Source organism: Sphingobium algorifonticola (assembly GCF_004005485.1).
GTDB classification, from domain to species: Bacteria; Pseudomonadota; Alphaproteobacteria; order Sphingomonadales; family Sphingomonadaceae; genus Sphingobium; species Sphingobium algorifonticola.
Window position 1 is genome coordinate 170421 of the sequence record NZ_RZUL01000002.1, and the last position, 55314, is coordinate 225734.

Below are 55314 nucleotides of genomic sequence, written 5' to 3' on the forward strand. Positions count from 1 at the left end.
GGGCAGTAATCCCGCTTTCACGTATTTTGGCAAGGTCGGCGGGCTTGGCGATCAGGAAACGCGCGCGCCAGAACGGGTGCGACAGCCAGTCGCCTTCGAACCTGTGGACATACATGCCCAATTGCAGTTGCTGCGGGACAATGCGCCTGAGCATGCGAACGCCGGATTCCTGCCGTTGATGACAGGCAACCGTGGCAGACCAGCCGTTAAATCTTCGATAATCGTCGCGTTACCGGGTTGCGACGGAATGTTTCCCGCCACGATAAAGCCCGACGATCACCTTGCGGGACCGCCGGGCCGTCATCAGGTGTGCTTGGGAGCCATCACCTGTATGCCATAACGTCTCACTTCGGTTCCGGTGCCACCGTGATCTTCACATTTTCGCCGTTACGGCCGGGAAAGTCGGTGAACATGGCTTCCACCAGATTGGGCACCAGATAGGTCAGCTTGTTGCTCAGCGACTGCGCCGTGGCAGTGCCTTCGAACAGCCGTCGACCGCTGCCCACTTCCTCGATCTTCATTTCCAGCTTGCTGGTGTAGACCGTGTAGCTGCTGATGTCGTTGAAACCGGGGCCGAACAGGAACGGGTCGTAAAAGCCGTAGCCGAACCGGCGCGGGCCGTAGAAGCCGGCATAGCCGCCGCGACCCCAGCCGCCCCAGCCACCCCAGCCGCCGCCCCAGCCACCCCAACCACCGCCCCAGCCGCCGGTGCTGCGGATCTTCTCACGGCCTGGATCGATGTCGTACCGCATGCGCACGACCAGATTGGCCGATGCCGGGTCAGCGGCGGGCACATAGCCAAGTTGCGCCATCCGGCCGCTGACAAGGCTGGCATATTGTGCGAACTCCAGCCCGCCTGCCAGACGCGGATCATCCGCGACCACGGCAAAGCTCTGCCCCTGCGGTGCGGGAAGCTGCTGAAACCGGGCGACTTCCGCATTGAACTTGGTCGCGCAGCCCGACAGCGCCACCAGCGCCAATGCCGGCGCGACGATAAGGCCGATCTTACGATATTTCGACATGCTGTTCATCCTGCATCTGGCCTAAAACGGCGGCTGCCGCTCAAGATAGGGATATCATGGCAAAGCGCAACTGAACGGCGATTGAACGCCGGTCATAAACGCCTCATCGTGGCACGGATGCAGCTGTCCTTGTCGATCAGCGCATCAGGCCAAGCGCCGCATAGGCCCCGCGCAACGTGGGTTCCGCCGCCGCCGCCGCCTTTGCCGCGCCCTTCAGCAGGATCGCGTCGAGCGCGACATCATCATTCTTCAAAGCCTCAAACCGCTGGCGGATCGGCCGCAGCGTCTCGACCAGCACCTCGGCAAGGGCGGGCTTGAACGCGCCAAAGCCTTGTCCCGCGAATCGCGCGCACACCGCGTCGGCATTGTCCCCCGTCATCGCGGCGAAGATGCCGACCAGATTGCTGGCTTCGGGTCGCCCCGCCAGATCGGCGAAATTGTCCGGCAGCGGTTCGGGATCGGTCTTTGCCTTGCGGATCTTGCTGGCGATCATGTCGTCATCGTCGGTCAGGTTGATGCGGCTCATGTCCGACGGGTCGGATTTGGACATCTTCGCCGCGCCGTCGCGCAGCGACATGATGCGCGCGGTTTCCTTCGGGATGATCGGATCGGGCAAAGTGAACAGATCGACGCCCATGTCGGTGTTGAACTTGATCGCGATGTCGCGGGTCAGCTCCAGATGCTGCTTCTGATCCTCGCCCACCGGCACATGCGTTGCCTGATACAGCAGCACGTCGGCGGCTTGCAGCACCGGATAGACGAACAGGCCGACCGAAGCGCCTTCGCGGTTCTTGCCTGCCTTGTCCTTGAACTGCGTCATGCGGTTGAGCCAGCCGATCCGCGCCGTGCCGTTCAGCAGCCAGCACAGCTCGGCATGGGCGGGCACCCGCGCCTGGTTGAACAGCACGCTGCGGTCCGGGTCGATCCCCGCGGCGATCAGCGCGGCCGCCATTTCCCGCACATTCTTCAGCCGCTGGGCGCGTTCCTCATGCACGGTGATGGAATGCATGTCCGCCAGGAAGAAGAAACACTGGCTGTCCGCATCCATGTCGTCCTGCATTTTCACCCAGTTGCGAATCGCACCGAGATAATTGCCAAGGTGCAGGTTGCCGGTGGGCTGAATGCCGGAAAGAACGCGCATGATAGTGTCTCAATTCGTCTTGGCTGATCGCGTGACGAGCGACCGGAGTTCGGAAAGTGCGTAGGTCCGAAGGGCCAGCGCCGCCACGCCATAGACCAGCGCGCCGATGCCGCACAACAGGCCAAGGGCGATTGCCCGCGCGATCGCGCCTTGGGCCATATGTGGGTCGAGCAGCGGGTTGAGGAACCACAGGGCAACGCCCATCACCGCGCTGGCGCCGACGATGCGGATCGCCTTCGCCTTGAACCGCGCGTCCATCCGCAACTGGTCGCGCCGGTGCAGCAGCCAGTAGAGGACCAGCACGTTGACCCAGGCGGCGATGGCCGTGGAGACGGCCACGCCGACATGGCCCAGCGGCCAGATGAGAATGAGATTGCCGACGAGGTTGAACAGCATCGAGAAGAGGGCAACGCGCACCGGCGTCTTCATGTCCTGCCGCGCATAGAAGCCGGGCGTCAGCACCTTGATGAGGACATAGGCGGGCACGCCGAGCGCAAAGGCGGACAGGGCACCGGCCGTGCCCAGCGTGTCTGCGGCCGTGAACGCGCCATGTTGCAGCAGACCACGGATCAGCGGCACGGCGGAGACACATAGCGCGACGGCGGCGGGCAGCGCCAGAAACAGCGCCAGTTCCAGCGCGCGGTTCTGGGTATGCGATGCGGCCGCTTCGTTGCCCGAGGCGATCTGGCGCGAGAGCGCGGGCAATATCGCGGTGCCGACCCCGATGCCGATCAGGCCGAGGGGCAACTGGTTGAGGCGATCGGCGTAATACAGAAAGCTGACCGCGCCCTGCGGCAGGAAGCGCGCGGCCAGCGATGTCGATACCAGCAGGTTGAACTGGATCGCGCCTGCACCCAGCGCCGCCGGGCCGATCAATATGAGCAGGCGCTTGACCTGCGGCGACAGGCGCGGCCGACGCAGCCGCAGGACCACGCCTGCGCGACGGCACGACCATATCAGCCACAGCAGCTGGAGCGCGCCCGAAACGGTGACGGCGATCGCCTGCGTATAGGCCGTCTCGACCGGGGTTTCGCCGCGAAAGAGCAGCACCGCGGCGATCATACACAGGTTGAGCAGCACCGGCGCGGCGGCATTCACCCAGAAGCGGTCAAGCGAATTGAGGATGCCGCCGAGCAGCGACACGAGGCTGATCAGCGCCAGATAGGGGAAGGTGATGCGCGTCAGATTGACCGCAAGATCGAACTTTTCCGCGCCGCCATCGGGAAATCCCCCGGTCATTGCCCAGACGACCGGGGCGGCGGCCAGCATCATCACGATCGTGAAGCCGACGACCACAGGCAGCAGGATAGAGAGAACCGCGCCGGCAAAGTCGACGGCTGCGGCGAGGCCGGGCGGCACGTTTCGGTCGTCGGCTTTGCGATCGGCGTTCTGGGCCATTTCCCGGTTGAACATCGGTACGAAGACCGCTGCGAACGCCCCTTCGGCAAACAGCGCACGGAACAGATTGGGCAGCCGCCATGCGATCAGGAACGCGTCCGAGGCCAGCCCGGCGCCAAGATAGCGCGCGACCAGCATGTCCCGCACCATGCCAAGGATGCGGCTGACCAATGTCAGCCCGCCAATCGTCCCGGTGGCTCTTAGGAGGCCCATGATCTCGCTTAAGCCACTGATCCCGTTCGCCCTGAGCGCAGTCGAAGGGCCAGCCTGAGCGAAGCGAAGGCGCTATGTCCTCGCTCCGCTCGGAGGAAGGCTTCGACAGGCTCAGCCCGAACGGGATGGGGCGTCATCAAATGTCACGCATTGCCGGCCGGGGCTTCGTTGATCTGCGCACGGGCCTGCGCCTGCTGCACATAAAGCGCATTGAAATCGATCGGGTCGAGCAGCAGCGGCGGAAAACCGCCGTCGCGCACGGCATCGGCGAGCACCCGGCGGGCGAAGGGGAAAATGAGGCGCGGCGCTTCGGCCAGCATGAACGGCTGGATCTGATCTTCCGGCACGTTCCGCACACCGAACAGCCCGGCATAGACCAACTCGACAGCAAAGGCGGTGCCGTTTTCCGTCACGGCTTTCACGTCGATCTTCAGCGCCACTTCGTGCACATCCTCGGCCACCTGATCGGCACCGATGTTGAACTGCACATCGATGTTCGGTTGGGCCTGCCACTGGAATACGGCGGGCGCATTGGGGTTTTCGAACGACATGTCCTTCACATATTGGGTGATAAGCCCGATCTGCGGCATGGTGTCGGCGCCGTTGGCCATTGCATCATAGGTGTCGGCCTGATCTGCCATAAATTTCGTCCTCGTCGTCCCTGTTGTGCCATGCGCCGTCGGCCTTCCTGCCGCGGCGAAACCGTGATGGCGGCGCTTAGCAGGGGGCACAACGCAGGGCAATGCCCGCGCGGTCGACGTGCGCCCTGCCCTGCCGTTGCCCAGCGGTGCCCGAAAGCCGCCGATCGCCATTTGAATCTGCGGCAAAAGTGCCTATGTTGACAGGTAATCATGGCCCGACCGTCCGGGCGCTTCGCTTGAAAGGGTGAAAAACCACCGTGTACGCCATTGTCATCCTCGCGCTGGTCGCCGGTTTTCTGGCGCTGCGGCTCTATTCGGTGCTCGGCAAGCGTACCGGCCATGAGCAACAACCCGCGCCCATGCAGGCGGAGGATCGCGCCAAGGTATCGGTGCTACAGCCGCGCTCCGCGCCCGATGGCGGTGCCGAACCGGCGCGTCTCGCCGAAGGGTTGCTGGCGCCGGGTGCCGAAGCCGGTGTCCGCGCGCTGATTGCCGCCGATCGCCGGTTCGACGTGCCGCAGTTCGTGGACGGTGCGAAGTCGGCCTATCGCATGGTGCTCGAAGCCTTCTGGCGCGGTGATCGCGAAGAGCTGGCCTATCTGTGCGACGCCGATGTGCTTGCCAGCTTCGAAGAGGCCATCGCCGCGCGCGAGGCTGCGGGCGAAAGCCTGGAAAACCGGCTGGTGCGGATCGACAAGGCCGTCATCAGTGATGCCGTGCTGAGCGGTCGCGTTGCGCATGTCACCATGCGTTTCGATGCCGATATCGCCGCCATCACACGCGACAAGGACGGCAATGTGATTGCCGGATCGATGACCGATGCGGTGGCGACGCATGACGTGTGGACCTTCAGCCGCGATCTGCGCAGCGCCGATCCCAACTGGAAACTGACCGAAACCGACGAGGACGCATGATCCGCGTACAGGCGGGCGTCGCGCTGCTGCTGGCGGCCACGCTCTCCGCATGCGCGGGCGGCGTCATTCCGCCGGGCAGCACCAACGCCGTGCCTCCCAGTCCGCGCGAAAGCGCCGTGCGGCGTCAACCGGCAACGCCCCGCCCGCCGGTGACCCCGGCACCCGCGCCCGTGGGCGTCACAGCCGGGGACAATGCGCTGGGTGCCGGGCTGGTCGCCGGACCGCCCGTGGCCGATTTGCTCGTGTCGGGGGAGCGATCGCGCCTCGCCTTGCAGGCCTTCCGCATATCGTGCCCCGCGCTGATGCGTCGCACCGATCAGAGCGGCCTGACGCGCGGCGCGGACTGGCAACCGGCATGCAGCGCCGCGGCAAGCTGGCCCGAATCGAGCGCCAGCGCCTTTTTCATCCGCTATTTCGAAACCGCGCAGGTCGGCGACGGAAAGGCCTTTGCAACGGGCTATTTCGAACCGGAGATCGCCGGATCGCGCACGCGGCAGCCGGGCTATGACGTGCCGGTCTACGCCCGCCCATCCGATCTGATCGACGTCGACCTCGGCCAGTTCAGCGATACGCTGAAAGGCAGGACGATTCGCGGCAAAGTCGAAGGCAGACGTTTCGTGCCTTATGAGCCGCGCGAGCGGATCGTCGCCGGGGCGCTGGATGGCCGGGCCAACGTGATTGGCTGGGCGGCCGATCCAATCGAGTTCTTCTTCCTCCAGATACAGGGTAGCGGGCGTCTGCGCCTGCCCGACGGCGGCGTGATGCGCATCGGCTATGACGGGCAGAATGGGCGGGACTATACTGGCATCGGCAAGCTGATGAAGGATCGCGGCCTGATCCAGGCCGGTTCGATGCAGGACATCATGGCCTATCTGCGCGCCCATCCGGTCGAAGGCGCCGCGATCATGAACGAGAACCGCAGCTTCGTGTTCTTCAAGGAACTGACCGGGGCAGGGCCGCTCGGTGCGCTCGGCCTGCCGGTAACGGGCGAAGCGACCGTTGCCGCCGATCCGCGCTATGTGCCGCTGGGCGCGCCGGTGCTGCTGTCGCTTGACCGGGCCGAACCGAATGGCCTCTGGATCGCGCAGGATACCGGCGGCGCGATCAAGGGGGCGAACCGCTTCGATACCTTCTGGGGCGCAGGCGATCGGGCGCGGGCGATTGCGGGCGGCATGGCCGCGCGGGGCAGTGCCTTGCTGCTGCTGCCGACCGGCACCGTCGCGCGCCTCACCGCCGCGGCGCCCTGAGGTCAGGCGATGGCGGGACGGCGCCTGTCGCCCGAGGAGCGCGCATCATGGGCACGGCTGGCGCAATCGGTGCGCGCCTATCGCGCCGCGCCGTCACCGCTTCCGCCCGAACCGCCGCCTGCGCCCGCCCTGCCGCCGCCGAAAAAGTTAACGCCGTCACCGGTTCTGCGCCCGCTGCCGCAACCTGCACGGCGACCCGCGCCGGTGCTCGACGACCGGTGGGAAAAGCAGATCAAGCGCGGTGCGCTGGTGCCGGACATGGCCATCGACCTGCATGGACACACTCTTTCAGCGGCCCATGCCCGGCTCGATCAGGCGCTGGCGACGGCCCGGCTGCGTGACGTGCGCGTGCTGCTTGTCGTCACCGGAAAGCCCCGTCCTGCAAGGGAAATGGGCACCAGCGGACAGCGTGGCGCGATACGCGCGGAGATCCCCCACTGGCTCCAGTGCAGCCCCCATGCCGATGCCATAGCGAGCGTCCGCACGGCCCATCCGCGCCACGGCGGCGAGGGGGCGTTGTACATCATATTGCGTCGCAAAAAATAATCCCGACTGCGCCGGCTTGGTGGGATTTTCTTAACCAGTGCGATTCATAACCGCACCATTCCGCTCTGCAAGCGGACCATCCAGCAGCCGATGCAAGGGAGCCGGTGCAGACTGTCACATTCAGGAGTCGCGCCGTTGCCGTGGCGGTCAGCGCCGCCGCCATCGCCTTCATCGTGGCGCTGGTCGTGGGCACGGCGGCTTGGGGCAGCGCGCGCGACATGGCCTATGCGCTGGTTGTTGCGCTGCTGTGCGGCAGCGTGAGCTGGGCGGCGGCGCAACGATCGATGGCGGGCTTTGCCCGGTCGATAAACCGGGCGACAGCGCGGCTTGTCGCGGCGGCGCATGGCGACCTTCAGACGCCGGTGCAGCCGGGGGTGCGGCAGGACCTGCCCGACCTCGCGATCGCGATGGACAGCCTGTTCAGCCAGGTGCGCGCCAATCTCGACAATATTCATCTGCTCGCCATGTTCGACCCGGTGACCGGACTGCCCAACCGGATGAGCTTCTGCCGCCAGGTCGACCGGCTGCTGGCGGAGCGTCACGCGCCGGAACCGGCGGCACTGTTCTTCCTTGACCTCGACGGGTTCAAGGGCGTCAACGACACGCTGGGCCATGCGGCGGGCGACCAGTTGCTCGCCCGTGTCGCAGGCCGCCTGCGCGAAGTGGTGATTACGCAGGTGCAGGCCGGTTCAGGCGATGCAGTGGTCGGGAGACTGGCGGGCGACGAGTTTACCCTGTTCTTTCCCGATATTCCCGATCGTGCCGCGGCGGAACGGATCGCCCGCGCCATCCAGTTCGCGCTGGGCGAGCCGTTCGATCTGGGCGGACAACAGATCGTGCTGGGGGCATCGATCGGCATCGCCTATCACCCCGACCATGGCGTTACCCTGTCCGATCTGCTGCGCGCCGCCGATATCGCCATGTATCATGCCAAGAACAGCGGGCGCGGACGGGCCGAGACCTTCAATGCCGATCTGGCGCGCAAGGCGGCGGGGAAGGAAGCGTTGGAGCGCGACCTGAGGGCGGGTCTGGAACGCGGCGAGTTCCTGCTCCAGTTCCAGCCGCAGATCGATGTCGTTGCCAACCGCGCCATTGTCGCAGAGGCCCTGGTGCGCTGGGCGCATCCCGAACGGGACATGCTGTTCCCCGCCACGTTCGTGCATGTCGCAGAGGCCAGCGGCGTAATCGTCGAGCTGGGCGACTGGATCATGGACCAGGTGTGCGAGACGGCGGCGCGCTGGGCGCGCGACGGCCTGGCTCAGCGCGTCGCGATCAACATTTCCATGCGGGAGCTTTCACAGGCGGATTTTTTCCTGCGGCTGCGGCATGCGATGACGCGCCACGGCACCCCGCCCGGTGCCATAGAGCTGGAAATCACCGAATCAATGGCGATGGATATGGACGCGCGGCTGCGGGACCAGCTTCAGGCGCTGCGCGACAGCGGCGTCCGCATCGCCATCGACGATTTCGGCACCGGCTATTCCAATCTGGCGCGGCTGCGCGACTTGCCGATCGACCGGGTGAAGATCGACAGCAGTCTGGTCCGCAACATCGAAACATCGGCGGAGGCGCGGATCATCTGCTCGGCGGTTGTCGCGCTCATCCAGGGTCTGGGCCTCGATGTCGTGATCGAAGGCGTGGAGACAGCGGGCCAAGTCGATATATTGCGGGTGATCGGCTGCACGGTGTTCCAGGGCTATCATCTTGCGCATCCCGCGCACGAACCCGACTATATTGCCCGCTTCGGTCCGGCCGCCTCTTCGGTGCTGGAAGCGTGAAGCACACGGTCCAGAATGTCGGCGTAGATGGTCGTCAGCACGGCGAGATCGGCGAGCGCCACCGCCTCGTCGAGCTTGTGCATTGTTGCATTGCACAGCCCGAACTCGACCACCGGACATAAGCGCGACAGAAAGCGCGCGTCGGACGTGCCCCCGGTTGTGGACAATTCCGGCCGGATGCCGGTCGCCGCGTCGATCGCATCGCTGATCAGGGTCGAAAAAGCACCCGGCGGCGTCAGAAACGGCTCGCCGCTGATCTTGGCGTCCAGCGTTGCGCCGTCCTCGCGTTCCACGATGGCACGGATGCGCGCGACCAGGCTCGTGCCGCTGTGCCGGTCGTTGAAACGGATGGAGAGGCGCGCCGATGCCTGCGCCGGAATGACATTGGTGGCCGGATTGCCTACGGTGATGTCGGTGATTTCAATATTGCTCGGCTGGAACCAGTCGGTGCCTGCGTCGAGGGTGATGGCCTCGATCGCGGCGAGGATGCGGATCAGCCGGGGGATCGGATTGTCGGCGAGATGCGGATAGGCGACATGGCCCTGGCTGCCCGCAACGGTGATCCACATGTTGACGGACCCGCGCCGGCCGATCTTCACCATGTCGCCCAGCCGGTTGACGGACGTGGGTTCGCCGACGAGACACAGGTCCGGCACGACGCCGCGCTCGGCCATGCGCGCCATTAATGCCACCGTACCGTGGACGGCGGGGCCTTCCTCGTCACCGGTGATGAGGAGGCTGATCGTGCCCGGCAAGGCGGATTGCCGCGCCACGGCGGCGACGAAACAGGCGATCGATCCCTTCATGTCGACCGCCCCGCGCCCGTGGAGAAGGTCGCCGCGCACATGCGGTACGAACGGATCGCTGGCCCAGCCGCTGCCGGGCGGCACCACGTCCAGATGCCCGGCAAAGGCGAAATGCGGCCCAGGGCCATTGGCGCGCACCGCCAGCAGATTTTCGACCGGCCCGTCAGGCGCATCCCCCTCGACGAACCGTTCGACGGCAAAGCCCAGCGGTGCCAGCATCGCCTCCAGCGTGTCAAACACTGCGCCGGTCGCCGGCGTGATCGAGGGGCAGGCCATCAGCCGCCGGGCAAGGTCCAGGGGATCATAAGTGGCACTGGTTTCGCTCATGCCCGTGCGTTAGCGAAGGAAGCGGACCTTGACCAGCCAGCCCTTGATGAGCCAGCCCGTGATGAAATGGAGTGCCGCAATGCCGAAGATCGATCTTGCCGCCATCGAACAAACCAATCGCACCGGCTATCCGCCCGAATATGCGCAGGCCGTCGCCGGGCGCTTCTATCGCAGGCTGGCACCCGCGGCGGGCCTGACCGATTTCGGGGTGAGCCATGTCGTGCTGAAGCCCGGCGCATGGTCCTCCCAGCGGCACTGGCACGCGGCGGAGGACGAACTGGTCGTCATGCTGGCGGGCGAGGCGGTGCTGGTGGACGACACGGGCCGCACGGTGATGCGGCCCGGCGACATCGCCGCTTTTCCCAAGAATGACGGGAACGGCCATCACCTCATCAACGAGAGTGACGCGGATTGCCTGTTCGTCGCCATCGGTCGCCCGGCGGCAGGCGCCTGCCATTACCCCGATATCGACATGCATATTTTTGATGATGGACAGGGGTTCAGGCGAAAGGACGGGTCAGGATTTTGAGCCGGTGACATTATTGTCTTGCATCGGACGGTATAATCTGTAATTTCTGTTTTTACAGAAAGAATCGATATGAACCTGATGAACCTTCCCGATGCCAAAGCTTTCATTCTCCATTGGGGGGAAATGGGCACGCAATGGGGCGTCAATCGGTCCGTGTCGCAGATCCACGCGTTGCTCTACCTCAGCGAAGGGCCGCTTTCGGCGGATGATATCGTGGACCAGCTTGGCCTTGCCCGGTCGAACGTCTCGACGGGTCTCAAGGAACTGCAAGGCTACAACATCGTCCGCCGGGTACATATCGAAGGCGACCGGCGCGATCATTTCACTGCTGAAACCGACTTATGGGACATGCTCCTGCGGATTGCCGAGGAACGCAAGCGGCGGGAGATCGACCCGACGATCGCGCTGTTGCAGGAACTGGCGGAACGCATCGCGAAGGATAGCGCCGCGCCGCGCCATGTGCGGGAGCGGATTACCCGGATGCATGAGTTCATGAGCACATTGGGCAACTGGTACGATCAGGTGCGCAAGCTGCCGAAGCCCACATTGGTGACGCTGATGAAACTGGGCGGCAAGATCGCCCGGTTCGTCTCGCCCCGAGGCGCTATTCCGAAAGACTGAGAGGGGAACGATGATGCCGCACCCGCCATAACTGTGCCCCATAATTTCTCTTTTTACAGAAATTACGGAATGAAAAGGACAAGACCATGGTTGAAACTGCCTATGCGCTTTATCTCGCGATCACGATCGGCATCACCGTCTGGGTGGCACGTACCTTGTCGAAAAATGGGGAGGTGTTCCTCATCCAGTGCTTTGGTCATGACAGCCAGCTTGCCCGGTCGACCAACCATCTTCTGGTCGTCGGCTTCTACCTCGTGAATATCGGCTTCATCACCCTTACCCTCAGCCTGGGCGCAGAACCGCACAGCATTCCCGATGCGATCCGCTTCCTCAGCGGCAAAGTGGGCCTTGCGGTCATCGTGCTGGGGGCGATGCACTTCTTCAACATGGGCGCGATCGCGCATTTCGGGCGCAAGGTGAACGGGTGGCTGACCGATCAGCAGAACGCCGCCACCGCCGCTGTATGACAGGGCCGACCGGCGCGGTCGTGCAGATGATCCGCGCCGGACCCTGCTGGAGTGAATGCCATGCCTTATTCCGGTTCCATCATGCCGGGCATCTGCGTCGCCGCCGTCGCTGCGGGGCCGGTGTTCGTGACCGTGACCACGCTTGCGTCTCTCTATCTGCGGTTGCCTGCGGCCATCGTCGTCACGGCCGAGGCAGTCGGCGTCTTTTGCCTGGCGCTGATCCCCGCGACATTGCTGGGGGCGATCGTCGCCTTGCCGGTCAATGCGATCGGCGCACTCTTGATGACCTATCTCGGCAAACATCTGCCCGTGGTGCGCTCGTCCGCGGCGTGGGCCATCGCTGGCGGTGTCAAGGGCGGCATCGTCGCGGCCCTGCTGGACCTTGGCGACAGCGAGCCGTCGCTGGCATTCGGCCTTGTCGTGACATCGGCGCTGTGCGGATGGTTGTGCAGCCGCTGGTTGCGGTGGACACCGCAAGGCATGACCGACCTCATCCCTCTCCCGCCATCGGCACCAGCTTGCCGGGGTTCATAATGCCCTTGGGATCGAACGCCGCCTTGATCGCGCGCAAGGACATGAGATGCGCAGGGCTGGCGAGGCGGGCGAGTTCGCCGCGCTTCATCTGCCCGATGCCATGTTCGGCGGAAATCGACCCGCCCGACGCCACCACCGCATCATGCACAAAGGCGTTGATGGCCTGACCCTGCGCGGCGATCCAGGCCGGGCCGTCGTCGGTCCCTTTCGGCGCGCGGACATGGAAATGGACGTTGCCGTCGCCCAGATGACCGAAGGAGGATGCAGTCGTGCCCGGAAATGCGCGCTGCGCCGCCGCCGCCGCTTCCGTCATGAACGCGGGCATGCGCGCGACCGGTACGCTGATGTCATATTGCAGCGCGGGGCCCTGCGCGCGTTCCGCTTCCGACAGCGATTCGCGGATGCGCCAGAAGGCTTCGGCCTGCGCATCATTGGCAGCGATCGCAGCATCGAGCGCCAGCCCGTCCGCCAGCCCTTCGGCCAGCGCCGCCTCCAGCCGTTCCGCCGCGGACGGGGAGCCGATATCGGGCAGATCGACTTCGATCAGCACATGCCATGGCGTGCGCGTTTCGATGGGACAGCGTGTTCCCGGAATGTGCGAGAGGACATGGCCCAGCCCGTCGTCGGCGATCACTTCGAACCCCTCGACGATATCGCCCAGCCGCGCTTCGAGCAGCCGCAGCAGGGATAGCGCCTGTTCGGGGGTTTCCACGCCGACCCAGCCGACCGCGCGATCCGCGATTGCCGGGACCAGGCGCAGCGAGGCGGCAGTCACGATGCCGATCGTGCCCTCCGCGCCGATCAGCAGTTGCTTGATGTCATAGCCGCGATTGTCCTTCTTCAATGCGGCCAGCCCGTCGTAGATGCGCCCGTCGGGCAGCACCGCCTCGATCCCTTCGACGAGCGCGCGCATCGTGCCGTGGCGCAGCACCTGCGTACCCCCGGCATTGGTCGAGATAAGACCGCCGATCGTGGCGGAACCCTTCGCACCCAGGCTCAGGGGAAAGCGGCGGCCGATCGCGGCGGCAGCGTCATGCAGGACGGAGAGGATGACGCCAGCCTCGCACACCGCCAGATTGTCGTCCGCCGAAATGCTCCGAATGCTGTTCATCCGGCGGAGCGAGAGGATCAGCGCACTGCCGTCGTCCGGGGGTGTCGCGCCGCCCACCATCGACGTGTTGCCGCCTTGCGGCACCAGCGCAATGCCGCGTTCCGCCGCCAGCGCCATACAGGCGGCAACCTCCGCAGTCGATGCGGGGGACAGCATCGCTGCCGCCGCGCCATGATAGCGCCCGCGCCAGTCGGTCAGCCATGGGGCGATGGCCTCGGCATCGTCCGTAAAGCCTTTCGGGCCGAGCAGGGCCGCGAAATGGGCGAGAGTGTCGGTCGGAATCATGACGGCCTTATGGCCTGCAATTCATCAGTTGTTCAACCGTGCTTGCTTAGGGCATGACCCCCATAAAGGGGTTTGCCGTTGTTTCATTCCGCCATGGCCTTGTTGCTGGCACCGATGAGTGCGTCCTTTGCGGATGCGCCCGTCATGCTGGCACAACTTGCGATCGAGCGGCGCGTCATCATCCGCGTGCCGCTGGTCGCACCGCCGCGCGCGGGCCGTCCTGCGCCGCCGCCGCCGGTGCCGCAGGAATGGGACGAGAAAAAGGGGCCCCGCTGCATTGCGATCCGGTCGATCCGGTCGGCGGCGCTCGGTGCCCGCAACAGCGTTGACCTGATCCTCACCAACAGCCAGCGATATCGTGCCCGCTTCGCAAAGCGGTGCCGCGCGGCGGACTTCTACGCCGGCTTCTATATCGAGCCGACCGCTGACGGCTCGCTGTGTGCCGGGCGGGATGACATTCAGGCGCGCAGCGGCATGGCCTGCGAAGTCGACAGCTTCCGGCGGCTGGTGCCCGATCGCTGAGGATCGAGGTTGCGGAGAATAGGGCGCTGCGGGGCCGGTATTTCTTGACAATCGGCCGGTATTTCCGCAAGGGCGAGCCAGCTTTGACATGGGGCGACGCACTGGTGCCTGCCTCCTTTATTCCGGACACATGAATGCATTTTGCCGATCTCGGCCTATCCGATGAATTGTTGAGGGCGGTCACGGAGGCCGGCTACGACACGCCCACGCCTATCCAGGCGCAGGCCATCCCCTCCGTCCTCATGATGAAGGACATCATCGGTATCGCCCAGACCGGGACCGGCAAGACCGCCAGTTTCGTGCTGCCGATGATCGACATTCTCGCCCACGGCCGCAGCCGCGCACGCATGCCGCGCTCGCTCATTCTGGAGCCGACCCGCGAACTCGCCGCGCAGGTCGCCGAAAACTTCGAGAAATACGGCAAATATCACAAGCTCTCTATGGCCTTGCTGATCGGCGGCGTATCGATGGGGGATCAACTGGCGGCGCTGGAAAAGGGCGTCGATGTGCTCATCGCGACGCCCGGTCGCCTGATGGACCTGTTCGGCCGCGGCAAGATCATGCTCAACGGCTGCTCGCTGCTGGTGATCGACGAAGCGGACCGGATGCTCGACATGGGGTTCATCCCCGACATCGAGGAAATCTGCACAAAGCTGCCCGCCCAACGGCAGACATTGCTGTTTTCCGCCACGATGCCGCCGGTCATCAAGAAACTGGCAGACAAGTTCTTGTCCAATCCCAAATCGATCGAAGTCGCGCGGCCCGCCTCCGCCAGCATCAACATCACGCAATGGCTGGTGAAGGTGGATGCGCGCAAGAAGCGCGACCGGCTGTACGCCATGCTGGAGGCGGAAGACGTCACCAACGCGATCATCTTCTGCAACCGCAAGACGACCGTGCGCGATCTCAACAAGGCATTGCAGCGCAGCGGTGTGCGGTCGAGCGAAATCCATGGCGACATGGACCAGGGTTCGCGCATTGCCGAGCTGGACCGGTTCAAGCGCGGCGACGTGAACGTGCTGGTCGCGTCCGACGTTGCGGCGCGGGGCCTCGACATCAAGGGCGTGAGCCATGTGTTCAATTTCGATGCGCCCTGGCATCCCGACGATTACGTCCACCGCATCGGCCGGACCGGGCGCGCGGGGGCCAAGGGCGTCGCCTACACCTTCGTCACCCCGGAAGATGCCGAGGCGCTGGATAATATCCAGAAGCTGATCGGCACGAAGATTCCGGTCTTCGGCGGGGCCGAGGAGACTGCGGACGCGATCGCCGCGCCTGCCGATAGCGAGGCGAAGGCAACCCCAGCCAAGCGCAAGCGCCCGCCGCGCAAGGCAAAGGCCGATGCACAGGAGGCTGTTGTCGAGCAGGAGCGCGCCGCCGCCATTCCTGCTCCCGCCCCCGCAAGACGGCCAGAGCCGCCCCGCGCGGAGCCTGCACGATCGGCCCCTGCGCCGCGCAGGCGCCATGCACAGGACGACGATGGCCCGGATGACGGCTGGAACGGCCCGATGCCGAGCTTCCTGGCTTTCGGCTTCAACAGCGACGCGGCCTGAATATCGCCGGGGACAGGGACTACAGGCCGCTCGCTGAAAACCCCGCCGTCACAGCTTTATCAGCATCTTGCCCATATTCGCGCCGCTGAACAGGCCCAGAAATGCATCGGGTGCCTGCTCCAGCCCGTCGAATATCGTATGCCGCGGCGTCACGTCCCCGCTCTTCAGCATCGCGCCCATGTCCGCCTGAAAAGCAGGGAGATCGGCCAGATGGTCCGAATAGAGGAAGCCTGCGATGCGGATGCGGTTGACGATGATCATCCGCGAAAAGTGGAGCGCCAGCGGGTTGGCGTCATTATAGCCGCCGATCATCCCGCAGATGGCGAAGCGGGCGTCCTTTGTGCTGCAGGCCAGCGCCGCATCCAGATGATCGCCGCCGACATTGTCGAAATAGACGTCGATGCGCCCGTCGATGTCTCGCGTCGCCTGCCGCAACTGGTCGAGCACCGGGCCAGCGCGATAATCGATCACCGCGTCCGCCCCCAACGCCTTCACCCACGCACATTTTTCCGCCCCGCCGGCCGATCCGATGACGGTCATGCCCTTGGCTTTCGCGATCTGCACGGCGATCGAGCCGACGGCTCCGGCGGCGGCGGACACGAAAACCCGGTCGCCCGCCTGCGCCTGCGCGACCTTCAGCAGGCCGATCCACGCCGTCGCCCCGGTCAGCCCCATGGCGTGCAGGAAGGATTCGAGCGGCACGTCGCTGTCGGGCAGCTTTACGGGCGTCAGCGCCTTGTCGACGATCGCCTCGTCGCGCCAGCCGCCCATGTGGAGCACCTTGTCGCCGACCGCAAAGCCCGGATGGCGGCTTTCGGTCACTTCGCCTGCCGCGCCGCCCGTCATCGGTGCATCGATGCCGAACGGCTCGACATAGCTTTTGCCCGCGTTCATCCGCCCGCGCATATAGGGATCGACCGAAAGCCAGCGATTGCGGACGCGGATTTCGCCTTCCTCCAGCGACCGTTCGGGCATGTCGCGCAAGGCGAAATGGGCGGCGGTGGGCAGGCCTTCGGGCCGCGACGTCAGGCACCATGCTCTGGCCATGTCATTCTCTCCTTGATGTGTGCGCCGTTCCCGCAGGGGCAATGCCGCTGGCGGATAATGGTTGCACCATAGAGCCGCTCAGGCCGAAGATGCACGACATAAAAGACCGTTGCACGGTGCCATTGCCTCGCTTATAGCCGGGCGCCTTGGGGCCGTAGCTCAGTTGGGAGAGCGCGTCGTTCGCAATGACGAGGTCAGCGGTTCGATCCCGCTCGGCTCCACCAGCTTGCTTGAAGTCCGGCGCTGGACCCCCCATTTTCCACGGTAACAGGATCGCGGGGACATTCCGTCTCGCACCGGGGCGAGGCTTCTGGTTGATGGCGCATGATGACGAGGATTTCCGGCGCGCGCGTGCCGTCCCCAGTGGCCGCATGGCCCGCTTTGGTGCGTTCGGTCGGCTGGCGGGCGGCGTTGCGGGCAATGTGCTGGCGCAGGGCGCGCGCAAGCTGGCTTCGGGTGAGCGGCCGCAATTGCGCGATCTGCTTCTGACGCCCGGTAATGCGAAGCGGCTGACCGATCAGTTGTCCAGCCTGCGCGGCGCGGCGATGAAGCTGGGGCAGATGATTTCGATGGACGCTGGCGACATGCTGCCGGCCGAACTGACCGAGATCATGGCCCGGCTGCGCGATCGCGCCTATCATATGCCCCCGGCGCAACTCAACACCGTGCTCACCGCCGCCTGGGGTCCGCAATGGCGGCAGCGCGTCGCCCATTTCGAGGCGCATCCGCTGGCGGCTGCATCGATCGGCCAGGTGCATCGCGCCACGCGCAAGGATGGCCGCATATTGGCGGTAAAGGTGCAATATCCCGGCGTGCGGGAAAGCATCGATGCCGATGTCGACAATGTCGCGACGCTGCTGCGCCTGTCCGGCCTGCTCCCGCGGGAAATCGACATCGCGCCGCTGTTGCGCGAAGCCAAGCGCCAGTTGCATGAAGAGGCCGACTATCTGCGCGAGGCCGAGCAGATGGGCCGCTATGCCAACTTGCTCGCCGACAATCCGCGCTTCGTCATTCCCGCCGCCGATCCGGCGCTGACGACCGAGCGGGTGCTCGCGATGGACTTCATCGAATCCGTGCCGATCGAACGCCTGGAAAGCGCGCCGCAGGCCGATCGGGATCAGGCGATGGCGCAGTTCATCGGCCTAGTGCTGCGGGAGCTGTTCACCTTCGGCTTCATGCAGACCGATCCCAATTTCGCCAATTTCCGGTATCAGCCCGAAAGCGGGCGGCTGGTGCTGCTGGATTTCGGGGCGGCGCGGCCTGTCGATCCGGCAGCGGCCGACGGCTATCGGCGGCTGGTACGGGCAGGGCTGGAGGGGGACCGCGCCGCCGTGCGGCAGGCGTCGCTTGACGTCGGGTTCCTCAAGCCGGCGATCCTGGAGCGGCATGGGCCGCTGATCGACCGGATGATCGACGTGATCCTGCATGAAACGCGCAAGACCGGGCTGTTCGACTTTGGCGATCGCGCCTTTGTGGGCGTATTGCGCGAACAGGGAGCGGCGGTCGCGGCTGATCGCGAGGCCTGGCACATACCGCCTGCGGAAACATTGTTCCTTCAGCGCAAGATCAGCGGCACGGCGCTGCTTGCGGCGCGTCTTAAAGCGCGCGTCGACGTGCGCGGCCTCGCGGAGCCATTCGTTTAGGCCCGCGCCACCGCGCTAGATCATGTCCTGACCGGTCAGGATCGGCAGTATGCCGGGGCAGGCGATGGCGACGGCGGCGTCGATCTCGACCGAAAGGACGTCCGCATGTGCACAGCCGCGACAATAAGGTCGTACAATTTGTCAAGCCAGGGCCGGGCCGATAAGGCGGATGAGATGACTGCCGCGCCTTCCTCCCCGCCGTCTCGCGATGCCGCCACGCTCATCGTTCTGCGTGACGGCGTAGAGGGCCAAGATGCCGACGGAGCGCCTCAAATCCTTATGGTGCAGCGTGCCGAAACCATGGCCTTCGCCGCCGGGGCGCTGGTCTTTCCCGGCGGCGCCGTCGACGCCGACGATCACCGGCTGGCGGCGCAATGGCATGGCGGCCTGCCCGTTGTCGAGGCGGCCGTGCGCATCGCGGCGATCCGGGAAACGCTGGAAGAAGCGGGGGTGGCGCCCGGGCTGATCGGGGCCGGACCGGCGATGCTGGCGGCGATGCGGGCGAATCTTCAGGCGGGCGCCGCCTTTTCGGCTCTCGTTCAGGATGCGGGCCTGACGCTCGACCTGTCAGCCCTCACGCCGTTTGCGCGCTGGCACCCGATTGCAGGCGCGAGCGTCCGGCGCATTTTCGACGCGCGATTCTATATCGCGCGGCACGATCCGGCAGCCGGCGTCGCCAGCGTGGATGCGACCGAGCATGTCGCCCTGTTCTGGGCGAGTGCCCGTGCAGTGCTCGACCGGTGCGTGTCTGGCGGTCATCATATTCTCTATCCGACTCGCCGCAATCTGGAGCGGCTGGCGCAGTTTACCTCCATCGCCGCGATCCTCGACCATGCCCGCGCGCTGCCGGTGGAAAAGATCGTGCCGTGGGTGGAGGAACGCGCCGATGGCGCTTATCTCTGCATACCCGGCCATCTGGGCTATCCGGTCACCGCCGAACCGATCGAAAGCGCCATGCGGAGCTGATGGTGCGCCGTGTCTATCGTCTTGTGCGCGGACTGATCTGGCTTGTGCTGGCCGCCGCTGCGGGGCTGTCGCTTTATGCGCTGTCCCGTGCCCGGCCGCAGGACATGCCCTGGACGCCGCTCGATCTGGCGCAGCCCGTGGGCCTTTTTACCGGGCGCAAGCTGGCGGCGCTGACGCAGGATTATCCTGGCTGCCGCGCGGCGCTCGACCGGGCCGGTATCGCCTATGTCGCGCTGGGTCCACGCGGGGCGGGGCAGTGCGCGCATGGCGATGCGGTCCGCTTGCGGCCAAACGCCGGGGCCATCGCGCTGTCACCCGGAGACGTCGCACCATCCTGCCCGGTGGCCGCCGCCCTCAAATTATGGGAATGGCACGTCGTCGAAACTGCCGCGCAGCGGATCTACGGGCAGGGGGTGCGTCAGATAGAAACGCTGGGCAGTTTCAACTGCCGCCGCATGTACGGACGCAGCGCCGGGCGTTTCAGCGAGCATGCGACCGCAGACGCCATCGACATTGCCGGGTTCGTGCTGACCGACGGACGCCGTGTGCGGGTGGTGGGCGACTGGTCGGGAACGGACCGCGACGCCCTGTTCCTGCGCGCCGTCCGCGACGGGGCATGCGATCTGTTCGCGACGGTGCTGTCGCCGGACTATAATGCCGCCCATGCCGACCATTTCCACCTCGATCAGGCGGAACGTGGCGCCATGGGCGGGCGCATATGCCGCTAGCCAGCCGGTGTCAGTTTCAGCAGCCTGCCCTGTGATCCGCTGCCGCCGTCTTCCAGCACCCACAAGGCACCGTCCGGTCCCTGTTCGGCTTCGCGGATGCGCGCGCCCATGTCCCACTGGTCGGCTTTGGTGGCGCTGGTACCATCGATCTTCACCCGGATAAGCGCCTTGCTGGAAAGGCCGCCGATGAACAGCGATCCCTTCCATGCGGGGAACATCGCGCCATTGTAATAGGCCAGGCCGCCAGGCGAAATCGCCGGATTCCACCAGAGCTTGGGCGGTTCGTAACCGTCGCTGGCGCTGTGATCGGGAATGTCGCGGCCGTCATAATGATCGCCGTTGGATACGGCAGGATAGCCATAATTCAGGCCGGGCTTGATGAGGTTTACTTCGTCGCCGCCCTTCGGCCCCATTTCCTGTTCCCAAAGCTGCCCCTTGTCATCGAAGGCGATGCCCAGAAGGTTGCGATGGCCATAGGACCAGACCGCCGGATGGAAACCCCTGGCCGCCAGCGGATTGCCTGCGGCCGGGGTGCCGTCCCGGTTGAGGCGCAGCACTTTGCCCAATGTCGCCTTGGGGTCTTGCGCGGGATCGAACTTCTGCCGCTCGCCATTGGTGAAGAACAGATATTTGCCATCCGGCGAAAAGGCGATGCGGCCGGAATAATGGCCGTTGCCCGAAACATAGGGTGTTGCCCGAAAGATGATTTTCACATTGTCCAGCATCGCCTTGCCGTCGCTTGCCTGCGCGAAACTGCCGGTGGCGAGCGCCACGCCCTTGCCGTCCGCGCCGGCTTCCGAAAAGCTGAAATAGACGGTCTTGTCCCGCGCGAAGTCAGGGGAAAGGACCACATCCATCAATCCGCCCTGACCGGCGCTATCAACCGTCGGGATGCCCGCCACCGGGATTTTCGTGCCGTTCTTCGGATCGAACAGCAGCATTTCGCCCTTTTTCTCCGTCACCAGCATGCGCCCGTCGGGCAGGAAGGTCATGGCCCAGGGGGCATCGAAATCGGCGATCGTGGCGGTCTTGAACGGCTTGGGCGTTTCCTGGCTGTTGGCGGCCCCGCCCCCCGCGCAGGCCAGCAGCGCGAATGGAAGGGCAAAGCTCAAGGGGGACTGGCGCATGGAACGATACTCCGGATGCTGGTGATGCAGGTGCAGGGTACAGCCGGAAATGCCCGTGCGCAAATAAGGTTGCCTTGGTCCTCTCATCTGCCTATATCGCAGTTCGCTTCCTTACATCGTTACACATGCAAGGGTCGGCCCGGACGGGTGCGGCGGCAACAAGCCTTCATGGTTTCAATGCGGAGTTTCGATGGCGGATATCGCTGCCCTGACACAGATGATTGCGCCGGAGGTGAAGGCCTTGGGCTTCGATCTCGTGCGGGTAAAGCTGTTCGGGTCGGGCGACGACCGCACGCTTCAGATCATGGCCGAAAATCCGGTGACGCGACAACTGGTGATCGAGGATTGCGCCGCCATTTCCCGCCGCCTGTCCGATCTGCTGGACGAGACTGACCCGATCGAGGACGCCTATCGCCTCGAAGTCAGCTCGCCGGGCATCGACCGTCCGCTCACGCGCCCGCACGACTATGACGACTGGAAGGGCCATGAAACCCGCATCACCGTCGAGGAAGCGGTGGAAGGTCGCAAGACGCTCAAGGGTATCCTCAAGGGGATCGAAGGCGATATCGTCCATCTGGTCGATGCCAAGGTCGGCCGGGTGGAGATTCCCCTCGTCAACATCACCAGCGCGAAGCTGGTGCTGACCGACGCACTCATTTCTGCTACCATGCCGCTGTCCTCCGAGGGCGCGGACGAGATCGAAACGGAAGGATAAGTTTCAGCCATGGCCAACGCCATTTCCGCCAACAAGGCCGAACTGATCGCGATCGCCAACTCGGTCGCATCGGAAAAGATGATCGACAAGGCGATCGTCATCGAAGCGATGGAGGACGCGATCCAGCGCGCCGCGCGCGCCCGCTATGGTGCGGAAAACGACATTCGTGCCAAGCTTGATCCCGACAGCGGCGATCTGCGTCTGTGGCGTGTTGTCGAAGTGGTCGAGGCGGTCGAGGATTATTTCAAGCAAGTCGATCTGAAAGCGGCCCAGAAGCTTCAACCCGGCGCGACCGTCGGCGACTTCATCGTCGACCCACTGCCCGCCATCGATCTGGGCCGCATCGACGCGCAGTCCGCCAAGCAGGTCATCTTCCAGAAGGTCCGCGATGCGGAGCGGGAGCGCCAGCATGAAGAGTTCAAGGATCGCGTCGGCGAAATCATCACCGGCGTGGTCAAGTCGGTCGAGTTCGGCCACGTCGTCGTCAATCTGGGGCGGGCCGAAGGCGTCATCCGCCGCGATCAGCAGATCCCGCGGGAAGTCGTCCGCGTGGGCGATCGCATCCGCTCGATCATCCTCAATGTCCGCCGGGAAAATCGCGGGCCGCAGATTTTCCTGTCCCGCGCGCATCCCGACTTCATGAAAAAGCTGTTCGCGCAGGAAGTGCCCGAAATCTACGACGGCATCATTGAGATCAAGGCGGCCGCGCGCGATCCGGGCAGCCGCGCGAAGATCGGCGTCATCAGCCGCGACAGCAGCATCGACCCGGTCGGTGCCTGCGTCGGCATGAAAGGCAGCCGCGTGCAGGCCGTCGTGCAGGAAATGCAGGGTGAAAAGATCGACATCATCCCCTGGTCGGAAGATACCGCGACATTCGTCGTCAATGCGCTTCAGCCCGCGACCGTCAGCCGCGTCGTCATCGACGAGGACGAAAGCCGCATCGAAGTGGTGGTGCCCGACGATCAGTTGTCGCTGGCCATTGGCCGCCGCGGCCAGAATGTGCGCCTCGCCAGCCAGCTTACCGGCTCTGCGATCGACATCATGACCGAGGCGGACGCCAGCGAAAAGCGCCAGAAGGAGTTCGTGCAGCGGTCCGAGCTGTTCCAGAACGAGCTGGACGTCGATGAAACGCTTTCGCAGCTTCTGGTGGCCGAGGGCTTCGGGGAGCTGGAGGAAGTCGCCTATGTCGCGATCGACGAGCTAGCCAGCATCGAAGGCTTCGATGATGAGCTCGCCGAGGAACTGCAAAGCCGCGCGCTCGAGGCGCTGGAGCGTCGCGAGGCGACTGCGCGCGAGGAACGGCGCGGCATGGGCGTGGAAGATGCGCTTGCCGAAATGCCGCATCTCTCCGAAGCGATGCTGGTGACCCTCGGCAAGGCGGGCATCAAGACGCTGGACGATCTCGCCGATCTCGCCACCGATGAGCTGATTGCCAAGAAGCGCGTGGATGCGCGTCGTCGCGGCAAGGAAAGCGTCGAGGACAAGGGCGGCATATTGGCCGAATATGGCCTGAGCGACGAGCAGGGCAACGAAATCATCATGGCCGCCCGCGCGCACTGGTTCGAGGATGAAGCTACCGATGTTGGGGAGGACGCTGTTGCGGAAACCCCCCAATGACACGCTAAGCGTTGAACTGACGACGACGGTAATCCTCCCCTGGAAGGGGAGGGGAACCGCCGCGAAGCGGTGGTGGAGGGGTATCACCCTCTCGATAGCGGGGACACCCCTCCGTCAGGCTTCGCCTGCCACCTCCCCTTGCAGGGGAGGATTTTTGTCATGACTGAACGCCGCTGCATCCTCTCGGGCGATCGTGCCGATCCCGATGGACTCGTGCGTCTGGCGCTCGGCCCCGATGGTCAGGTTGCGGTCGATCCGCGTGCCAAGGCGCCCGGTCGTGGCGCATGGATCGGTGTCTCGCGCGCCGAGCTGGAAAAGGCCTTTGCCAAAGGCAAGCTGAAGGGCGCGCTCGTCCGCGCGTTCAAGACAAGCGATATTGCCATTCCCGACGATCTGCCCGAACGGATCGACACGGCCCTGCGCGATGCTCTGCTCGACCGGCTGGGGCTGGAGGCGAAGGCATCGATGCTGCTGACCGGATCGGCCAAGATCGAGGATGCCGCGCGCCGCGGGCAGGTGACGCAGCTTTATCATGCTGCCGATGCGCGGCCCGACGGCAGTCGCAAGCTCGATCAGGCATGGCGCGTGGGTGAAGATGCCGAAGGCAGTGACAAGGCCGGGATTGTCTTGCCCGTCGGTCGCGACGCCCTATCTAAGGCGATGGGACGCGAAAATGTCGTCCACATCGCCGTTACCGACCAGAAGGCCGCCGCCCGGCTGCACAGCGCCCTTGGGCGCTGGCAAAGCTATCTCGGATGCGCTAATGCGGCGCCTTCGCGCGCGGTCACCCCCTTGTCGGGGGCAGATACCGCCGCTTTGGGCGTTCCGGCCGATCAGAATCAGGAATTGGCCTGCGAACTGGATGGTTCGCGCGCCCAGATGACGCAAGTGAAGGGTTAAGTTCAGTCAATGAGTGACAGCAAGGAAGACAAGCCGACTCTGGGCCGCAAGCCGCTTGGTATCAAGCGCACGGTCGAGTCCGGCCAGGTGCAGCAGAGTTTCAGCCACGGCCGCAAGAATACGGTCGTCGTCGAAGTGAAGCGGCGCCGCCTCATTGGCAAGCCGGGTGAAGCGCCGGTCGCAACACCCGAACCCGAAGTCGCGCCTGCACCCGTCGCGCAGGCGCCGCGCCCGGCCCCTGCCGCGCCGCCGCCGCGCCCTAATCCCGGCAACAGCCTGATGTCCCGCCAGGAATTGCAGGCCAAGCTGCTGCGCGAGGCCGAAGAGGCGCGGATGCAGGCGCAGGAAGATGCGCGGCGTCGCGAGGAAGCCGCGCGTCTGGCGGCGATCGAGGAAGAAAAGCGCAAGGCCGAACAGCCTGCCGATGCACCGACGCAGGCTGATACGCCCGCCGTGGCACAGGCGGCGCCCCCGCCCGCCGTCGAAGCGACCGAAGACAGCGCGCCCGCCCCCGCCACGGAAGCCGCGCCCGGTGATGCGAACGCCGTTGCCGCGCCGCCACCGCCGCGCCGCTTTACCCCGGTGACCCCGGCCAAGCGGCCAGAACCGGCGAAGCCCGACCGGGCGAAGCGCGGTGTCGACGATCGCCGTCAGTCCGGCAAGCTGACCGTGACGAAGGCTCTGGCCGATGACGACAGCGCCCGTGCGCGCAGCCTCGCCGCGCTGAAGCGCGCGCGCGAAAAGGAACGCCGCGCGCATGGCGGTGGCCGCCAGCAGGTGCGTGAAAAGCAGAGCCGCGACGTCGTGGTGCCCGAAAGCATCACCATTCAGGAACTTGCCAACCGCATGGCCGAAAAGGGCGCGGATCTGGTGAAGGCGCTGTTCAAGATGGGCACGCCGGTGACGATCAACGAAGTGATCGATCAGGATACGGCCGAGCTGCTGGTCGAGGAGTTCGGTCACCGCATCCAGCGCGTATCCGATTCCGACGTGGAACTGGGCATCGAGGGCGACGACGATGCGCCCGAGACGCTGAAGAGCCGTGCACCGGTAGTCACGATCATGGGCCATGTCGATCATGGCAAGACGTCGCTGCTCGACGCCTTGCGCGGCACCAATGTCGTGTCCGGCGAAAGCGGTGGCATCACGCAGCACATCGGCGCCTATCAGGTGAAGACCAAAAACGGCGATGTCATTACGTTCCTGGACACGCCGGGCCATGAGGCGTTCAGCGAGATGCGCGCGCGTGGCGCGAACGTGACCGACATCGTCATTCTGGTGGTGGCCGCCGACGACGGGCTGATGCCGCAGACGATCGAGGCGATCAATCACACCAAGGCGGCCGGCGTGCCGATGATCGTGGCGATCAACAAGATCGACAAGCCCGAAGCCAATGCCCAGAAGGTGCGTGAGCGCCTGCTGAGCGAGGAAGTGGTGGTCGAGGACATGGGCGGCGACGTGCAGGATGTTCAGGTCTCTGCGCTCAAGCGCACGGGTCTTGACGAACTGATCGAAAAGGTATTGCTCCAGGCCGAACTGCTTGAGCTGGGGGCCAATCCCGATCGGCCCGCCGAAGGCAATGTCATCGAGGCAAAGCTCGACAAGGGCCGCGGTCCGGTGGCCACCGTGCTGGTGCGCAAGGGTACGCTCAAGGTCGGCGATACGTTCGTCGTCGGCGCGGAAAGCGGCAAGGTGCGCGCGATGGTCAACGACAAGGGCCAGAATGTCAAAGTCGCCGGTCCCTCGACACCGGTCGAGGTGCTTGGTCTGTCGGGCGTGCCGATGGCGGGCGATCAGCTTTCCGTCGTCGAGAACGAGGCGCGCGCCCGCGAAGTTGCGGCCTATCGCGCCGAACAGAAGACGCGCAAGCGCACGACATCGGCACCGACCAGCTTTGAACATATGTTCTCGGCGCTCAACACGACCGTCATCGAATATCCGGTGGTGGTGAAGGGCGATGTGCAGGGATCGGTCGAAGCGATCGTCACGGCGCTCACGCGCGCGTCGACCGACGAGATCAAGGTGCGCGTGCTCCACAGCGGCGTCGGCGCGATCACCGAAAGCGATGTGACGCTGGCGGCCGCCAGCCGCGCGCCGCTGATCGGGTTCAACGTGCGCCCCAATGCGAAGGCACGGGCACTGGCCGAACGCGACAAGGTGTCGCTGCGCTATTATGACGTGATCTACGACCTCATAGAGGAAGTGAAGAACGAAATGGCGGGCCAGCTTGCGCCCGAACGCATCGAAACCATCGTCGGCCGTGCCGAGGTGCTTCAGGTGTTCCCGGCTGGCAAGAAGGACAAGGCCGCTGGTCTGCTCGTGCTCGACGGCATCATCCGCAAGGGCCTCAGTGCGCGCCTCACGCGCGAGGATGTCATCGTCTCCAAGACGACGATCGCCTCGCTCCGCCGCTTCAAGGACGATGTGTCCGAAGTGCGCGCAGGGATGGAGTGCGGCGCGGTGCTGAGCGAGACCAACGACATCAAGCCGGGCGATACGCTCGAACTGTTCGAAGTCGAGGAACGCGCACGGACGTTGTGACAGGAATGTTTGCAAAAACGAAACTTTATTGACGGTCCGGCTGTTTGGAAATAAGATATTCAAATGGATGTCCGCTTTTCTAAAACAGCCGGGCGCGCATTGCTTCGTTCCAACAAGCGGTTGCTGATTCGTCAGAAAATCGATGAACTGGCCAACGATCCCCTGTCGCTCAGTGCCAATGTCAAGAAGTTGCAGGGGCGTCCGGAGTATCGACTGCGCATACAGGACTGGCGTATCCTGTTTCGGATCGAAGGCGATATTCTCTGGATCGACGATATCGCGCCGCGCGGCTCGGCTTATGAGGTAAACCCATGACAGTTCAGATTGTCGAAGTTTCCGGCCAGAAATTGGCGATGTTGCCGATCGAGGACTATCAGCGCCTTGTTGATATTGCCGAAGACAAGCATGACGTGATTGCTGCGGAAATGGCCGAACAGCGCCGTACTGCCGGAGAAGAATATCTGCCGGCGGAGGTGCTGGATCGCATCATGAACGGCGAAAGTGCGCTGCGCGTCTGGCGGAAGCACCGGGGCATGACATTGGAACAACTGGCTGAACGGACAGGTGCCCGGAAGTCGATGTTGTCGACGATTGAAAACGGAAAGGCGCAAGGCAAGCCTTCGCTTTGGCGGGCATTGGCGGAGGTGCTGGATGTATCGACCGACGATATCCTGCCTTTGAATTGATATATGGCCGCGAACACCCCAACCGAAGGCCCGTCCGTCCGCGTCCTGCGCGTGGGTGAGCAGGTGCGTCACATTCTCTCGGAGATACTGGCGCGGGGCGACGTGCATGACGATGTGCTGGCGAAGCATGTCGTCAGCGTCACCGAAGTGCGCATGTCGCCGGACCTGCGTCACGCCACCGCGTTCATCAAGCCGCTGCTCGGCAAGGAAGAGGAGGCCGTGCTGAAGGCATTGCGCACCAACACCGCCTATCTCCAGCGCGAAGTGGCGCGCCGCACGAAGCTCAAATATGCCGCGAAGATCAAGTTTCTGGCCGATGAGAGCTTCGACGAAGGCAGCCGCATCGATACGCTTCTGCGCGCACCCAAAGTCGTTCAGGATCTCGCGAAGGATGAGGAATAGAAATCAGGTATTTCAGCAGCATATGATGCTTGCTATCGTGGTTATTGTTGCGACCACCATTATGGCCCTTGTCATCGGCATTGCCGCATCAAAGCGACATGAGGAAGACAGGAAATTATTGATTCAGCAGACGCTGAACATATTTGCTGCCAGGCCCCAGGAACGAGGGTTATTATGGTGCATACATCCCATCTTGGCAGGCAGCGGTCGGGCGATATCAACCCAGTGGTTGCTGCGTGGTCAAAGTTTTGGGCGAAGAGAGACGTGTCGCACCATTATTCGCCTTCACGAGCCGAAATTCTATGGTCCTAATGCAATCGTCAAGTTCAATTTCGATTGCGGTCCTGTCTGCGGCAGTAGTGGATACATGTCCTTCTATCGAAGAAAAGGGCAATGGCACTTGTATCGACGTTTCACGCTTGGATTTGGATAATGCGTTGACATTCATACAGGTAAGACGCATCTTACCTGCATGAATGCGCAGACCAAAGTGTCAGGTAAAGGCCAGGTTGTGATCCCGAAGGAAACGCGGGATCGCTACGGTATCGATGCGGGCAGTGTTCTCGACGTGATCGAGATGTCGGATGGATTCTTTTTGCGACCGCATCGGTCCAAAAAAAGTGGTCGATCCTTTGATGAAATAATGGCGGATATTCGCAGCATTTACCAACATCAGGGACCGCCTGTGTCGATAGAGGATATGAATGCGAGCATTGATGAGATGTTTCGGAACCGCGATCGCTCATCTGACATATGATTACGGCTGTGGACACGAATGTTATTCTCCGCGCTCTTACACGTGACGATCCAGCCCAAGCAGCGATAGCGACAGAGATACTACGCCTGGAGTTTACGCTATCGGCTACGGTCTTGCTGGAAACCGAGTGGGTATTGCATGCCAGCTATGGGTGGTCGAAGGCATCGATAGCCAAGGCATTTCGGAATCTGCTCGACATGTCGCAACTCGTCGATGCACCCGCTGGAATGGATTGGGTGCTGACGCGTTACGAAAACGGTGCCGATTTTGCTGACATGATGCATCTGTGCGAGGCGAAGGGTGCATCACGCTTTGTTACATTTGACAAAAAGATCAAGAAGTATGCCGGAGATGATCCGCCGCTACGCGTTGAAACATTGACGGCCTGAACACCCTAGAATGGCCAAGCTCTATTTCTATTATTCCTCGATGAATGCCGGGAAGTCGACGACCCTGCTTCAGTCCAGCTTCAACTATCGGGAGCGGGGCATGGCGACGATGCTGTGGACCGCTGCGCTGGACGATCGCTATGGCACGGGCCAGATCACCTCGCGGATCGGACTGGAGGCGGATGCCCACGTCTTTGATCCGGACATCGACATGCGCGAAGCGATCCTGGCGGACCATGAACGCGCGCCCATTGCGTGCGTGCTGGTGGACGAGGCGCAGTTCCTGACGGCTGACCAGGTGCATCAACTCGCCCGCATCTGCGACGAAGGCGGCATTCCGGTGCTCTGCTATGGGCTGCGCACCGATTTCCGCGGCGCTCTGTTCGAAGGGAGCGCGCATCTCCTGGGCCTTGCCGACTCGCTCAATGAGATCAAGGCGGTCTGCGCATGCGGGCGCAAGGCGACGATGAACCTGCGGGTTGATGCTGACGGCCGGGCAGTCCAGGACGGGGCGCAGACGCAGATCGGCGGCAACGACAGTTATATCGCGCTGTGTCGTCGGCATTTCATGGCGCGCCTGCGGGATGGCGCGGCATGATCGACGTGGACGCGTTGATCGCGCCGATCACGGCCGCGGACATTGCGATGACCCAGCTGGTAGAGGCGGACCGCGAAGCCTTGCGGGCCATCTGCCCGGTCGATGATCCCGTGTGGGATATCTATCCGATCCGGCTCGCGGGTGTCGACTTCGACGCCGGGTTCGAAGCCATTGTCGGCAATCCGGGCCGCTATCCTTTCGCGATCCGGGTGGATCGCGCCCTCGTCGGCATTTCGGGCTATCTGAACGTCGAACCGGTCAGTGGCGTTGCGGAGATCGGCGGCACCTATATGACGCCGTCGGCACGCGGCACGGGTCTGAACGGGCGCATCAAGCCGCTGCTGCTCGATCGCGCCTTTGCCAGCGGCGTGCAGCGCGTCGAGTTTCGCATCGATGCGCGCAACGGACGGTCGCTGCGCGCGGTCGAAAAGCTGGGCGCGGTGCGCGAGGGTGTGTTGCGGCGGCATCGCCGCACCTGGACGGGGCATATCCGCGATACCGTTATGCTGTCGATCCTGCGCGAGGAATGGGCGGCGTCATGCTCCACGGCTGGCTGATTCTCGACAAGCCGCGGGGTCTGGGATCGACGCAGGCGGTATCCGCCGTCAAACGTGCGTTGCGGGAAGCGGGCGAACCGAAGACCAAGGTCGGCCATGGCGGCACGCTCGATCCGCTGGCGCAGGGGGTTCTGCCGATCGCGCTGGGCGAGGCGACCAAGCTCGCCGGACGGATGCTCGACAGCGACAAGATCTATGATTTCACCGTCGGCTTCGGCGTCGAGACTGATACGCTCGACATGGAAGGTGCGGCCATTGCGCACAGCGACGTGCGACCGACGCTGGCCGAGGTGGAAGCGATATTGCCTCGGTTCACCGGACCGATCGAACAGGTGCCGCCAGCCTATTCCGCTATCCTGATCGACGGGCAGCGCGCCTATGATCGCGCGCGCGCGGGTGAGGCGGTCGAGATGAAACGGCGGGCAGTGACGGTTTATGGGCTTGTACCATCCCCCACCCCCCACCCCTCCCCTGAAGGGGAGGGGAGCAAGAAGCCCCTCCCCTTCAGGGGAGGGGTGGGGGATGACACGCCCTTGGAGGAAATCACGCTCACCGCGCATGTCTCCAAGGGCACCTATATCCGCAGCCTCGCCCGCGACATTGCCCATGCGCTTGGCACCGTGGGCCATGTCACTTATCTGCGCCGCACGAAAGCGGGGCCGTTCCGGGCGGATACCGCGATTTCGCTGGACAAACTGGGGCAGGCTGCTAAGGCCCGCTCCATCGCGCAGCTGTTGCTGCCGTTGACAGCGGGGCTGGACGACATCCCGGCTCTGGCTGTCACCCCCGATCAGGCTGCTGCCCTGCAACAGGGCCGAACGCTGACCGGGATAGCCGCATCCCCCGGCCTTTATCTTGCGCAGCGCGGGACAATTCCCGTCGCGCTGGTTGAGGCGGTAGACGATATCGTCAGGGTGGTTCGCGGTTTTAACCTGATGTCGAAGGAAGAAGACGCATGACGATCACGGCCGAGCGCAAGGAAGCGCTCATCAAGGAATATGCCCGCGCCGAAGGCGACACGGGTTCCCCCGAAGTCCAGGTATCGATCCTGACCGAGCGGATCACGAACCTGACCGAACATTTCAAGTCGCACCACAAGGATAATCACAGCCGTCGTGGCTTGCTGATGCTGGTGAACAAGCGTCGCAGCCTGCTGGACTATCTCAAGAAGAAGGATCAGGCCCGCTATACCGACCTGATCGGAAAGCTTGGGCTGCGCAAGTAACCCACTCGTTCGGCCCGCTTCGGCGGGCCGTTTACGTTTGGGGTCATCCCCGCGCAGGCGGGGGTCAAGACTTTAGGGCATCATGTTCCGCCCTGGACTGCGGCTTTCGCCGGAGGACGAATGGAACATCAGGCCGCTTCGCAATAAGGTGAAGCGGCTACGGGGCAGGAAAAACGCCCCACACCGCTGCGCGCGGGATGTGCGCGCAAACAGGCCCCGCCATGCAATAGGGCATCGCGGGCGAAGGAAATGACATATGTTCGACGTAAAGAAAGTGGAAATCGAGCTGGGCGGAAAGACCCTCACGCTCGAAACGGGTCGTATTGCGCGTCAGGCTGACGGCGCGGTGCTGGCCACCTATGGCGAAACCGTGGTGCTGTGCGCCGTGACCGCCGCCAAATCGGTGAAGGAAGGGCAGGATTTCTTCCCGCTCACCGTGCACTATCAGGAAAAGTTTTCGGCCGCCGGACGCATTCCGGGCGGCTTCTTCAAGCGGGAACGCGGCGCGACGGAGAAGGAAACGCTGGTTTCCCGCCTCATCGACCGCCCCGTCCGTCCGCTGTTCCCGGAAGGCTTCTACAACGAAATCAACGTGATCGCGCAAGTGCTCTCGTTCGATGGCGAAAGCGAGCCTGACATCGTTGCGATGATCGCGGCGTCGGCGGCGCTCACCATTTCGGGTGTGCCTTTCATGGGGCCGATCGGCGCGGCGCGCGTCGGCTACAAGGATGGCGAATACAGCCTCAACCCGTCGATGGACGACGTGAAGGCGGGCGAACTGGATCTGGTCGTTGCCGCCACGCATGACGCGGTCATGATGGTCGAATCCGAAGCGAAGGAGCTTTCGGAAGACGTCATGCTCGGCGCGGTCGGTTTTGCGCATGACGCCTGCAAGAAAGTCGTCGAAGCGATCATCAAGCTGGCGGAAAAGGCTGCCAAGGATCCTTGGGAAATGGCGGCACAGGCGGACCTGTCGGCCGCGAAGCAGAAGCTGCGCGATCTGATCGGCGCGGATATTGCCGCTGCCTACAAGATCACTGACAAGTCGGCCCGCTCCGGTGCGCTGAACGAAGCGCGGGCCAAGGCCAAGGCCGCATTTGCCGATGCGACGCCGCAGGACCAGATGGCCGCGCAGAAGCTGATGAAGAAGCTGGAAGCGGAAATCGTGCGTGGCGCTATCCTGAAGGATGGCACCCGTATCGACGGGCGCACCACCACGCAGATCCGTCCGATCGAGGCGATGGTCGGCTTCCTGCCGCGCACGCACGGGTCGGCGCTGTTCACGCGCGGTGAAACCCAGTCGATCTGCACTACCACGCTGGGCACAAAAGACAGCGAGCAGATGATCGACGGCCTGACGGGTCTGTCCTACGAAAACTTCATGCTGCACTACAACTTCCCGCCCTATTCGGTTGGTGAAGTGGGCCGCTTCGGCGCGCCGGGTCGTCGGGAAGTGGGGCATGGCAAGCTCGCATGGCGCGCGCTGCACCCCGTGCTGCCCAGCAAGGACGAGTTCCCCTACACGATCCGCGTCCTCTCCGACATCACCGAGTCGAACGGTTCGTCGTCGATGGCGACGGTGTGCGGCGGCTCGCTGTCGATGATGGATGCGGGCGTGCCGCTCAAGCGCCCCGTCTCCGGCATCGCCATGGGTCTGATTCTGGAAGGCAAGGACTTCGCCGTCCTGTCCGACATATTGGGCGATGAAGATCATCTGGGTGACATGGACTTCAAGGTCGCCGGCACTTCTGCAGGCATCACCACGATGCAGATGGACATCAAGATCGCCGGCATCACCGAAGAGATCATGCGCAAGGCGCTGGACCAGGCGAAGGAAGGCCGCGCGCACATCCTGGGCGAAATGGCCAAGGCGCTCGACAGCACCCGGACCGAACTGTCCGCACATGCGCCGCGTATCGAGACCTTGCAGATCGACAAGTCGAAGATCCGCGAAGTCATCGGCACAGGCGGCAAGGTGATCCGTGAAATCGTCGCGGAAACCGGCGCGAAGGTCGATATCGACGACGAAGGTCTCATCAAGATCAGCTCGTCCGACGTTAACCAGATCGAAGCGGCGCGCAAGTGGATCCTGGGCATCACCCAGGAAGCGGAAGTCGGTAAGATCTATGACGGCAAGGTCGTCAACATGGTCGATTTCGGTGCGTTCGTGAACTTCATGGGCGGCAAGGACGGTCTTGTCCATGTGTCCGAAATCCGCGCCGAACGCGTGGAGAAGGTGTCCGACGTCCTGAAGGAAGGGCAGGAAGTCAAGGTCAAGGTTCTGGAAATCGATCCACGCGGCAAGGTGCGCCTGTCGATGCGCGTCGTCGATCAGGAAACCGGCGCCGAGCTGGAAGACACCCGGCCGGCGCGTGAACCGCGCAGCGACCGCGGTGATCGGGGTGATCGCGGCGATCGTGGTCCCCGTCGCGAAGGCGGCGACCGCAATCGGCGCGACCGCGGTGGCCGTGACGGTGGTGGCCGGGGCGATCGTGGTCCCCGTGCGGATGGCGGATCGGCCAAGGACGACGGCGAACCCGGCGGCCTGCCTGATTTTCTGACGCAGGACTGACCATGGCGCGATTCGCCCTTGGGGGCGAATCGACGACACGCATGCAAAAGGCCGCCCGGGATTCGGGCGGCCTTTTCATTTCGGCGCGGAAACAGCTCCCGCCACACTGTTTGCTTGATCGAGGTTAGTGCGCGGGCGTAACGACCTGTTATGGGAAAGCTCGCCTGCAAGGGCTTGGGCCAAAGCCCCAGAGAGGCACATGCGACGGATGAATGCGCGTTTTATTGAGCGGTTGCCGCTCGCCGGGGTACATCCCGCGCTCGCCTATCTGGCGACAGCGGGATTGTGCCTCATCGCGCTCGCCCTGCGTCTGGTCGCAGACCCGGTGCTGGCCAGCGGCTATCCTTATGTCAGCTTCTTTCCGGCAGTCGTCATTGCCGCCTTCCTGTTCGGGCGCAGCGCGGCGGTGCTCGCCGGGGTGCTCTGCTGGCTGATGGCATGGTATTTCTTCATTCCCCCGGCCGGCGTGTTCAAGTTCAACGGAAATATCGCAGTTTCGTTCATATTCTACCTGCTGGTCGTCGTGATCGATATCGCCCTCATCCACTGGATGCAGCTTGCCAATACCAAGCTGGCCGAAGAGCGCGCGCGCGGTGCCGCGCTGGCGGAACATCGGGAGATGTTGTTTCGCGAATTGCAGCATCGCGTGTCCAACAATCTGCAGGTCGCGGCCGCGCTCATGGCGCTGCAACGGCGCAACATCGACCATCCCGGCGCGCGCAAGGCGCTCGACGAAGCGTCGCATCGCCTGTCGCTGATCGGCAAGATCAGCCGTGCCCTCTACGACCCCACCGGGCAGCGCCTTTCGGTGCATTCCTTCGTGGAAACGCTCGCCAGCGACATATTGGAAGCCAACGGCCGCAATGATGTCCGTATCGAGATGGCGATCGCGCCGGATGTTGCGATGGACCCGGACTCGGCCATTCCCTTCGCGCTGATCATGGCGGAGGCGATTGCCAACGCGCTGGAACATGCCTTCGCCGATGACAGGGGCGGGTGCATCCGCATCACCATCACCGGGGATGAAGGGCTTACGCTCGACATTGTCGACGATGGGTGCGGCCTGCCGGATGGCTTTGCGCTGGAAAACAGCGGAAGCCTGGGCCTGCGCATCGCCGCAACGCTGGCACAGCAGCTGGGCGGCACGTTTCGCCTCAGCAATGCGGAAACCGGCGGTGTCCGCGCGCATCTTGCCATTCCCGCCGCGGCGTGACGGGGCCGCGCCGGTCCGCATCGCGATCGGCAATCTCTCGCTTGGCGCGGGGGTGCGGCTGGGCTATGACCCATCGCCTATGTACAGATATTCGATAAAGTTCGCGCTGGCGATCGCCGCCGTTGCCACACTCGGCGCCTGTTCCACCAGCAAGAACAAGGCCGATACGCTCTATGTCGCGCGCGATGTGTCCACGCTCTACAATGCGGGCAAGTACCGGCTTGATCGCGGCCAATTCAAGTTGGCTGCCGCGCTGTTCGACGAAGTGGAACGGCAGCATCCCTATTCGCCCTGGGCGCGCCGGGCGCAGTTGATGGCGGCATTCAGCTACTACATGAACAGCGATTATAACGAGGCGATTCAGGGCGCACAGCGTTTCCTGTCGATCCATCCGGGTAACAAGGATGCGCCTTACGCCTATTATCTCATTTCCCTGTGCTATTACGAACAGATCGCCGATGTGACCCGCGACCAGAAGATCACGCAGCAGGCGCTGGATTCGCTGGGCGAGCTTATTCGCCGCTATCCCGGCAGCCGCTATGCCGCCGACGCGCGGCTGAAGGTCGATCTGGTCAACGACCATCTGGCCGGCAAGGAAATGGAACTGGGGCGTTTCTATCAGCGGCGCGGCCAATGGCTTGCGGCCACCTTGCGCTTCCGTACCGTCATCGATCGCTATCAGACCACGACCCACGCGCCGGAGGCGCTCGAGCGCCTCGTCGAGAGCTATCTTTCGCTCGGCCTGCCCGAGGAAGCGAAGAAGGCAGCGGCCGTACTCGGCGCCAACTATCCCGGTTCGAAATGGTATGAGCGATCGTACAAGCTCATCGAGGCGCATCCGCCCAAGGCGTGATACGGGGCATGTTCCCCTTTTGTGTCAGAAGGGGTAATGACGGCGCATGCTGACGCATCTTTCCATCCGCAATGTCGTGCTGATCGCGGCGCTGGATCTGTCCTTTGGTCCGGGTCTCGGTGTGCTGACGGGGGAAACGGGCGCGGGCAAATCGATCCTGCTCGATTCGCTGGGGCTGGCGCTGGGCGCGCGGGCGGACACCGGCCTCGTTCGGCAGGGGGAGGCGCAGGCGAGCGTTACGGCGACGTTCGATGAACCCCCAGCCGGGCATCCCGTTCGCACGCTGCTGATCGACAATGATCTGGCGCTGGAACAGGGCGAACCGCTGCTTATCCGCCGCACCCTGAAAGCCGATGGCGGCAGCCGCGCGTTCATCAACGATCAGCCATGTTCTGCCGCGCTGTTGCGCGAAGTGGGGGCAATGCTGGTCGAGATTCACGGGCAGCATGATGATCGCGGCCTGCTGAACCCGCGCGGCCATCGTGCGCTGCTCGACGCCTTCGGACGGTGCGATACCGCTGCGGTCGCCCTCGCGCATGCGGCATGGCGCGCGGCGGAAGCGGCACTGGCAGAGGCGCGGGAGACCGTCGCCAGTGCGGCGCGCGACCGCGACTATCTGGACCATGCTGTGGCGGAGCTTGCCGCCTTCGCGCCCGAACCTGGGGAAGAGGCGCACCTCGCGGGGGAACGCGCGACCATGCAGAAAGGCGCGCGGCTGACCGATGATCTCGCCGCCGTCACGACGTTCCTCGATGGCTCCGAAGGCGGCCTTGCCCAGTTGCGGCAGGCTGCGCGGCGGCTGGATCGGATCGCGGAGGATCACCCGCTGCTGGCCGAGGCGCTTGCCGCCCTCGACCGCGCCGTCATCGAGGCAAGCGAGGCGGAGGAGCATCTTGCCCGTGCGCACGAGGCGCTGACCTTCGATCCCGCCCGCCTCGATGGCATGGAAACCCGCCTGTTCGATCTGCGCGCGCTGGCCCGCAAGCATCAGGTGCAGCCGGACGATCTGGCCGCGTTGCAGGCGGAGATGACTGCCCGCCTCCAGATGATCGACGCAGGCGAGGAAGGGCTTGCCGCGCTGGAGGCTGACCTGGCGGTAAAGGCCGCAGCCTATGCGCAGGCTGCGCAGACGCTGACGGCACAGCGCATCGCTGCCGCCGCGCGCCTTGATGCCGCCGTCGCTGCGGAGCTTGCGCCGCTCAAGCTGGATGCCGCCCGTTTCCGCACCGCGATCGCCCCGCTCGACGAAGCGCAATGGGGTCCGCAAGGCGCGGACCGTGTGGAGTTCGAGATCTCCACAAACCCCGGCGCGCCTTTCGCCCCGCTGGTGAAAATTGCGTCCGGCGGCGAACTCTCCCGCTTCATCCTCGCGCTGAAAGTCGCGCTGGCGCAGGAAGGCGGCGCGGACACGATGATCTTCGACGAAATCGACCGGGGCGTCGGCGGCGCAGTCGCCAGCGCGATTGGCGATCGCCTCGCACGTCTGTCGCAGGGGAGCCAGCTTCTGGTCGTCACCCACAGCCCGCAAGTCGCCGCGCGCGGGGCGAGCCATATGCTGATCGCCAAATCCAGCGAAGGCACCGTCACCCGCACCGGCGTCCGCCCGCTGGACGACGCGGAACGGCGGGAGGAAATCGCCCGGATGCTGTCGGGCGCGGAAATTACCGTAGAGGCACGCGCGCAGGCCGGGCGGCTGCTGGAGAGGGTGTGATGCCGTCGATATCCGACATGACCGAACCCGAAGCCGCCAATCGCCTGATGCGGCTGGCGAAGCTGATTGCGCATCACAATGCGCGCTATCATGCCGAGGATGCGCCGGAGATCAGCGACGCGGACTATGATGCGCTGGTGCGGGAGAATAATGCGCTGGAGGCGGCATTCCCGCATTTGATCCGCGCGGACAGCCCCAACCGCCAGGTCGGCGCGTCGGTGGAAGCGTCGCCGCTGGCCAAGGTCGCGCATGAAAAGCGGATGATGAGCCTCGACAATGCCTTTGACGATGGCGAGGTGACCGAGTTCGTCGCGCGCGTGCGGCGCTATCTGGCGCTCGATCCCGATGCGCCGGTAGCCATGACGGCGGAGGACAAGATCGACGGGCTGTCGCTCTCCATCCGTTACGAGAACCGCACGCTCAAACAGGCGGCGACGCGTGGGGACGGGCAAGTGGGCGAGGATGTGACCGCCAATGTCCGCCACATCGCGGACATTCCTCAGACCTTGCCCGACGACGCGCCGGACATTTTCGAAGTACGCGGTGAAGTCTATATGGCGAAAGCGGATTTCGTGGCCCTTAACGCCCGGCTGATGGACCAGGCGCAGGCCGCTGCCGAAGCGAAGGGCGAAGTGTTCGATCCCGAAACCGTCCGCCAGTTCGCCAATCCGCGCAATGCCGCCGCCGGATCGCTGCGGCAGAAGGACGCCAGCGTCACTGCGTCTCGGCCCTTGCGCTTTCTGGCCCACGGCTGGGGTGCGTACTCCGCGCTACCCGCCGACACCCAGGTGGGCGTGATGCAGGCGATCGGCCGCTGGGGTTTCCCGCTGTCGGCACATCTCAGGCGATTCGAGGATGTGGCGGCGCTGCTCGTCCATTATCGCGGCATCGAGGCGCTGCGGGCGGACCTGCCCTATGACATCGACGGGGTGGTCTATAAAGTCGATCGGCTCGACTGGCAGGACCGGCTGGGCTTCGTCGCCAAGGCCCCGCGCTGGGCGATCGCGCACAAGTTTCCCGCCGAGCGCGCGCAGACGGACCTGATCGCCATCGATATTCAGGTGGGGCGCACGGGCAAGCTGACGCCGGTCGGGCGGCTGACGCCGGTAACGGTCGGTGGCGTCGTCGTTTCCAATGTCACGCTGCACAATCGCGACGAAATCGCGCGGCTGGGTGTCCGCCCCGGCGACCGGGTGGTCGTGCAGCGCGCGGGTGACGTGATTCCGCAGGTGGTGGAGAATCTGACACGGGAGGAGCCGCGCGATCCCTATGTCTTTCCCGATCATTGTCCGGCCTGCGGGTCCGAAGCCGTGGCGGCCGACGGCGAAGTCGACGTCCGCTGCACCGGCGGCCTCATCTGCCCGGCCCAGCGGATCGAGCGGCTGCGGCATTTCGTGTCGCGCGTCGCGCTCGACATCGACGGGCTGGGGGAAAAGACGATCCGGGCGTTTTTCGACCTGGGCTGGCTGGAAAGCCCCGCCGACATTTTCCGGCTGAAAGCGCATCGCGCGGACTTGCTGGGCATGGAAGGGTGGAAGGAAAAGTCGGTCGACAATCTGATTGCCGCGATCGAGGCGCGGCGGCAGCCCGATGCCGCGCGGCTGCTCTTCGCGCTCGGCATCCGGCATATTGGCGCAGTGACGGCGCGCGATCTGATGAAGGCATTCGGCAATTTGCCTGCCCTGCGCCTGGCGACGGAGCGCGCGCGGGCGGGGGATGCGGCGGCCTTGGCGGACCTTACCGCGATCGACGGCGTCGGCCCGGCGGTGGTGGAGGCGCTGGGTGACTTCTTCCACGAGGCGCATAATGTCGCAGTGTGGGACGATCTGCTGTCCGAAGTCTCACCGCCGCCTTATGTCGTCGAGACACGCGCCAGCAGCGTGACCGGCAAGACGATCGTGTTCACCGGCAAGCTGGAGACGATGAGCCGCGACGAAGCCAAGGCGCAGGCGGAGGCACTGGGCGCGAAAGCGGCGGGATCGGTCAGTGCGAAAACCGACCTTATCGTCGCGGGGCCGGGTGCGGGATCGAAGCTGAAGAAAGCCGCCGAGCTGGGCATTGCGGTGATCGACGAGGCGCAGTGGGCGGAAATCGTGCGGGGCGGGTGATCCTCCCTCAGCCTCTCTTTTCCACTCTCCGTTCGGTTCGAGCTTGTCGAGAACGTCGGGCAGGGTTCTCGACAAGCTCGAACCGAACGGAGAGTGTTTTGGATCTACTGGAGGATTATCCTCAGAACCAGCGCATTACGCTCCAGCTCAGCGGTGTCCAATAGCCGATCCTTATCCCGACGGCCCGCAAGCGGTCGCCGGTCCATGCGTTGCAGGTGCGGATCGCGCTGTAGCGTCCGTGCGCGGGATAGAACACATCGCCGGGGCCATAACCGGGAATCGCCGTGCCCCCCGCAAAATCCGCCTCGATGGCACGGGCGAGGGCGCGATACTGGTCGGCGCTGAGCACCACCGGGCGCAGGTCCGGCCCGCGCCATAGTCGTTGCAGATGGTCGACGTGCATCAGCGTGTCGTCATTGCCCAGCGCGGCGCGCAGCACGACCCGTGGATCAACCTCCGCCCAGGTCGGCGTGTTCAGAAAGAAATCCCGGTCGCCCCATCCGATCAGCACCCACGGCCCGGCGCGGCGCGGATCGGGCAGATCGGCCGCAGGTGCCCGTCCGCGCCAGTCGTGCAGGGGGTGGACGGTCGGCATGACGATGCCGGTATGTACGCCATTGGTGTTGACATAGATGGTGACGCCCCGGTCGGGCGGCACGGCATCCGCATTGGCGGGCATGAGGCTGCCGCCGACGACGGCAAGGGCGAAGAGAAGCGGGCCGATCAGCAATCCGATCAACAATCCGGCCAGCGCCGCCGCCATCCGACGGACAACAGGATGGGCAAGCCGACGCATAACCCGACGCTATAGCGCGGGGCACCGCACGGCAAGGACGCTGCGATTGTTGCATTGCGGCATCGTCACACAAAGCCTTTTATTCGTCATTCGACCGTCATCGTTTCTCCACCGGAACGTCATGTCGCGCGCGCACAGCGCCGTCGCGACCGAACGTCGTTTTGTGGGGAGTAATTCAAGATGCGTCATTCCGCCGTTGCCTTGCTGGCGTCCGCTGCCACCCTTTCCCTGGCCCCATCCCTTGCCGCCGCGCAGGACATGGCACCCGCCGCCGCCGATGCGGCTGTAGACGCGGAGAATGTCGGCGACGATATCGTCGTCTACGGTTTCGGCGAAACCCGACAGGTACAAACCGTCAGCGACAGCGATATTGCGTTGCTGACCCCCGGCACATCGCCGCTGAAAGCCATTGCCAAGCTGCCCGGCGTCAATTTCCAGTCCGCCGACGCTTTCGGTGCCTATGAATGGTCGACGCGCATTTCGCTGCGAGGCTTCAACCAGAATCAGTTGGGCTTCACGCTCGACGGCGTGCCGCTCGGCGACATGAGCTATGGCAACCACAACGGCCTGCACATCAGCCGCGCGATCATTTCCGAAAATCTCGGCACCGTGACCGTCAGCCAGGGCGCGGGCAATCTCGCTACGGCCTCCACCAGCAACCTGGGCGGTACGCTCGTCTTTGCCTCGCGCGATCCGTCGAATGACACGGACATTGTGGCATCGGGCACCTATGGCAGCGACGACACCTATCGCATCTTCACGCGTCTCGACAGCGGCGACTTGGGCGGTGTGCGCGGCTATCTGAGCTATGCCTATCTCAACGCAGGCAAGTGGCGCGGCGATGGCGAGCAGCGCCAGCATCAGGTGAACGCGAAGGTTGTGGCCGATGTCGGCGACGGCAAGATCAGCGCCTTCCTCAACTATTCGGACCGTGCCGAAAATGATTATCAGGATATGTCGGCCGAAATGATCCGCCGCCTCGGCAACCGCTGGGACAATTTCGCACCCGACTGGCAGACCGCCTATCGCGTTGCGGCCGTCGCCGCCAATCAGGCCGCACGGGCCGGTTCCGCGACCGCGACGCTGCCCTATCCGACCTTCGGCCTGACGTTCCCCGCGCCGGTGCAGACGCTCGACGACGCTTATTACGACGCCGCCGGTGTCCGCCGCGACTGGCTGGGCGGTGTGACGTTCGAAACGCCGATTACGGACAATGTCCGTGCCAAGCTGCAAGGCTATTACCATAACAACAAGGGGCAGGGCCTCTGGTGGACGCCCTATGTCGCCAGCCCGACCGGCGCGCCGATTTCCGTGCGCACCACCGAATATGGCATCGATCGCATGGGCGCGATCGGCAGCATCACGTGGGAAACGGATATGAACCGGCTGGAAATCGGCGGCTGGTATGAAGGCAACGACTTCCGTCAGGCCCGCCGTTTCTATGCGCTGGACAACACGCAGGCCGGATCGTCACGCAACAGCCTGAAGTTCCAGGAAAACCCGTTCTTCACCCAATGGGATTTCGAGTTCACGACCGAAACGGCGCAATATTACGTGATGGATACGCTGGAGCTGGGACAGCTCACCTTGTCCGGTGGCTGGAAGGGCGTGCGCGTCATCAACCGTTCCAGCCCGCGCGTACGGGCGACGCTGGCCGCGGGCACGATCGAATCGAAGGACTGGTTCCTGCCGCAGGTCGGTGCGCTCTACAAGCTGGGCGATACGGCCGAACTGTTCGCCAACTATACCCAAAACATGCGCGCTTTCGTGTCTTCCGCGACATCTGGTCCGTTCGCCACGACACAGGCAGGGTTCGATGCACTGTCGACGACCAGCCGTCTGAAGCCGGAAACATCCAAGACCTATGAAATCGGAGGCCGCCTGCGCGCCGGTGCTTTCCAGGGTTCGGTTGCGGCCTATTTCGTCGATTTCAACAACCGCTTGCTGGGCATCACCACCGGGGCGGGCATCGTCGGCAATCCTGTGATCCTGCAGAATGTCGGCAAGGTGCGGTCGCAGGGTGCGGAAGTCTCCGGGACCTACAGCATCGGCAGCGGGTTCAGCGCAACCGCATCCTATGCCTACAACGACTCGACCTATCGCAACAATGTGCCCGGTGTCTCGGCCGCAATCCGGGGCAAGACCGTGGTGGACAGCCCCAAACACATTGCGTCGGGTGAACTGGCCTACAGCGGTGACATTGTCTTCGGGCGGATCGGTGCGAATTACATGTCGAAGCGTTACTATACTTATACCAACGATCAGTCGGTAGGCGGCCGGGTGCTGGTGGATGCGACGATCGGGGTGAAAGTGCCCGAAGGCAACGGCTTCCTGACCGGCTTTGCGATTGAGGCATCGGCGACCAACCTGTTCGACAATGACTATGTATCGACCATCGGTTCGAACGGCTTCGGCAACAGCGGCGACAACCAGACGCTACTGATCGGCGCGCCGCAGCAGTTCTTCGTCACGGTACGAAGGGGCTTCTGAGGCCTTAGCGTGATAGACCAAATGCTGTTCCCCGGCGAAAGCCGGGGTCCAGGGTATCACGGGTTATCCTTCGTGGCCCTGGACCTTGGCGAGCGCCGGGCACTATCTGGCTGGGATCAGCCTATTCCCTACCAGCTTCCATAGCCCGGCGCTTCGCCGTTGCGCCCGTGCGGCCAGCGGCGTGGGCGGTGCCAGCCGATGGCGGGGCGTTTGCGCAGGCGTAGCGTCGGCCATGCGCCATTGTCGATCCGATCGGCCAGCCGCAGGCCCTGCGCGCGATAGGCAGCGAGCACGCGCGCGGCCTGCGTATCGAGCAAGCCGGCGAGGATCAGCGTCCCGCCCTCCTCCAGCACGCCCGACAACGACGGTGCCAGCTCGATCAGCGGTCCCGCAAGAATATTGGCGATCACCAGATCATAAGGCCCGCGGGTCACGATGCCCGGATGATCGACGCCCGCCGCCGTGAACAATGCCAGCCGTCCGGGCGCTATACCAAGCGGGACGCCGTTCTTGTCGGCATTGTCCGCCGTTACCTCGACCGACACCGGATCGATGTCCGATGCGGTGCCATAGGCGCGCGGCCACAGGTGCAGCGCGGCGAAGGCCAGCAGCCCAGTGCCGGTCCCGATGTCGGCGATATTGCCGAAGCGGTGGCCCAGCCGCCGGGTCCGGTCGAGCATCGCCAGGCAACCGGCCGTGGTTTCATGCTGGCCGGTGCCGAAGGCCAGCCCCGCGCCGATCAGGAAATCCTTGTATCCCGACGGTACGGCGTCGGCATTGCTGTTGCGCACGAAGAAACGCCCGGCGGTGACCGGCTCCAGTCCCTGCTGGCTCATTGTCACCCAGTCTGCCTGCGGCAGCTTTTCCAGCACCGGCTTGCGTCCTCGCGCGCTGGGGACGAGCGTCTGCACCAGGCGGACGAGCGCGGCATTGGGACGCCCCTCGAAATAGGCGTCGAGTTGCCATGCGTCGCCATCGTCCGAACTGGCTTCGCTGGTCATCAGCACCGGTGGGCTGTCGAGCAGGGCGAAGGCGGCGATATCGCCTTCCAGCGCCTCCGCCTCCGCGCGGGTGCACGGCAGGCTGAGCTTCCAGCTATCGCGCGGGCTATCGGACATAGCTGGCACCGTTCGCGTCAAGGATCGCGCCGGTCATCGATGGCGGCGCGGCGGTGGCGAGAAACGTCACGATGGCGGCGATCTCGTCGGGATCGGCAACCTTGCCGAGCGGAATGTCCGCCAGCAGCGCGTCGCCCCCGCGACTGGCCAGATAATCCTGCGCCATGCCCGTCATCGTGAAGCCGGGGCAGACGGCGAAGGCATAGATGCCCTGCGCGGCATAGGCGCGGGCGATCGTCTTGGTCATCGCCACCATGCCGCCTTTCGATGCGGCATAATGCCAGTGCGCGGGGCTGTCGCCGCGATGCGCCGCACGGCTGGCGACATTGATGATCCGCCCGCCCGATCCGCGCGCCTGCCAGTGCAGTACGGCCTTGCGGCAGAGCAAAGCGGCCGCCTCCAGGTTGATAGTCATCGTCCGCTGCCACCCCGAAAGCCAGTCGGCGTCATCGGCGTCGAGCGGTATCGCCTCGAATATCCCCGCATTGTTGATGAGGATGTCGATGCGCCCGTCGAGCGCGGCAGAGGCTTTGTCCCACAGCCTGTCGGCACCGCCCGGCGTGGCGAGATCGGCGTCACGGCTGTCGGCGGCGAACAGGCGGATATCGGGGATGCGGGAGAGCATCTGTGCGCAGGCCGCGCCGATGCCCCGGCGCGCGCCGGTCAGAAGGATGTTGCACGTCATGACAGCCGGGTAGCGGACCCGGCGCGCGAGGGAAAGCGTTGAGGTGGAGCAGCTTCAGTAAAGCCGCTCAGGCGACCTTGCGGCCGAACTCTGCGGATGCATCTCGCAGCGAGGCGAGCTTGCCTTCCACGCTCATGAAGCCGCGTTCGAGCTGGTCGATTTCCGACGCGACGACTTCGGTATCCTGCCGGATTGCGGAAATGGTCGCCGACATGGAATCGGCCGCCAGCGCCGTTTCATCGACGGCGGCGGTAATCATCGTGACGGTCTGCGCCTGCGCGTCCATGGCGCTGCGAATACGGTCAGCCGAAACCTGCACTTCGTCGACGGTTTCGCGGATGCGCTGGTTGGTTTCCACCGACTGGCGCGTCGATGCCTGGATCGCGCCGATCTTGGTGGCGATGTCGTCGGTCGCGCGCGCGGTCTGGTTGGCGAGGCTTTTCACTTCCTGCGCGACAACGGCGAAACCGCGCCCCGCATCGCCTGCCCGTGCCGCCTCGATTGTGGCATTGAGCGCCAGCAGGTTCGTCTGCCCGGCGATGTCGCGGATCAGGCCCAGGATGGATTCGATTGACTGCGCATGTTCGGACAAGGTGGCCGACATGCTGACGGCGTCGCCTGCCTGCGCATAAGCGCGCTGTGCAACTTCGGCGGCCCCTTCCACTTCGGCGCGGGCATCCTCTATCGCGCGGATCAGCCCGGCGGAAGTCTGGGCCGCCTCCCGCATCGCAAGCGCGGACTGTTCGGCGGCGGCGGCGACTTCGGACGCTTTGCCCAGCATGCCGCGGGTTGCGGCGGATGCATCCTTCGCCTGTTCGCGCAGGCCGTCGCCCAGCCGCGAGGCGCCGTCGATTTCCGCGACGATCCGCTGTTCGAACAGCGCGGCATTCATGCGCCGCTGCTCTTCTTCCTCGCGCGCGATGTCCAGTGCCAGCACGGTGCAGACCAGTTCGGCCTCCACCATCGACATGCGCATCATCGCCTGGTGCAGTTCATGGCCGCGGGCGGGATTATCCTTGTGCGCCTCCGAGATGGCTTTGTGAATCTCTTCATTGGCTTCGGACATGGCGACCAGCACCGTGCGCACCGAAATGCCGTGCTTGCGCGCGGCGCGGACGCAGCCTCGCGCAGAATCGGCCCAGCGTTCGCCGCCAAAGTTCGACAATTTCTCATGAATGTAGTGCGCCATTTCGCGACGAAGCATCGCCTGCGCATCGGTGGACAAAGTGGTCTTCAGATGCGTGCGGCCGACATAGGCCGCGAAGAAGACATGCGATGCTGCCTCGCCACCATCCGAAAGCAGCGCATGGATGCTCGCGGCATCGCGGGCCAGCATACCGGTCGGGTCGAACTCCCCAAGTCGTTCCTGCATAGTGACATCGGCCTTTATCTGCACCGTCATGGAAATCGTGCCTTTCGTCATCCTCGCAACGCCTTTGTGCTCTTGCCTCCGTCATAGAAGAGCTTGGTTAACCATCTCTTATCCTGCCCGCCAAAAACCGGCTGCTTGTGGCGAAAAGAATGGCGATCAGACTGATCGGCATTATTCCGCCCGAGCGCCCCTGCTGCATTTGCACAGTGGCAAGGTGCGCGCTAAAGGGGCTCAGAATCACGCAGTTCCAGGGGAGTGCAGACCGCATGGCGCGACCGCAAGCAAGGCCACTTTCACCGCATCTGAGCATCTGGAAATGGGGCCCGCATATGGCCCTGTCGATCCTCCATCGCGTGACGGGCAGCAGCCTTGCGATCGTGGGCGCGCTGGGTCTGGTGTGGTGGCTGACGGCGGCGGCATCCGGCCCGGCTTATTATGCGTTTTTCCTCGAACAGGCCTCGTCCTGGTATGGCTATGTCGTCATGGTCGGCATTACCTGGGCCTTTTTCCAGCATCTGTTTTCGGGCCTGCGCCATTTCGTGCTGGATGTCGGGGCGGGCTATGAGCTGAAAACCAACAAGAGCTGGTCGCTGCTCATTCCAGTCGCGGCACTGTTCACGACGGCGGCGATCTGGCTCAGCATTTTTGCAGGGAAGCTGTAATGGGTAACGGCACGGGCATCGGTCGCGTTCGCGGCCTGGGCAGCGCGAAATCGGGCACGCATCACTGGATCAACCAGCGGATCACGGCGGTCGGCAATCTCTTGCTGGTGCTGTGGCTGATCTTCAGCCTGCTGCAACTGCCGTCGCTCGATTATCTCGCGGTCACCGCGTGGCTCGCCAAGAGCTGGGTCGCGGTGCCGATGATCTTGATGCTCATCAGCATCTTCTATCATTTGCGCCTCGGCCTGCAGGTCGTGATCGAGGATTATGTGCACGAGGACGGCACGAAGTTCGCCACGCTTCTCCTCCTCAATTTCTACGCCATCGGCGGCGCCGCGCTCGGCATTTTCGCCATCGCCAAGATAGCCTTCACCGGAGCAGCTTCCTGATGTCCACTGAAGCCTACAAGATCATCGACCATACCTATGACGCGGTTGTCGTCGGCGCGGGCGGGTCCGGCCTGCGCGCCACCATGGGCATCGCCGAAAGCGGCCTGAAAACCGCCTGCATCACCAAAGTGTTTCCGACACGCAGCCATACCGTCGCGGCGCAGGGCGGCATCGCCGCTTCGCTCGGCAACAACTCGCCCGATCACTGGACCTGGCACATGTACGACACCGTCAAGGGGTCGGACTGGCTGGGCGATCAGGACGCGATCGAATATATGGTGCGCGAGGCACCGGCCGCCGTGTACGAGCTGGAACATGCCGGTGTGCCGTTCAGCCGGAACGAGGATGGCACCATCTATCAGCGGCCCTTCGGCGGCCATATGCAGAATATGGGCGCGGGCCCGCCGGTGCAGCGCACCGCCGCCGCCGCCGACCGCACCGGCCATGCCATGCTGCATGCGCTCTATCAGCAGAGCCTGAAGTATGACGCGGACTTCTACGTCGAATATTTCGCGATCGACCTCATCATGGAAAATGGCGAGTGCCGGGGTGTCATCGCCATCTGCATGGAGGATGGCTCCATCCACCGTTTCCGGGCGCATAGCGTCGTGCTGGCGACGGGCGGCTATGGCCGCTGCTATTTCTCCGCGACGTCGGCGCATACCTGCACCGGCGACGGCGGCGGCATGGTGCTGCGTGCGGGCCTGCCCTTGCAGGACATGGAGTTCGTGCAGTTCCACCCGACCGGCATCTACGGCGCGGGCGTGCTCATCACGGAGGGCGCGCGCGGGGAAGGCGGCTATCTGACCAATTCGGAAGGCGAGCGTTTCATGGAACGCTATGCCCCCTCCGCCAAGGACCTTGCTTCACGCGACGTCGTGTCCCGCTCCATGGCGCTGGAAATCCGCGAAGGGCGCGGCGTCGGCAAGGAATCCGACCATATCTTCCTGCACCTCGATCATATCGATCCGAAGATCCTGGCCGAACGCCTGCCGGGCATTACCGAGACCGGGAAGGTCTTCGCCAATGTCGATCTGACGCGGCAACCGCTGCCGGTGGTGCCGACGGTGCATTACAACATGGGCGGCATTCCCTGTAACTATCATGGCGAAGTCGTGACGCTGAAGGACTGCAATCCCGATGCCGTCGTTCCCGGCCTGTTCGCCGTGGGCGAAGCGGCCTGCGTGTCGGTGCATGGCGCCAACCGCCTCGGCTCCAACTCGCTGATCGACCTTGTGGTGTTTGGTCGCGCGACCGGGCATCGCATCTCCGACATCATCAAGCCCGGCAGTGCGCACAAGGCCCTGCCGAAGGACAGCGCCGACCTGGCGCTCGCCCGTCTCGACCATTTCCGCCATGCGAAGGGCAGCACAGCGACGGCGAAGATTCGCCTCGAAATGCAGCGCACCATGCAGAAGCACGCCGCCGTGTTCCGCGACGACGCGCTGATGAGCGAAGGCGTGACCAAGCTCCAGAATGTCTACAGGAGCATGGAGGACGTGCAGGTCTCCGACCGGTCGCTGATCTGGAACACCGACCTCATCGAGACGCTGGAACTGGACAATCTCATCAGCCAGGCCAGCTGCACGATCCAGAGCGCCTTGAACCGCAAGGAAAGCCGCGGCGCGCACATGCACGAGGATTTCCCCAACCGCGACGACGAAAACTGGATGAAGCACACGATTTCGTGGTTCGACGGCTGGGGCGGCAAGGGCGGCACCGTGACCCTCGATACGCGGCCTGTGCATGACTATACGCTGAGCGACGAGGTGGAATATATCAAGCCGAAGGCGCGGGTGTATTGAGCTCGCGTGTAGCTGGCCAATGACTTCCTATCTCTCTCCCTTTCCTCTCATGCAAGGAAAGGGAGAACATCAATCGAGCCGCGCAGCAGCCGTTTTATACACTGCATTACGTTCTCGCTTGCCGACCGCAATGACAACTATCAGCAGAACTTCATCTTCGATCTGATAGACCAGCCGGTATCCTGCCGCGCGCAACTTGATCTTGTAACAATCGGCCATGCCGCTCAGCTGTGCGGAAGTAACATGGGGTTGCCGCAAGCGTTCTTCGAGTTTCTTGGCAAACTGATTGCGGATATTCGGCGCCAGCTTCTTCCATTCCTTCAGCGCGGTTTCCAGAAACTCCAGCTCATAGGTCTTCAAGGCGCACCTTGATCCGCTTCTGCCCAGCGCGTTCACGCACGATTTGCGCCAGTTCCAGGTCCTCCAGATGCTCCATCAAAGCCTCCCATGCCTTGGCTGGGACAAGATAGGCGGCGGGCGTGTTGCGGTTGAGCACGGCGATCGGCAGGCCACCCGCCGCTTCGATCACGGCGGAAGGGTTCTTTTTCAGGTCGCTGATGCTAACGCCCGAATCGGCAAGGATGGAATGTATCATGACCTTTCATTAGGTCGAATAAGCGGTCTTTTCAAGATTCTCTGAGGTGCCATTCTGTAACCACTGAAAGAGCCGTGACTACCGGGAAAACATCTGACCAAGCACATTGAGCAGCGCATCCAGTGTGGTAGCATCGAGCTTGCCCATGCGGTTGACCAGTCGCGTCTTGTCCAGCGTCCGCATCTGGTCGGGTAATATCAATCCTGCTTTTCCTTTGAACTGCAAAGGAATGCGGAAAGTCGCGGGGCGGCTGCCCGTGGTCATGGGTGCGACGATCGCGGTGCGCAGATGATCGTTCATTTCATCGGGGGATACGATCACGCACGGGCGTGTTTTCTGGATTTCGCTGCCGACCGTCGGGTCAAGCGCGGCAAGCCAGACTTCGCCGCGTTTTACCACGTCAGATCAGCATCATCGGCATTGCCGAAACTCAGCCATGCTTCGCTTTCGCGGTCCTGATGTGCACTGACATCTGCCGCAGAGTCGGCCCAGCCTGCACGGGGGGCCTCGACCACGGGCGTGATGATGAGCTTGCCGTCCTGCACCTGCACGTCCATTTTCGCGCCACTGGTCGCGCCGATTTCCTTCAGGATCGATTGGGGCAGGATCATTCCCGTGGAATTGCCCATTTTACGAAGTGCAGTCTGCATGGCGTGTCTCCTGTGCAGCGCATATCATAGGAATAAAGTTATAACAATGTTATAACTACACCATGACTTCGTTCACCAGTCGCCCCATCAGCCCCTCCAGTCGCGCCACGCCGTGCGCATCCACGCGCAGGCCCAGCTTCGTCCGTCGCCACAGCACGTCGTCCGCCGTACGGGCCCATTCCGCCCGCACCAGATAGCGCACTTCCGCTTCGGTGAGGCCGCCGCCGAAGTCCTCGCCCAGCGCCGCGCGGTCCCGTGCGTCGCCCAGCCAGTCGAAGGCGCACGTGCCGTAGGTGGCGACGATGCGCGCAATATCGTCCATCGACAGGAAGGGATGTTCGCGTGCAATGCGGTCGGCCAACGCGCCGCGTTCCGACAGCGCGAAGTCGCCACCGGGCAGCGCCGCGCCCGCTGTCCAGCTTGCGCCTTTCAGCACCGGCAGGGACGGGGCCAGCATTTCCACCGCTTCCTCGGCCAGCCGCCGGTATGTCGTGATCTTGCCGCCGAAGATCGACAGCAGCGGGGCGCCGCCATCCTTGTCCAGCTTCAGCACATAATCGCGCGTCGCTTCCTGCGCCGCGCTCGCGCCATCATCGACGAGCGGGCGCACGCCGCTGTAAGTCCAGATGACATCATCCCGCGTGATCGGCTTGGCGAAATATTCGCTCGCCGCCGCGCACAGATAGGCGATTTCCTCGTCGGTCGCTTTTGCGGGCACGTCGGGCGACTCATGCTCGCGATCGGTGGTGCCGATCAGGGTCAGGTCGCGCTCATAGGGGATGGCGAAGATGATGCGGCCATCGGCGTTCTGGAAGATGTAGCTGCGATCATGATCGAACAGGCGGCGGGTCACGATATGGCTGCCGCGCACCAGCCGGATGTTCGCCGACCGGGGCGTGTGGCTGGCGTCGATCATCCGCACGACCCAGGGGCCGCCGGCGTTAACGATCGTGCGCGCCTGGAACGTCTGTTCGGTGCCGTCCGCCGCGCGGCTGTCGATCCGCCACAAATCGCCTTCACGTGTCGCCCCCGTCACGGCGCAACGGGTGCGGATTTCCGCGCCGCGCGCCGCCGCATCGCGTGCGTTCAGCACGACGAGGCGTGCGTCGTCCACCCAGCAATCCGAATATTCGAATGCATGCGCAAAGCCGGGCTTGAGTGGGGTGCCTGCCGGATCGCTGCGCAAGTCGATGCTGCGCGTAGGCGGCAACAGCTTGCGCCCGCCGATATGGTCGTAGAGGAACAGGCCCAGCCGCAGCAGCCAGCGCGGGCGCAACCCCGGATGATGCGGCAGCACGAATCGCATCGGCCAGGCAATGTGGGGCGCGATGCCCAGCAGCCGCTCCCGCTCCATCAGCGATTCGCGCACCAGCCGGAACTCGTAATGCTCCAGATAGCGCAGCCCGCCGTGGATCAGCTTGGTGGAAGCCGATGATGTTCCCGACGCCAGATCGTCTTTTTCCAGCAGCAGCACCGACGCGCCGCGCCCGGCGGCGTCGCGCGCGATACCCGTGCCGTTGATCCCGCCGCCGATGACGCAGATGTCGTAGATCATGACATCCTCACAGGATCAGCGCCGCGCCGAGCGACAGCGCGAAAGCCATCAGCGTCGCCGCGATCACGGGGGCAAAGCTGCGCCAGCCCTGCGTCAGCAGCATCGCCATTTGCGATTTCATCGCCGTCGCCGTCACCGATACCAGCAACAGCGCCTTCGAAAGCGTATGCGACGCGTCGATGATCGGCGCGGGCAGGGGCAGGGCGGTGTTGATCCCCACCAAAGCCAGAAAGCCAAGCACGAACCAGGGTATCTGGATGCGGCTTTTCGTGCCTTCCGCAGCGACGCCCCGGCTGCGCAGCACGATCGCCACGATCGCCAGCACGGGCGCGAGCAGCGTCACGCGCGTCAGCTTCACGATCGTCGCGACTTCGCCAGCGGGGCGGGAGAAGGAAAAGCCGCCGCCGATCGCCTGCGCGACATCGTGGATCGATGCCCCGATCAGAAAACCGGCCTGCCGGTCGTTCAGGCCCAGAAACTCCGCGATCGGGGGATAGAAGGACATGGCGAGCGCGCTCGCCACCGATATGCCGACGAGCACGATGGTGAACCGCGCCTGGTCTATCCGCTTTTCACCGATCAGGCTCCACAGCGCCAGCGCCGCCGATGCGCCGCAGATGGCGGTTGCGCCGCCCGCCAGCAGGCCGAACAGGACATCCTGTTTGAACAGGCGTGCTACCAGCACACCGGTCAGCATCACGATCGCCATGATGCCGACCAGCGCGACAAAGGCGGCCAGCCCGAGCGATCCGATCTGCGCGAAGGTGATTTGCGCACCCACCAGCACGATGCCGATGCGCAGCAAGGTGTGCGAGGCGAAGGTAAGGCCGGGGGCGAGCTTCGGCTCGGCACTGACGAAACTCAAAGACAGGCCAATCAGCAGCCCCATCAGAATGATCGGCGCGCCATAATGATCGCTGAGCCAGGCGGCGGCGAGCGAGGCGACAACCGCCATCGCCATGCCCGGCACGCGTTCCTGCCAGCGGCGCTTTGGCTGGGGCGTTTCGACCAGCAGATCGCAGTAGAGATCGGCGGCCATGACACGGTTTCTGTCTTGCGTTGTCATATCGCCTGTGCCTATATCGCTTTATCGCCGCCCGCAACTTAAAACAGAGGCGGACAGAGCCGGATGCAGGAGAGCCGATGTGACCCAGTTGCCCCTTTCGGCGCAAGAAAAGACGGATCTTTCGGCGCAGGGTGCGGCGGGGGAATTGCCACCGGAAACGGGCAAATCGCTGCGCTACGGTCTTATCGCGCTGATCTTCTTCGCCACCGCGCTCAATTATGTCGACCGGCAGGTGCTGGCGCTGCTCAAGCCCATGCTGGAGGCACAGTTCGGCTGGTCCGACCAGGATTTCGCGCATCTGGGTTCCTCCTTCCAGATTTCGGCGGCACTCGCGCTGCTCGGTGTCGGCTGGTTCGTCGATCGTTTCGGGGTGCGCTTTGCCTATGGTGCCGCCGTCGCCATATGGAGCCTGGCGGGCATGGGCCATGCGATTGCGATGACGGTGCAGCAGTTCGTGGCGGCCCGGGTCACTTTGGCTGTTGCGGAGTCGGTGAACACGCCCGCCGCGATCAAGGCCGCCGCCACCTATCTCCCCCTGCGCGAACGCTCGCTGGGCATCGGTCTCATCAACACCGCGCCCAATATCGGGGCGATCGCGACGCCCTTGCTCATCCCGCCCTTCGCGCTTGCGTTCGGCTGGCAGGCGGCTTTTCTCGTCACCGGCGGCCTGGGCTTCCTGTGGCTGATCTTCTGGATCGTCGGCACGCGCAATCTCGATCCCGTCAATGCCGTCACCAAAAGCGCCAGCCCGATCAAGGGTGTCCGCTGGGGCGCATTGCTGTCGGACCGGCGCAGCTGGGCCGTCATCGGTGCCAAGGCGTTCACCGACCTCGTCTGGTGGTTCATGCTGTTCTGGATGCCCGATTTCTTCGCGCGGCAATTCGGCATGACGCAGGGGAACCTGGGTTATCCGATCGCGCTCATCTATGTTCTGGCGGCCATCGGCGCGGTCAGCAGCGGGGCGTTGTTCCCCATCCTCCTCTCGCGCGGCTTCACCATCAATCGGGCGCGCAAGCTTTCGATGTTCCTCTTCGCGCTGATGATCCTGCCTGCGCCGCTTGCCATGTATGCCGGCAATCCGTGGACCGCCGCGCTGCTGATCGGCATGGCGCTGTTCGCGCATCAGGGCTTTTCAACGAACATTTTCGGCATGACGGCGGATATCGTGCCGACGGCGCGGGTGGCCAGCGTGATTGCCATGGGCGCGATCGCGGGCAATTTGTCCGGCACGGCGATGATCGAGTTCGCAGGCTGGTCGTTGACTTCGGGCACGGGATATTGGCCGATGTTCGCGATCTGCGCCGTGGCCTATCTGGTGGCGCTGGCGTGGATTCATCTGATGGTGCCGCGGCTGGAGCCAGTGACCGCCTGACCAGCCCCTGCGGAACTTTTCCGCCCCGCCATGCGTCCAGTCTGGCAGCAGCCACACTTGGCCGTCTTTGTTCACGGGAGGAATATCATGGGCATCATCATTCTTATCATCGTCGGTGGCATATTGGGCTGGCTGGCCAGCATGGTCATGCGGACCGACGGGCAGCAGGGCATCTTCCTGAACGTCGTCGTCGGGATCGTCGGCGCCGTCATCGCGGGCTTCGTCGTATCGCCGCTGCTGGGTGTCGCGCCGATCACCAGTGGCAGCTACGACATTGCATCGCTGCTGGTTTCTTTTGCCGGTGCGGTGATCCTGCTCGCGATCGTCAATCTGGTGCGTCGCGGCTCGGTGCGGTAATTCGCCGCCACGTCTCTACGGAACGGAAAGGGCGGCTGCGGCCGCCCTTTTCATGTCAGCAATGCGGATAATGCCGTGCCCGTCAAAATGGCGCAGGCGCCGGCCGACATGCCGCAGAGCATATAACCGACATGGCGGAGCATCGGCGGATGGGGCCTGCGCGCGGCCTGATTGCGGCGCAGCGATGAGAGGACGAAGCTGGTCAGCATACCATAAGTCAGTGCGGCAAACTCGATCACAGGCGGCTCCGAAAGGTGACGTTTCTTCTTCTCTATACGAAGATGGTTAACGACGGCTCACCCTGACATCGGCGGATACGGCAAAACGCGCCGAAACTCCGTTGAGGCGCGGAACTTTTCGCGATTCCATGAAAAAAGGGCTGGCGGCCCGTG

58 protein-coding genes and 1 tRNA gene (1 of these 59 cut by a window edge) are annotated in these 55314 nt (G+C 64.0%); 39 read left to right on the forward strand and 20 right to left on the reverse strand.

Annotation, left to right across the window (positions count from 1 at the left end; genetic code table 11):
• From ENE74_RS05870 to secB, 5 genes are all read right to left on the reverse strand, one after another.
• Window positions 1-154 carry the 5' portion of a cyclic di-GMP phosphodiesterase gene (locus ENE74_RS05870; protein ID WP_127689817.1) on the reverse strand. 1184 nt of this gene lie to the left of the window's left edge, so the window shows 154 of its 1338 coding nt (coding positions 1-154); its start codon is at window positions 152-154; its stop codon lies off the left edge, out of view.
• Window positions 155-344: 190 nt separating this feature from the next.
• A complete protein-coding gene (locus ENE74_RS05875; protein WP_127689819.1) occupies window positions 345-1022 on the reverse strand; it encodes a DUF4136 domain-containing protein in 678 nt (225 codons plus the stop codon).
• Window positions 1023-1158: 136 nt separating this feature from the next.
• Window positions 1159-2163, reverse strand: a complete 1005-nt coding sequence (trpS, locus tag ENE74_RS05880) for a tryptophan--tRNA ligase (protein WP_127689821.1) — start codon at window positions 2161-2163, stop codon at window positions 1159-1161.
• A 9-nt stretch (window positions 2164-2172) separates the two neighbouring features.
• Window positions 2173-3774 carry a murein biosynthesis integral membrane protein MurJ gene (gene murJ / locus ENE74_RS05885; RefSeq protein WP_127689823.1) on the reverse strand — a complete coding sequence of 534 codons (1602 nt, stop codon included), beginning with the start codon at window positions 3772-3774 and terminating at the stop codon, window positions 2173-2175.
• A 143-nt stretch (window positions 3775-3917) separates the two neighbouring features.
• Window positions 3918-4415, reverse strand: coding sequence for a protein-export chaperone SecB (gene secB / locus ENE74_RS05890; protein WP_127689825.1), 498 nt, complete (start codon window positions 4413-4415; stop codon window positions 3918-3920).
• Between the two features lie 257 nt (window positions 4416-4672).
• Here secB and ENE74_RS05895 point away from each other — a divergent pair, with 257 nt between their 5' ends.
• From ENE74_RS05895 to ENE74_RS05910, 4 genes are all read left to right on the forward strand, one after another.
• A complete protein-coding gene (locus ENE74_RS05895; protein ID WP_127689827.1) occupies window positions 4673-5329 on the forward strand; it encodes a Tim44/TimA family putative adaptor protein in 657 nt (218 codons plus the stop codon).
• Window positions 5326-6576, forward strand: a complete 1251-nt coding sequence (gene mltA, locus ENE74_RS05900) for a murein transglycosylase A (RefSeq protein WP_127689829.1) — start codon at window positions 5326-5328, stop codon at window positions 6574-6576. Before ENE74_RS05895 ends, mltA begins: the two co-directional genes overlap by 4 nt.
• A 9-nt stretch (window positions 6577-6585) precedes the next feature.
• Window positions 6586-7122 carry a Smr/MutS family protein gene (locus tag ENE74_RS05905; RefSeq protein ID WP_127689831.1) on the forward strand — a complete coding sequence of 179 codons (537 nt, stop codon included), beginning with the start codon at window positions 6586-6588 and terminating at the stop codon, window positions 7120-7122.
• Between the two features lie 104 nt (window positions 7123-7226).
• Window positions 7227-8900: a putative bifunctional diguanylate cyclase/phosphodiesterase gene (locus ENE74_RS05910; protein ID WP_127689833.1), complete on the forward strand. Its 1674-nt coding sequence runs from the start codon at window positions 7227-7229 to the stop codon at window positions 8898-8900.
• Here ENE74_RS05910 and dapE read toward each other — a convergent pair.
• The gene (gene dapE, locus ENE74_RS05915; protein ID WP_127689835.1) at window positions 8852-10033 is read right to left on the reverse strand and encodes a succinyl-diaminopimelate desuccinylase; all 1182 of its coding nucleotides are present in this window, start codon (window positions 10031-10033) and stop codon (window positions 8852-8854) included. The genes ENE74_RS05910 and dapE overlap by 49 nt on opposite strands.
• Before the next feature lie 79 nt (window positions 10034-10112).
• On the opposite strand from dapE, the gene ENE74_RS05920 reads away from it, so the two are divergent.
• From ENE74_RS05920 to ENE74_RS05935, 4 genes are all read left to right on the forward strand, one after another.
• A complete protein-coding gene (locus ENE74_RS05920; RefSeq protein WP_127690556.1) occupies window positions 10113-10562 on the forward strand; it encodes a cupin domain-containing protein in 450 nt (149 codons plus the stop codon).
• A 69-nt stretch (window positions 10563-10631) separates the two neighbouring features.
• A complete protein-coding gene (locus ENE74_RS05925; RefSeq protein ID WP_127689837.1) occupies window positions 10632-11183 on the forward strand; it encodes a GbsR/MarR family transcriptional regulator in 552 nt (183 codons plus the stop codon).
• A gap of 86 nt (window positions 11184-11269) precedes the next feature.
• On the forward strand, window positions 11270-11650 hold the full coding sequence (locus ENE74_RS05930; RefSeq protein ID WP_127689839.1) for a hypothetical protein: 381 nt from the start codon (window positions 11270-11272) through the stop codon (window positions 11648-11650).
• A 60-nt stretch (window positions 11651-11710) separates the two neighbouring features.
• Window positions 11711-12184 carry a hypothetical protein gene (locus ENE74_RS05935; RefSeq protein ID WP_127689841.1) on the forward strand — a complete coding sequence of 158 codons (474 nt, stop codon included), beginning with the start codon at window positions 11711-11713 and terminating at the stop codon, window positions 12182-12184.
• Here ENE74_RS05935 and ENE74_RS05940 read toward each other — a convergent pair.
• Window positions 12141-13580 (reverse strand): FAD-binding oxidoreductase, encoded by a 1440-nt coding sequence (locus tag ENE74_RS05940; protein ID WP_127689843.1) that lies wholly within the window; start codon window positions 13578-13580, stop codon window positions 12141-12143. The two genes, ENE74_RS05935 and ENE74_RS05940, sit on opposite strands and share 44 nt — an antisense overlap.
• A 93-nt stretch (window positions 13581-13673) precedes the next feature.
• On the opposite strand from ENE74_RS05940, the gene ENE74_RS05945 reads away from it, so the two are divergent.
• Window positions 13674-14102, forward strand: a complete 429-nt coding sequence (locus ENE74_RS05945; RefSeq protein ID WP_241241854.1) for a hypothetical protein — start codon at window positions 13674-13676, stop codon at window positions 14100-14102.
• A 134-nt stretch (window positions 14103-14236) separates the two neighbouring features.
• A complete protein-coding gene (locus tag ENE74_RS05950) occupies window positions 14237-15655 on the forward strand; it encodes a DEAD/DEAH box helicase (RefSeq protein ID WP_127689845.1) in 1419 nt (472 codons plus the stop codon).
• Between the two features lie 48 nt (window positions 15656-15703).
• Here the strand turns inward: ENE74_RS05950 and ENE74_RS05955 are convergent, their stop codons facing one another.
• Window positions 15704-16702: an NADP-dependent oxidoreductase gene (locus ENE74_RS05955; protein WP_127689847.1), complete on the reverse strand. Its 999-nt coding sequence runs from the start codon at window positions 16700-16702 to the stop codon at window positions 15704-15706.
• 148 nt (window positions 16703-16850) lie between these two features.
• Between ENE74_RS05955 and ENE74_RS05960 the strand changes: the two genes are divergently transcribed.
• The 4 genes from ENE74_RS05960 (at window position 16851) to ENE74_RS05975 (ending at window position 20039) form a co-directional block, all read left to right on the forward strand.
• Window positions 16851-16926, forward strand: a tRNA-Ala gene (locus ENE74_RS05960).
• A 93-nt stretch (window positions 16927-17019) separates the two neighbouring features.
• Window positions 17020-18345 carry an ABC1 kinase family protein gene (locus tag ENE74_RS05965; RefSeq protein ID WP_127689849.1) on the forward strand — a complete coding sequence of 442 codons (1326 nt, stop codon included), beginning with the start codon at window positions 17020-17022 and terminating at the stop codon, window positions 18343-18345.
• A 174-nt stretch (window positions 18346-18519) separates the two neighbouring features.
• Window positions 18520-19311 carry an NUDIX hydrolase gene (locus ENE74_RS05970; protein WP_127689851.1) on the forward strand — a complete coding sequence of 264 codons (792 nt, stop codon included), beginning with the start codon at window positions 18520-18522 and terminating at the stop codon, window positions 19309-19311.
• A 2-nt stretch (window positions 19312-19313) separates the two neighbouring features.
• A complete protein-coding gene (locus tag ENE74_RS05975) occupies window positions 19314-20039 on the forward strand; it encodes an extensin-like domain-containing protein (protein ID WP_127690558.1) in 726 nt (241 codons plus the stop codon).
• Here the strand turns inward: ENE74_RS05975 and ENE74_RS05980 are convergent.
• The gene (locus ENE74_RS05980; RefSeq protein WP_127689853.1) at window positions 20036-21166 is read right to left on the reverse strand and encodes a PQQ-dependent sugar dehydrogenase; all 1131 of its coding nucleotides are present in this window, start codon (window positions 21164-21166) and stop codon (window positions 20036-20038) included. The genes ENE74_RS05975 and ENE74_RS05980 overlap by 4 nt on opposite strands.
• A 190-nt stretch (window positions 21167-21356) precedes the next feature.
• Here ENE74_RS05980 and rimP point away from each other — a divergent pair, with 190 nt between their 5' ends.
• The 19 genes from rimP (at window position 21357) to ligA (ending at window position 40010) form a co-directional block, all read left to right on the forward strand.
• Window positions 21357-21881, forward strand: a complete 525-nt coding sequence (gene rimP, locus ENE74_RS05985; RefSeq protein WP_127689855.1) for a ribosome maturation protein RimP — start codon at window positions 21357-21359, stop codon at window positions 21879-21881.
• 9 nt (window positions 21882-21890) lie between these two features.
• The gene (nusA, locus tag ENE74_RS05990) at window positions 21891-23498 is read left to right on the forward strand and encodes a transcription termination factor NusA (RefSeq protein ID WP_127689857.1); all 1608 of its coding nucleotides are present in this window, start codon (window positions 21891-21893) and stop codon (window positions 23496-23498) included.
• A gap of 159 nt (window positions 23499-23657) precedes the next feature.
• Window positions 23658-24398 carry a DUF448 domain-containing protein gene (locus ENE74_RS05995; protein WP_127689859.1) on the forward strand — a complete coding sequence of 247 codons (741 nt, stop codon included), beginning with the start codon at window positions 23658-23660 and terminating at the stop codon, window positions 24396-24398.
• Window positions 24399-24407: 9 nt separating this feature from the next.
• A complete protein-coding gene (gene infB / locus ENE74_RS06000) occupies window positions 24408-26939 on the forward strand; it encodes a translation initiation factor IF-2 (protein WP_127689861.1) in 2532 nt (843 codons plus the stop codon).
• Between the two features lie 63 nt (window positions 26940-27002).
• Window positions 27003-27254, forward strand: a complete 252-nt coding sequence (locus tag ENE74_RS06005; RefSeq protein ID WP_127689863.1) for a type II toxin-antitoxin system RelE family toxin — start codon at window positions 27003-27005, stop codon at window positions 27252-27254.
• 38 nt (window positions 27255-27292) lie between these two features.
• The gene (locus ENE74_RS06010; RefSeq protein ID WP_241241913.1) at window positions 27293-27625 is read left to right on the forward strand and encodes a helix-turn-helix domain-containing protein; all 333 of its coding nucleotides are present in this window, start codon (window positions 27293-27295) and stop codon (window positions 27623-27625) included.
• Window positions 27626-27628: 3 nt separating this feature from the next.
• Complete coding sequence (gene rbfA / locus ENE74_RS06015) at window positions 27629-28027, forward strand: 30S ribosome-binding factor RbfA (protein WP_127689867.1); 399 nt, start codon at window positions 27629-27631, stop codon at window positions 28025-28027.
• Window positions 28028-28049: 22 nt separating this feature from the next.
• Window positions 28050-28460 (forward strand): hypothetical protein, encoded by a 411-nt coding sequence (locus ENE74_RS06020; protein WP_127689869.1) that lies wholly within the window; start codon window positions 28050-28052, stop codon window positions 28458-28460.
• Between the two features lie 39 nt (window positions 28461-28499).
• Window positions 28500-28784, forward strand: a complete 285-nt coding sequence (locus ENE74_RS06025; RefSeq protein ID WP_127689871.1) for an AbrB/MazE/SpoVT family DNA-binding domain-containing protein — start codon at window positions 28500-28502, stop codon at window positions 28782-28784.
• Entirely contained in the window at window positions 28781-29173 is a 393-nt protein-coding gene (locus tag ENE74_RS06030) for a type II toxin-antitoxin system VapC family toxin (protein WP_127689873.1), read from the forward strand. Before ENE74_RS06025 ends, ENE74_RS06030 begins: the two co-directional genes overlap by 4 nt.
• A 10-nt stretch (window positions 29174-29183) precedes the next feature.
• Window positions 29184-29771 carry a thymidine kinase gene (locus tag ENE74_RS06035; RefSeq protein ID WP_127689875.1) on the forward strand — a complete coding sequence of 196 codons (588 nt, stop codon included), beginning with the start codon at window positions 29184-29186 and terminating at the stop codon, window positions 29769-29771.
• On the forward strand, window positions 29768-30328 hold the full coding sequence (locus ENE74_RS06040) for a GNAT family N-acetyltransferase (protein WP_206517655.1): 561 nt from the start codon (window positions 29768-29770) through the stop codon (window positions 30326-30328). The genes ENE74_RS06035 and ENE74_RS06040 overlap by 4 nt, the downstream gene beginning before the upstream one ends.
• A complete protein-coding gene (gene truB, locus ENE74_RS06045; protein ID WP_420902564.1) occupies window positions 30310-31287 on the forward strand; it encodes a tRNA pseudouridine(55) synthase TruB in 978 nt (325 codons plus the stop codon). Before ENE74_RS06040 ends, truB begins: the two co-directional genes overlap by 19 nt.
• Window positions 31284-31553, forward strand: coding sequence for a 30S ribosomal protein S15 (gene rpsO / locus ENE74_RS06050; RefSeq protein WP_127689879.1), 270 nt, complete (start codon window positions 31284-31286; stop codon window positions 31551-31553). Before truB ends, rpsO begins: the two co-directional genes overlap by 4 nt.
• Window positions 31554-31809: 256 nt before the next feature.
• Entirely contained in the window at window positions 31810-34125 is a 2316-nt protein-coding gene (gene pnp, locus ENE74_RS06055) for a polyribonucleotide nucleotidyltransferase (protein ID WP_127689881.1), read from the forward strand.
• 208 nt (window positions 34126-34333) lie between these two features.
• Window positions 34334-35338: a sensor histidine kinase gene (locus ENE74_RS06060; protein ID WP_338142981.1), complete on the forward strand. Its 1005-nt coding sequence runs from the start codon at window positions 34334-34336 to the stop codon at window positions 35336-35338.
• Window positions 35339-35417: 79 nt separating this feature from the next.
• Window positions 35418-36191 carry an outer membrane protein assembly factor BamD gene (locus ENE74_RS06065; protein WP_127690560.1) on the forward strand — a complete coding sequence of 258 codons (774 nt, stop codon included), beginning with the start codon at window positions 35418-35420 and terminating at the stop codon, window positions 36189-36191.
• A gap of 46 nt (window positions 36192-36237) precedes the next feature.
• A complete protein-coding gene (recN, locus tag ENE74_RS06070; RefSeq protein WP_127689885.1) occupies window positions 36238-37902 on the forward strand; it encodes a DNA repair protein RecN in 1665 nt (554 codons plus the stop codon).
• Complete coding sequence (gene ligA / locus ENE74_RS06075) at window positions 37902-40010, forward strand: NAD-dependent DNA ligase LigA (RefSeq protein WP_127689887.1); 2109 nt, start codon at window positions 37902-37904, stop codon at window positions 40008-40010. The genes recN and ligA overlap by 1 nt, the downstream gene beginning before the upstream one ends.
• 121 nt (window positions 40011-40131) lie before the next feature.
• On the opposite strand, the gene ENE74_RS06080 is transcribed toward ligA, so the two are convergent.
• Window positions 40132-40806, reverse strand: coding sequence for a TIGR02117 family protein (locus ENE74_RS06080; RefSeq protein WP_241241855.1), 675 nt, complete (start codon window positions 40804-40806; stop codon window positions 40132-40134).
• A gap of 180 nt (window positions 40807-40986) precedes the next feature.
• On the opposite strand from ENE74_RS06080, the gene ENE74_RS06085 reads away from it, so the two are divergent.
• Window positions 40987-43296 carry a TonB-dependent receptor gene (locus ENE74_RS06085; RefSeq protein WP_127689889.1) on the forward strand — a complete coding sequence of 770 codons (2310 nt, stop codon included), beginning with the start codon at window positions 40987-40989 and terminating at the stop codon, window positions 43294-43296.
• Window positions 43297-43424: 128 nt separating this feature from the next.
• Here ENE74_RS06085 and ENE74_RS06090 read toward each other — a convergent pair whose 3' ends face one another.
• The 3 genes from ENE74_RS06090 to ENE74_RS06100 form a co-directional block, all read right to left on the reverse strand.
• Window positions 43425-44414, reverse strand: coding sequence for a 50S ribosomal protein L11 methyltransferase (locus ENE74_RS06090; RefSeq protein WP_127689891.1), 990 nt, complete (start codon window positions 44412-44414; stop codon window positions 43425-43427).
• Window positions 44404-45099 carry an SDR family NAD(P)-dependent oxidoreductase gene (locus ENE74_RS06095; RefSeq protein ID WP_127689893.1) on the reverse strand — a complete coding sequence of 232 codons (696 nt, stop codon included), beginning with the start codon at window positions 45097-45099 and terminating at the stop codon, window positions 44404-44406. The genes ENE74_RS06090 and ENE74_RS06095 overlap by 11 nt, the downstream gene beginning before the upstream one ends.
• A 67-nt stretch (window positions 45100-45166) precedes the next feature.
• Window positions 45167-46501: a methyl-accepting chemotaxis protein gene (locus tag ENE74_RS06100; protein ID WP_127690562.1), complete on the reverse strand. Its 1335-nt coding sequence runs from the start codon at window positions 46499-46501 to the stop codon at window positions 45167-45169.
• 236 nt (window positions 46502-46737) lie between these two features.
• Between ENE74_RS06100 and sdhC the strand changes: the two genes are divergently transcribed.
• From sdhC to sdhA, 3 genes are read left to right on the forward strand one after another with little or no spacing between them, the layout of a single operon-like run.
• Window positions 46738-47133, forward strand: coding sequence for a succinate dehydrogenase, cytochrome b556 subunit (sdhC, locus tag ENE74_RS06105; RefSeq protein WP_127689895.1), 396 nt, complete (start codon window positions 46738-46740; stop codon window positions 47131-47133).
• The gene (gene sdhD, locus ENE74_RS06110) at window positions 47133-47522 is read left to right on the forward strand and encodes a succinate dehydrogenase, hydrophobic membrane anchor protein (protein ID WP_127689897.1); all 390 of its coding nucleotides are present in this window, start codon (window positions 47133-47135) and stop codon (window positions 47520-47522) included. The genes sdhC and sdhD overlap by 1 nt, the downstream gene beginning before the upstream one ends.
• On the forward strand, window positions 47522-49327 hold the full coding sequence (sdhA, locus tag ENE74_RS06115) for a succinate dehydrogenase flavoprotein subunit (RefSeq protein ID WP_127689899.1): 1806 nt from the start codon (window positions 47522-47524) through the stop codon (window positions 49325-49327). Before sdhD ends, sdhA begins: the two co-directional genes overlap by 1 nt.
• Window positions 49328-49396: 69 nt before the next feature.
• On the opposite strand, the gene ENE74_RS06120 is transcribed toward sdhA, so the two are convergent.
• The 6 genes from ENE74_RS06120 to ENE74_RS06145 all read right to left on the reverse strand — a co-directional run bounded on the left by ENE74_RS06120 (window position 49397) and on the right by ENE74_RS06145 (window position 53193).
• Window positions 49397-49687, reverse strand: coding sequence for a type II toxin-antitoxin system RelE family toxin (locus tag ENE74_RS06120; RefSeq protein WP_127689901.1), 291 nt, complete (start codon window positions 49685-49687; stop codon window positions 49397-49399).
• Complete coding sequence (locus ENE74_RS06125) at window positions 49674-49922, reverse strand: type II toxin-antitoxin system Phd/YefM family antitoxin (RefSeq protein WP_206517656.1); 249 nt, start codon at window positions 49920-49922, stop codon at window positions 49674-49676. The genes ENE74_RS06120 and ENE74_RS06125 overlap by 14 nt, the downstream gene beginning before the upstream one ends.
• Before the next feature lie 78 nt (window positions 49923-50000).
• A complete protein-coding gene (locus ENE74_RS06130; RefSeq protein WP_127689903.1) occupies window positions 50001-50321 on the reverse strand; it encodes a type II toxin-antitoxin system PemK/MazF family toxin in 321 nt (106 codons plus the stop codon).
• The gene (locus ENE74_RS06135; RefSeq protein ID WP_127689905.1) at window positions 50315-50572 is read right to left on the reverse strand and encodes an AbrB/MazE/SpoVT family DNA-binding domain-containing protein; all 258 of its coding nucleotides are present in this window, start codon (window positions 50570-50572) and stop codon (window positions 50315-50317) included. The genes ENE74_RS06130 and ENE74_RS06135 overlap by 7 nt, the downstream gene beginning before the upstream one ends.
• Before the next feature lie 55 nt (window positions 50573-50627).
• Window positions 50628-52127 carry a glycerol-3-phosphate dehydrogenase gene (gene glpD, locus ENE74_RS06140; RefSeq protein ID WP_127689907.1) on the reverse strand — a complete coding sequence of 500 codons (1500 nt, stop codon included), beginning with the start codon at window positions 52125-52127 and terminating at the stop codon, window positions 50628-50630.
• A 7-nt stretch (window positions 52128-52134) separates the two neighbouring features.
• Complete coding sequence (locus ENE74_RS06145; RefSeq protein WP_241241856.1) at window positions 52135-53193, reverse strand: YeiH family protein; 1059 nt, start codon at window positions 53191-53193, stop codon at window positions 52135-52137.
• 145 nt (window positions 53194-53338) lie between these two features.
• Here ENE74_RS06145 and ENE74_RS06150 point away from each other — a divergent pair, with 145 nt between their 5' ends.
• Together ENE74_RS06150 and ENE74_RS06155 are read left to right on the forward strand one after the other, a co-directional pair.
• The gene (locus ENE74_RS06150) at window positions 53339-54565 is read left to right on the forward strand and encodes an MFS transporter (protein WP_241241915.1); all 1227 of its coding nucleotides are present in this window, start codon (window positions 53339-53341) and stop codon (window positions 54563-54565) included.
• A gap of 87 nt (window positions 54566-54652) precedes the next feature.
• Window positions 54653-54922 carry a GlsB/YeaQ/YmgE family stress response membrane protein gene (locus ENE74_RS06155; protein ID WP_127689913.1) on the forward strand — a complete coding sequence of 90 codons (270 nt, stop codon included), beginning with the start codon at window positions 54653-54655 and terminating at the stop codon, window positions 54920-54922.
• A 50-nt stretch (window positions 54923-54972) separates the two neighbouring features.
• Here ENE74_RS06155 and ENE74_RS06160 read toward each other — a convergent pair whose 3' ends face one another.
• Window positions 54973-55161: a hypothetical protein gene (locus ENE74_RS06160; RefSeq protein WP_127689915.1), complete on the reverse strand. Its 189-nt coding sequence runs from the start codon at window positions 55159-55161 to the stop codon at window positions 54973-54975.
• Window positions 55162-55314 lie beyond the last annotated feature (153 nt).

Coding starts and splice junctions, on each gene's coding strand:
- ENE74_RS05875 (WP_127689819.1), bottom strand. CDS start 1,022: ATGTCGAAATATCGTAAGATCGGCCTTATCGTCGCGCCGGCATTGGCG.
- trpS (WP_127689821.1), bottom strand. CDS start 2,163: ATGCGCGTTCTTTCCGGCATTCAGCCCACCGGCAACCTGCACCTTGGC.
- murJ (WP_127689823.1), bottom strand. CDS start 3,774: ATGGGCCTCCTAAGAGCCACCGGGACGATTGGCGGGCTGACATTGGTC.
- secB (WP_127689825.1), bottom strand. CDS start 4,415: ATGGCAGATCAGGCCGACACCTATGATGCAATGGCCAACGGCGCCGAC.
- mltA (WP_127689829.1), top strand. CDS start 5,326: ATGATCCGCGTACAGGCGGGCGTCGCGCTGCTGCTGGCGGCCACGCTC.
- ENE74_RS05905 (WP_127689831.1), top strand. CDS start 6,586: ATGGCGGGACGGCGCCTGTCGCCCGAGGAGCGCGCATCATGGGCACGG.
- dapE (WP_127689835.1), bottom strand. CDS start 10,033: ATGAGCGAAACCAGTGCCACTTATGATCCCCTGGACCTTGCCCGGCGG.
- ENE74_RS05920 (WP_127690556.1), top strand. CDS start 10,113: ATGCCGAAGATCGATCTTGCCGCCATCGAACAAACCAATCGCACCGGC.
- ENE74_RS05925 (WP_127689837.1), top strand. CDS start 10,632: ATGAACCTGATGAACCTTCCCGATGCCAAAGCTTTCATTCTCCATTGG.
- ENE74_RS05930 (WP_127689839.1), top strand. CDS start 11,270: ATGGTTGAAACTGCCTATGCGCTTTATCTCGCGATCACGATCGGCATC.
- ENE74_RS05935 (WP_127689841.1), top strand. CDS start 11,711: ATGCCTTATTCCGGTTCCATCATGCCGGGCATCTGCGTCGCCGCCGTC.
- ENE74_RS05940 (WP_127689843.1), bottom strand. CDS start 13,580: ATGATTCCGACCGACACTCTCGCCCATTTCGCGGCCCTGCTCGGCCCG.
- ENE74_RS05945 (WP_241241854.1), top strand. CDS start 13,674: ATGGCCTTGTTGCTGGCACCGATGAGTGCGTCCTTTGCGGATGCGCCC.
- ENE74_RS05950 (WP_127689845.1), top strand. CDS start 14,237: ATGCATTTTGCCGATCTCGGCCTATCCGATGAATTGTTGAGGGCGGTC.
- ENE74_RS05955 (WP_127689847.1), bottom strand. CDS start 16,702: ATGGCCAGAGCATGGTGCCTGACGTCGCGGCCCGAAGGCCTGCCCACC.
- ENE74_RS05965 (WP_127689849.1), top strand. CDS start 17,020: ATGGCGCATGATGACGAGGATTTCCGGCGCGCGCGTGCCGTCCCCAGT.
- ENE74_RS05970 (WP_127689851.1), top strand. CDS start 18,520: ATGACTGCCGCGCCTTCCTCCCCGCCGTCTCGCGATGCCGCCACGCTC.
- ENE74_RS05980 (WP_127689853.1), bottom strand. CDS start 21,166: ATGCGCCAGTCCCCCTTGAGCTTTGCCCTTCCATTCGCGCTGCTGGCC.
- rimP (WP_127689855.1), top strand. CDS start 21,357: ATGGCGGATATCGCTGCCCTGACACAGATGATTGCGCCGGAGGTGAAG.
- nusA (WP_127689857.1), top strand. CDS start 21,891: ATGGCCAACGCCATTTCCGCCAACAAGGCCGAACTGATCGCGATCGCC.
- ENE74_RS05995 (WP_127689859.1), top strand. CDS start 23,658: ATGACTGAACGCCGCTGCATCCTCTCGGGCGATCGTGCCGATCCCGAT.
- infB (WP_127689861.1), top strand. CDS start 24,408: ATGAGTGACAGCAAGGAAGACAAGCCGACTCTGGGCCGCAAGCCGCTT.
- ENE74_RS06005 (WP_127689863.1), top strand. CDS start 27,003: ATGGATGTCCGCTTTTCTAAAACAGCCGGGCGCGCATTGCTTCGTTCC.
- ENE74_RS06010 (WP_241241913.1), top strand. CDS start 27,293: ATGTTGCCGATCGAGGACTATCAGCGCCTTGTTGATATTGCCGAAGAC.
- rbfA (WP_127689867.1), top strand. CDS start 27,629: ATGGCCGCGAACACCCCAACCGAAGGCCCGTCCGTCCGCGTCCTGCGC.
- ENE74_RS06020 (WP_127689869.1), top strand. CDS start 28,050: ATGATGCTTGCTATCGTGGTTATTGTTGCGACCACCATTATGGCCCTT.
- ENE74_RS06025 (WP_127689871.1), top strand. CDS start 28,500: ATGAATGCGCAGACCAAAGTGTCAGGTAAAGGCCAGGTTGTGATCCCG.
- ENE74_RS06030 (WP_127689873.1), top strand. CDS start 28,781: ATGATTACGGCTGTGGACACGAATGTTATTCTCCGCGCTCTTACACGT.
- ENE74_RS06035 (WP_127689875.1), top strand. CDS start 29,184: ATGGCCAAGCTCTATTTCTATTATTCCTCGATGAATGCCGGGAAGTCG.
- ENE74_RS06040 (WP_206517655.1), top strand. CDS start 29,768: ATGATCGACGTGGACGCGTTGATCGCGCCGATCACGGCCGCGGACATT.
- truB (WP_420902564.1), top strand. CDS start 30,310: ATGCTCCACGGCTGGCTGATTCTCGACAAGCCGCGGGGTCTGGGATCG.
- rpsO (WP_127689879.1), top strand. CDS start 31,284: ATGACGATCACGGCCGAGCGCAAGGAAGCGCTCATCAAGGAATATGCC.
- pnp (WP_127689881.1), top strand. CDS start 31,810: ATGTTCGACGTAAAGAAAGTGGAAATCGAGCTGGGCGGAAAGACCCTC.
- ENE74_RS06060 (WP_338142981.1), top strand. CDS start 34,334: ATGAATGCGCGTTTTATTGAGCGGTTGCCGCTCGCCGGGGTACATCCC.
- ENE74_RS06065 (WP_127690560.1), top strand. CDS start 35,418: ATGTACAGATATTCGATAAAGTTCGCGCTGGCGATCGCCGCCGTTGCC.
- recN (WP_127689885.1), top strand. CDS start 36,238: ATGCTGACGCATCTTTCCATCCGCAATGTCGTGCTGATCGCGGCGCTG.
- ligA (WP_127689887.1), top strand. CDS start 37,902: ATGCCGTCGATATCCGACATGACCGAACCCGAAGCCGCCAATCGCCTG.
- ENE74_RS06080 (WP_241241855.1), bottom strand. CDS start 40,806: ATGCGTCGGCTTGCCCATCCTGTTGTCCGTCGGATGGCGGCGGCGCTG.
- ENE74_RS06085 (WP_127689889.1), top strand. CDS start 40,987: ATGCGTCATTCCGCCGTTGCCTTGCTGGCGTCCGCTGCCACCCTTTCC.
- ENE74_RS06090 (WP_127689891.1), bottom strand. CDS start 44,414: ATGTCCGATAGCCCGCGCGATAGCTGGAAGCTCAGCCTGCCGTGCACC.
- ENE74_RS06095 (WP_127689893.1), bottom strand. CDS start 45,099: ATGACGTGCAACATCCTTCTGACCGGCGCGCGCCGGGGCATCGGCGCG.
- ENE74_RS06100 (WP_127690562.1), bottom strand. CDS start 46,501: ATGACGGTGCAGATAAAGGCCGATGTCACTATGCAGGAACGACTTGGG.
- sdhC (WP_127689895.1), top strand. CDS start 46,738: ATGGCGCGACCGCAAGCAAGGCCACTTTCACCGCATCTGAGCATCTGG.
- sdhD (WP_127689897.1), top strand. CDS start 47,133: ATGGGTAACGGCACGGGCATCGGTCGCGTTCGCGGCCTGGGCAGCGCG.
- sdhA (WP_127689899.1), top strand. CDS start 47,522: ATGTCCACTGAAGCCTACAAGATCATCGACCATACCTATGACGCGGTT.
- ENE74_RS06125 (WP_206517656.1), bottom strand. CDS start 49,922: ATGATACATTCCATCCTTGCCGATTCGGGCGTTAGCATCAGCGACCTG.
- ENE74_RS06135 (WP_127689905.1), bottom strand. CDS start 50,572: ATGCAGACTGCACTTCGTAAAATGGGCAATTCCACGGGAATGATCCTG.
- glpD (WP_127689907.1), bottom strand. CDS start 52,127: ATGATCTACGACATCTGCGTCATCGGCGGCGGGATCAACGGCACGGGT.
- ENE74_RS06145 (WP_241241856.1), bottom strand. CDS start 53,193: ATGACAACGCAAGACAGAAACCGTGTCATGGCCGCCGATCTCTACTGC.
- ENE74_RS06155 (WP_127689913.1), top strand. CDS start 54,653: ATGGGCATCATCATTCTTATCATCGTCGGTGGCATATTGGGCTGGCTG.